The organism is Shewanella dokdonensis, from assembly GCF_018394335.1.
Classification (GTDB): Bacteria; Pseudomonadota; Gammaproteobacteria; order Enterobacterales; family Shewanellaceae; genus Shewanella; species Shewanella dokdonensis.
In genome coordinates this window covers 1,844,566-1,902,236 of the sequence record NZ_CP074572.1, presented here as the reverse complement: position 1 = coordinate 1,902,236, position 57,671 = coordinate 1,844,566, and the positions used below count along the sequence as shown (strand labels likewise).

Here is a 57,671-nt window from a genome sequence, read left to right as displayed (position 1 = left end):
TTATGGGTAAATTAGAGTAATTACTTTAATTTGTAGTTAATCTGCGCTATTCTGCTCAGTGTTACCGCCAGACCCCAAATTTGGTGGTACTTGAGTCTTGTTGAAAATTTAGCTTCTCCCCAAAAGAGCTAATGGTATTGAGCCGAAGATCCTAATGATCCTCGGCTTTTTTTATTTAATGGGAAAAAATAACAACAGATTATGCAGAAGGTGCAGCGGCATTAATGGCATCCAGCAACCACTGTGGATGACACCAGTTATCGAGAATAGACAACACTTTTTCTTTACCCGTCCCTTTCAGTGCCGAAAAGGGTTCCACCATCACTTCACCTTGCAGTTCTTTCAGTGCATTACGCACCTCGTTTACCGTTTTCATGCGGGCACTTTGCGTGAGCTTGTCGGCCTTGGTCAATAACACCAATACCGACAAACCACTAGCAACCGACCATTCCACCATCTGGCGATCCATATCTTTCAAGGGATGGCGAATATCCATCAGAACTACCACACCACCAAGACACTCCCGGTGCTGTAAGTATTCTGCCAACGCCTGCTGCCATTTCAGCTTCATCGCTTGTGGAACTTGAGCAAAACCGTAGCCAGGCAAATCCACTAATCGACGCCATTCGTCAACCGCAAATACGTTGATCAGTTGGGTACGTCCTGGCGTCTTACTGGTTCTCGCAAGACTTTTTGCTCGGTCAGCGCATTCAGGGCGCTAGATTTACCCGCATTAGAACGCCCAGCAAACGCAATCTCGATGACAGAGGTTTGTGGCAAATGCTGTTCCAGATGTGCAATATCTGGCGCACTGATCAAAAAACGGGTTTTATGAAAATTGATACGGGTCGTCAAAAGGGCAACTCCATCAGCAAACGATTATGGTTATCGCCAATCGCTGTGCGACAAACCAGATTTGATTAAAATAACGATTTAGTTGTGTCATATTACCACGTCAATGACTGACTGCAGTCAGTCACAGAAACTTAACTGTTGGTTGTTATGAAAATACTTCTGTTTTTGGGGGCAACATTACTGCTGGCTCCAAACTTATCACAAGCACAAGCGGCACCAGTTCCAGAAAAGGCCGCAATTTGCAGCAGCTGCCACGGCATCGATGGAAATAGCGTGGTGGCAGAATATCCATCCTTGGCAGGTCAACGCGCACTCTATTTGCAACGTCAACTGCAAGCATTTCGTGCCGCCGCTCGCAGCAATAATAAAGAAGGCCGCGCGGATCCCATCATGAGTAATATGGCCGCAATGCTATCGGATGCGGACATCACGGAGTTGGCACAATACTACGCCCTGCAACCGCGCCAACAGCAGCCAGGCGCTGCCGCCGACATGGCGCAGACGGGGCAACAATTATATCAAGGTGGTGATTTATCACGCGATATCGCCGCATGTGCCGCGTGTCACGGGTTGGATGGCAAGGGCATGGCCGCCGCAGGGTTCCCGGCATTATTAGCGCAACATCCGCACTATCTTGTTGAACAACTACAGAAATTTAAACATGGCGAACGCAAAGACGACTATCAAGGAATGATGCAAGATACCAGTGCCAAATTAACTGAACAGGATATGCAGGCGCTGGCAGCGTATATTTCCTGTTGCCGGTTGATTAATGAATTGCTGCAATGTTTACGTAAACGTAAACATTAATCCCTTGACACGGATCACGTTCTTGTTTTTAATGTGCAGCGAATACAGATGTCCCAGCGTTGGCAACCTCTAATAATAATCAATGTCGGTTGGCTCTGTATCAAAGACACGGATGGTCTGCTTGGCGTTATGGATTGACGATGTTGTTGATGTCCGCTAATTACGCATCAACGCTGATGAGTGCGGCGACCGCCTCACCCCCAGAAAGGTCTGTAGACCACCAACAATGACACGCAGGAAGCGGCACGAAAAACAGGGATTTTGACCGGGAGAGTCGTTTAATACAGCATGGATGGCAGGTCAAATGAATCAGGTGTTAGGCACCACGATTGAGCGGCAGGCATACTGCCGCTTTTTTATGGCATAATCTCAACACCTTTTTGCCACTCGCCTATTTGATGCAACACTGTCCGCTCTGCCATCATGATGCCATCCGTCCGGTCTTTGAAGATCGCCGTCGTCACTTTTTGGTTTGCCAGAGATGTGCATTGGTCTTTGCAACGCCTGGTAGTTACCTACTGCCTGCCGCAGAAAAACAGCGCTATGGCAGAGCCCGTCGCGATAATAAACAAAAACAGTTAGCACAGTTCATTGCGACCTTGTTGCAGCAACTGCAAACACTGCAACCCAATGTCTTGGAAGGTCTAAACTTTGGCCGAGTATTAACGCCCGCATTACTTCAACCATTGCAGCAGTCGGGGCTCCAGTTACACCAATACGATCCGTTTTTTGCACCAGAGCATCAGTTATTGCGCCAGCAATATGACTTTATCTGTTGCTATCGGGTCTTTGAACATTTCCATCTGCCCGCCAAAGAGTGGCAGATTATCGTCCACGCATTGAAACCCGGCGCTTGGTTAGCCATCTCGACACCGTTATTACAGTCGGTGGAGATGTTTGCTAAATGGCATTACAAAAACAACCCTACCCATGTGAGCTTTTATCAACCACAAACCTTTGCATATTTGGCTGAACACAGCAGCCTACAATTAATATTTGCACAGAAGGACTTTGTTCTGATGCAAAAAGCATCATAATTTGCTATAACACGCGCCCCGGCAACGCATGGTTAATAACCGTCAGCGTGCTACCCGGCTTAAAGCATTAAGTTTATCGTTGAGAACGTTATGACCCGAATCAAGAAAACGCGTAAGGCAGGTGATGCTGCCCCCAAACATGCGCCAAGAACCAAAAAATCAGAACGAGTACTGGCGCGTAAAAAACAGGATTCCGGCAACAAAGCTGGTAGCCGCCAAAATCCTGAGGGCAGTGCTGCAAAAGGTTCGCAGGCCGCCAAAGATCCCCGTATTGGCAGTAAAAAACCGGTGGCATTGGGCACAGAAGTGATGGCTAGCCAGGCCAAAGTGGCCAAAACCAAACTGACCGATGAGCAGCGATTACTGCAGTTGGAAGAAGATCCACGCTTGAATCAGCTACTGGATATGCTGGAAGAAGGCCGCGACTTGTCGGCAGCCGATCAACAGTGGCTGGAGCAACAATTAGCGAAGATTGAAACGCTGATGCAAAAACTGGGTATTGAAGATCTGGATGAGACTGATATTGTCAGCAATGACAGTGATGAAGCCTTATTGGATAAATTTGATACGGGTTTAGCACAACTGCAAAACTACCAGAAAGAGTAAACAGGAGCCGTTTTGGAGATAGTTCTGATTGTCATCGGCATGTTGATTGTGGCCGGTCTGAGTATGTATGCCACGATTTTATTGCTGCGGCTGAAAAAACAGACCGCAGCCAATAAAGCGGCATTACATGCACAGCAACAAGCCCTAGAGCAGAAACGGCAAGAACTGCTGGGCGATATTCGTTATATCGCCGCCGCGATGACAGAAGACCGCTGTGAAATCTCTGAAGGGGTGTATCGCATTGCCAAGTTGTTTGAACTGTTATCGCTGACGGAGCGCGTGTCCGGAGAATTTCCCGCTTTTTATCAACACTTTGATGTAATTAAAAGCCATCCGATCCGCGATGCCCGCGCCCAACTCCAGAAGCAGGAGCGCATGCGTCTGGACTTACAGCGCATGAAATCAGAGTCTGCATTACAAGAAAATATACTGCTGGAAGCCAAGCGTTTGATACAGTTTGAGCCGATAACCCATTAACAATGCTGATGGCGCGATAGGTTATGTAAGTTTCTCAAGCCGTAATAGCGCGGCGTGAGTCGGTGCACAAAACCCGGAAAAGGCGGCAGACATGGCCGTCTTTTTCATGGATATTCGCTACTTTCCAGTTGGCTGATTGTTTTTTTCAACCTTGATCAAGGTTATTAGACTAATAAAGCCGCATACTTCGCCCATTGCTAAATTACTGTCGGAGGACTCGCCTTGAAGCAGCCCACACATATCAGTTGGGATCAGTCGATGATCGAAAAGTACAACTACAGCGGCCCGCGTTATACTTCTTATCCCACCGCGCTGGAGTTTGATGAATCATTTACTGAAGGCGATTTACTGTCGGCGATTGCCAACAGTAAAGGCGAACATCTGTCGCTGTATGTCCATGTGCCCTTCTGCGCCAAGCTGTGTTACTACTGTGGTTGTAACAAGATAGTGACTCGTCACCAGCACAAGGCGGATCAGTATATTGAATACCTGGCAAAAGAGATTGTGACTCGTGCGCCACTGTTCAAGCACTACAAAGTCACCCAGATGCATTGGGGCGGCGGTACACCGACTTTCCTGTCACCAGAACAAATTCTACGACTGACTTCACTGCTCAAAGCGAACTTTGATTTTGCCGATGAAGGCGAGTTCTCTATTGAAGTGGATCCACGAGAAATCGAACTGTCCATGTTAGATACGTTGAAAGAAGCCGGATTTAACCGGATTTCTATCGGGGTACAGGACTTCAATAAAGAGGTACAGGTTGCGGTTAACCGTGAGCAGGACGAACAGTTTATCTTTGACCTGATCAACAAAGCCAAAGCCATGGGTTTTGTTTCTACTAACGTGGATCTGATCTACGGCTTGCCTTATCAGACCCCAGAAACATTTGCCCAAACCATCAGCAAAATTCTGGAACTGTCGCCAGATCGTTTATCTGTATTCAACTATGCCCACCTGCCGGCACGTTTTGCCGCACAGCGGAAAATCAAAGAAGAGAATCTGCCAACACCACAACAGAAGTTGGAAATTCTGCAGTACACCATCGAAACCTTGACTGGTGCAGGGTATCAGTACATCGGGATGGATCACTTTGCCAAACCTGACGATGAGTTAGCAAAATTGCAGCGTGAAGGTCGTCTACACCGTAACTTCCAGGGCTACACTACTCAGCCGGAATGTGACCTGTTAGGCCTTGGCGTATCGTCCATCAGCCAAATTGGTGATTGCTACGCGCAAAACCAGAAGGATATTCATCCTTACTATGAAGCGATTGAAGCTACCGGCCACGCGCTATGGAAAGGCTGCAAGCTGAACCGCGATGACGAAATCCGCCGCGCGGTGATCAAACAGCTTATCTGCCACTTCGAACTGGATATGGCGAAGATGGAACAGCAGTTAGGGATTCAGTTTGAACAATACTTCGCAGAAGATCTGAAGCTGTTACAGACCTTTATCGATGACAAGCTGGTGACTATCGAAGATCGTAAAATCGCCGTTAGTTCTACTGGCCGCCTGTTGATCCGCAATATCTGTATCTGCTTTGACGTGTACTTCCGTGAGAAAGCACGTCAGCAACAGTTCTCTCGGGTAATTTAACCCGCCGCCATTGCAACAAAGCCGACGTCAGTCGGCTTTATTTTTACAGCGTTCATATAAAGCCCGGCGCTCGCTATCAGACAAGAACGCCATCTCTACCCCATTTTGCTGGATCTGCCGTAGCTGCGCAGAACTCAATCCTATCTCGGTACTGGCAACTTGGTATTCATGCTGAATATCGATACCACTGACACCGGGATCATCGGTATTCAACCCCGCACAAATCCCCGATTCGAGGAATGTACGTAACGGATGCCCGGCGTAGGACGCCACAGTAGAGGTTTGTAGATTACTGGTGGGACACGACTCAATACCAATCCGCTTCTCCGCCAGATAAGCCATGAGTTGGGGATCTGACACTGCCTTAACGCCATGACCGATACGGCTAGCGCCAAGCGCTTTAATCGCCTGCCAGATGCTTTCTGGGCCAGCGGCTTCTCCGGCATGTACGGTGATCTGTAACCCGGCATCCCGCACGCGTTTGAAGTGCGGGCTAAACAGTTCACCGGGGAACCCCAACTCATCACCCGCTAAATCAATGGCCACTAAGCCATCAGCATAGGCGAGTAAAGCTTCTAGCTCCCGCAAACAGCAAGCTTCACCGTAAGAACGAGACATGATACCAATCAGCTTAATCGCCACCGGATATTGTTTCATTCCGTCACGAATACCCGCTAGCACCGCTTCCACTACCCCGGGCAGCGGTAAGCCATGGGATTGCGCCATGTAATAGGGGCTAAAACGCAGCTCAGCGTAATCCAGTCCAGAGGCGGCAGCATCGGCGACATTCTCAAAGGCTACGCGCTTGACCGCCTCTAAGTCGGCCAACACCGCCACCATCCAGTCCAACTTGCGGAGAAACGCCAGCAGATTTGCTTCCGTTCCTTGCACCTGCACCACGGCACGCAATTCCGCCAAGGAGGTTGCAGGTAAACTGATGCCATGCTGTTGTGCAAGTTGCCAGATAGTTTCAATACGGACATTGCCGTCAAGATGGCGGTGTAAATCCACCAAAGGAATGGAAGCATCAATCATCTGCACTACCTTTTTGTTATGAGTATTAGTAAAGTGCAAGCTATTCTAGCATGGCGTCACGCCTGTATGTAAAACCTATAGCATAGGCGTCGCAGCAATATTCTGGCGCTGATACATTGATGGCAGCAAACATGACCGAGACACAGGGACAGCGGTGACATGCAGCAACAGCAGTTAACAGATACCACCGCTTTGACACAATTCTGGCAACAGGTGACACAATCAAGGCTGGTCATTGATGAGCATTTATCACTCGCCTACTGTTTTATCCAACATCCCGAATCAGACAAGGCCATTGTGCTCAGTAATGGACGGGTGGAAAGTTATCTCAAATACCAAGAAACCCTGTATGACTTTTACCAACAGGGCTATAGCGTTTACGCCATAGATCATATTGGTCAAGGTTTATCTAGCAGACTGACCAGTAACCCTCATAAAGGCCATATTGATCGCTTCAGTCGTTATGTTGATCATCTGCAACTGTTTATCGATACGGTAGTAAAACCAGCAAAACACGCACAGTTATTTTTAGTCGGCCACTCTATGGGCAGCGCCATCGGCACACTGTATCTGCAACGCCACCCTGAGGTGTTTAGCGCTGCGGTATTCTGTGCGCCCATGTACGGGATAAAATTGCCGTTACCACGCCGTTTTATCTTGTGGTTAGCCAAACTTCTGCACCGTTATGATTCAGGCCAAGAACCTAATTACGTGCTTGGCGGTCACAACTACCGCGCCGTTGCCTTTAACAAAAACCAACTGACACATTGCCAAATCCGCTACAACCGCCTGTTGCAGTTGTATCAGCAATATCCGCAAATCCAGCTAGGCTCGCCCACCAATCAATGGTTGCTTGAAAGTCTAATGGCCAGTGAGCACGCCAGACAGATAGCCGCCGCCAACCACACCACACCGTTATTAATTCTACAGGCAGGTAATGACCAAATCGTCGACAATAACGCCCAACAGGGTGCACTCGGCGCGAAGACACAGTTGGTAGTTATCGCGAACGCATACCATGAACTGTTCATCGAAAAAGATGACTATCGCGATGCCGCGTTACAACAGCTGTTCCAGTTTATTGAACAACATACTCGCCACCAGGTATAGCCGTCGCGGTTCAGCACTCACCAAGTAACGCGATGTAGTGAAACATTCAGAGCTATCAATACTGATATTTCAGTGTTAATTCCAAAAGTCAGTGCCTTTGCTGGGCGCTGAATCCCGAATGACGGGGCCGGGAAATGAATGCCCATAAATGGCGGTGATCTCAATATTGCGGGTCAATGACCAGGTAGCGTTAACCGATGCTTCTGTCGCCACATAATGGCCATTGGTATTTTGCGCAGCGCGCAGCAGCTGACCAGCGGGGCCATATACGCCATCGTTTGACGACAGACGCCAGTAGAAATCGACTTCAAACGTCAGCGCTAACGCTGATGATGGCGAGAAACTAACATACGGGTGCAGGTTGAAAAAATTTCTGGGGCCCAACAGCGCTAACTCCGAGAAATAATTGCCCCTCGGGAATATTGCATTAAAAGCGCCGAGTTGCGCGGATGTGGGATCCTTGTCACCACTTGCGATATTGGTAGAAATCCCAATCGCCGGGCTGTTGCTATAAGGTAGGTCTCTACGAGTGTTACTGGCAATGCTCCATGCCCGGATGTCCCCGGCGCCAAAGTGGCCAAACTGGTAGATAAACTCCCAGTCCCAATGCCATGCCCCATCATTTCCCCAAAAACGAGCGCCCACACTATGCCGCAATTCATCATCTTTGCCTTGCATAAAAACCGCTTGTTCATTGCGATAGCCAAGGTAATACAGATCCAGGTTATTTTCGTCCAATCCGAATCCGAGATCTTTACCAACACTGTAGATCCCCCACAGCGCTTGTTGCTGATCCAGATGGTCATCGAAAGCCCCTGAATGCAAGACCCAAGGCCTAGCGGCCACCACATCGATGCGCCAGTGCGCAATGGCTAATTGCCATTGGATAGCATCAAAGCGCCGGCGAACATTGGGGCCTTCCCGCACATCCACCAACCTTCCTGACCCGAAATTCAGTTCTTGCCGACCAACCGTCAATCTTGACTTAGGACTGGTTTGCCATTGGAGGAACCCTTGCTGGACGCTCAGCTTATTCTCATCGACAGGAGATGGGCCATCGGCTCTGCCAGATTCTAACGCACTGTTGATTTGTCCAAACAAACGAAGATTGCGGACAGGTTTAAAATCGGCGAACAATACATAGCGCTGCATAACAACGCCATGTTTGTCCTGTGGATCATCACCCCAAGTCGGATCTGCGGTATTTTCGTATCTTGCGCGGATCTCCCCGCCCAAACTTAATAAACTATCCTGCCATGGTCGGAGACATTTATATTCAAATCCCGGATGACCTGCGTTACACCATGCAGACCAGTCTTCATCCTGCCGCAGCTTGGTGTAATTCGGAACATCACTGTTCGCGCGCACCGTAAACACTGCGACGAACAGTGACATGCCAATAAACCACTTCATGAGGGGCGTCCGAAAGCGATTTTGCCTGGGCCGATAACCAGCAAGAGCAAAAAGCCACCGATAATCGCCAAGTGTTCCAAGCTGATGGTTAATGCCATGCGCCATGCGTTTTCAGGCAGCCCAAGCGGCCAATGAGCAATCAGTGTTGCTATCAATGTAAATAGCAACAGCGCCAATATACCCCAGCGAAAAAAGATGCCAGATAACACGGCTATCGCCCCCACTAACTGCACGATAATAGTGAATATCACCGCAGAGGAAGGCAGCCCAAGACTTGTCGCTTCGGTCACGGCCGCTTGCCAATTGATAAGTTTGTCGAAGCCGCTGAATAGAAATACTGCGCTCATCGCTATCCGACTGACAAACAGCGTTAAATCACGATTCATAATATTTTCCAATCTCTTAGGCGATTAAATAATCCGTCATTAAAAAACCCAGCGTCATGGCAACGACCAAGAGCGCCCCGACGATTCTAGGCGGCGCAGGTGATGGAATATCAAACCACCGGCATCCCATGCCGATTAACAGCCCCAGCAAAAGACCTAACACTATCTGCAACATTTTGACCTCCTAAAGCCCGTTGGGACCGCCACAATTTTTCCGCTGTTCCGCTTCTCGATGAGGTGCTACTCGATCGACCAAGCTATAGCCTAATGTCATGGCGAGCACTAACAGCGCCCCCACCAACGCCGGCGGTGCCGGCAAGGGATCTCGGCCAAACGACAGCCAATGCCAATCACAAAACCTAACAATAATCCCAGCACTATCTTCATCTGATATCTCCTTCACCATGTGCTCTAATCGCAACAAAATGCTCTACTTTTGGGGGTTTCGGCCCTAGATGAAAGGCCAATACTTTGGCTTGTAACGCCTGATCTGAACGGGTGACACGATGATGCTGCCTTAAATGTTCATGCCAGGACTGCACGAGAAAATATTCGAGGTAACGCCCGGGTTGGCTGGTGTCTGCAAAGACTCCCCAGGCATAGGCACCGTCTCGATGCCGTTGGCGTTTTAACTCTTGCGTGATGCTATAGAATTCGTTGTTTTGTAATGGATCGATCAAATATTCAATCATGACCATTACCGGGCCATGCGAGCCGCTGATTCCCTGTTCGGCGGTGGGTTCTGGCCAGTGCAGTGACTGCGACAGATCCATATCCACGCCAAGCTGCAATTTAGCGCGCCAAGTCAAGGGAATGACCAACAGCGCACCCACCGCCGCAATACAAAGCACCGTGGGGATCCCTAAATGAGCAGACAGATTGCCCCAGAACAGACTTCCGGCACTCATCGCACCAAAAAAGACGGTGACGAAAATAGCCAAGCCGCGAGCTCTTACCCATTCAGGCAATGCCACTTGTGCCGAAACATTGAGGCTGGTCAACACGGCGATCCAAGACATTCCGGCTAACAGGCAGACGGCAATTGCCAATGTGTGGCTGCTGCTGGTCGCCAACACCAGCATACAAATCGCGGTGCCTATGGTGCCAGCGGCAACCAGCTTGTCAGCGCCGAGCAGTGATTTCATCTTGGGTAAGGTAAACGCACCCGCGACGGCCCCCAACCCAACAGCGCCCATCATCATTCCGTATAAATTGGCATCGCCAGCAAGCACTTGCCGGGCAATCAGCGGCAGCAATGCCCAATAGGCACTGGCAAAGAGAAAGAAGCCTAATGCCCTTATCAGCGTGGTTTTTAATGGCTGACTGTGTCTTGCATAGCGGACGCCAGCCCGGATAGCACTCCAGAAACTCTCTTTGGGAATGGTGTCAGCTGACACTTTAGGCGGCGACCACCAGAACACCGCCGCAATCACCAGTAAAAAACTCAAGCCATTGAATAAAAACGGCAAGGCAATGGATAAACTGATGATAGTGCCCCCACCGCCGGCCCTATCGCGCGGCTAATATTGATGCCTACGCTATTGGCAGCAACGGCCTGCTGTAACACTGGCTTTGGGACAAGGCTGGGAACAATGGCTTGCCATGCCGGTGCCGTTAATGCAGCGCCAATCCCCATCACGAAGGTAAATATCAGCAATAGCCACGGGGTAATTATGTTATTGGCGACTATGTAAGCCAGGGTTAATGCGGTAATGGCCAGCACCGATTGCACCAGTAACAACAGTTTGCGTTTATCTACAATATCGGCAATAGCACCGGCCGGCAGCGCAAACAGGAATAACGGGAGCGTGGTGGCAGTCTGCACCAGCGCAACCATCACCGGTGATGGGGCCATCGATGTCATTAACCAACCGGCACCAACATCGTGCATCCATGTCCCGACATTGGATAACACGGTCGCCACCCATAACACCGCAAAACTTTTGTGGTAAAAAGGGGCAAAGGCGCTGTTGGCTGCGGGGGTTGCAGCGGCGGGGCGCATGGATGTTTCAGGCATAATTTATCCTGATTGCCGGCCACTAGGGCCGGTTTCTTTAAAATGCAAAGCAATTACATCCCAGTGCACCCCAGAATGCGGTTTTATCCTTATCGCTAATCGGTAATCCCGCGAGCCAGGCCGACTGATGCTGATGGCCGTGCAGACCACAACTACACGAGCAGCCACAACTCACCTTGGCAGCAGAAGCATTCTTACCCTCGGATTTTCGCCAGTGCCCACCATATTTTCCGACCGGTGACCATTCAGGTGAAGGCGGCGGAGCGCCGGGATCCAGCTTGGCAAAATCCTTTGCGGCATAGACGACTTTGCCCCCATCACCGTAAGCACAGATTCGATATGCTGAATATCATCACCGGCAACAGCGAAATAATCGTCAGAAAGTACCGAAAGATCTGCGTACTGGCCTTGTGCTAAAGTCCCCTTGCGATCCGCTTCGCCAGAGAACCAGGCCGAACCCTGAGTCCAGAGCCTTAATGCGGTTTCTCGATCTAAACGGTTACGTTCCGGTGTTAATTCGAGTCCGCCCAGCGTCTTCCCTTCACTGAGCCAATACAGACACACCCACGGGTTATATGACGCGACTCGGGTTGCATCAGTACCGGCACCAACCGGGAGCCCCATTTCCAGCATTTTGGCTACCGGTGGCGTGGCTTGCGCGGCAGCTTTGCCAAAACGCTCGACAAAATACTCCCCTTGAAAGGCCATGCGGTGCTGAATAGCGAATCCGCCGCCTAACGCTTTGACTCTTTCAATATTGTGTTCATCTACCGTTTCCGCATGGTCGATAATAAAACGGGTCTTGAATGGCGATTTACCATTGACTCGTTCAAACACATCGAGAAAGCGCGAGATACTTTCGTTGTAGGTGGCGTGTATGCGAAATGGCCATTCCTTTTCCGCTAACAGTTCCACAATGGGCTCCAACTGCTGCTCCATTGAGGCGGCCAAATCAGGGCGTGGCTCCAGGAAATTCTCAAAATCGGCAGCTGACCAGGTGAGATTCTCACCGCCGCCATTGAAGCGAAGATTGGCGTCACCATCACCAGGCATCACCATCTCCGTCCAGCGTTGGTAATCCTCGAGTTCCTCACCGGCTTTTTGAGCAAACAGGTTATAGGCAACCCTGACCGTCATTTGATCCGCTTGATGAAGTGACTCAATGACTTGATAGTCATCCGGATAGTTTTGACCACCGCCACCAGCATCGATTACGGAGGTGATCCCCAATCGATTTAACTCTCTCATAAAGTGCCGGGTGGAGTTGATCTGGTCATCAATGGCTAATTTAGGCGCCTTCGCAAGCGTGGAATAAAGGATCAAAGCAGACGGTTTTGCCACCAGCAGACCAGTGGGATTCCCTTGCTTATCATGGACAATTTCACCCCTGGTGGATTAGGAGTGTTATGGTCAAAACCGAGGACTCTGAGCGCGGCCTTATTGAGCAGTGCGCGGCCATAAAGGTGCAGAATAAATACCGGCGTATCAGGAGCGGCCGCATTAATTTCTTCCAAGGTGGGCATGCGCCGCTCTGCAAACTGAAATTCAGACCAGCCACCGACAACGCGCACCCATTGTGGGGATGGTGTACGCTGCGCCTGCTCTTGCAGAAGACGCAGAGCATCGGCAACCGAAGGCACACCCTCCCAACGTAATTCCATGTTGTAGTACAGTCCACCACGGATCAGGTGGGTATGACTGTCATTCAAGCCAGGGATCACCCTTTTGCCTTTCAGGTCGATAATTTGTGTCTTGGGCCCCGCCAGAGACGTGATTTCGTGACTGCTGCCCATGTCGATAATTTTGCCATCTTTGATGGCGATAGCCGCAACCGTGGGTTGGGAACGCAGTAATGTGGTGATTTTGCCGTTGTCGAGGATCAAATCAGGTGTATTCATAGCACTATCCTTGATTGATATCGCAAGAAGTCATCGTTAAAACGGGGCCACAACAGGCCCCAACTACCGCTTATTTGGCCGGTACGGCAGGCAATATTTCATGCTGAGTTTGGGTGCGTTCTGGCGCGCCATGAACCATGGTGTAGGCATAATCGACCCCCATGCCATAAGCACCGGAATGTTCTTTCACCAAAGCCATCACTGCATCGTAGGTATCACGGTGGGCCCAGTCCCGTTGCCATTCGAGCAATACCTGCTGCCAGGTCACCGGGATCACCCCGGCCTGGATCATGCGCTGCATGGCATAATCATGCGCCGCAACTGAAGTACCACCAGAGGCATCGGCAACCATGTAAATTTCATAGCCGCCCTCAAGCATGGCGCATAACGCAAAGCTGTTATTGCAGACTTCCGTCCAAAGACCTGACACCACAACCTTTTTCTTGCCATTGGCAGCAAGAGCATCACGCACTTTCTGGTCATCCCATGAATTCATCGACGAGCGCTCTAACAACTTGGCATCGGGAAAAACATCCAGCAGTTCGGGGTAGGTATGTCCTGAAAACGAACTGGTCTCTACCGTGGTAATCGTGGTGGGAATTTGGAATATCTTCGCCGCCTTCGCCAAACCAACCGTGTTATTTTTAAGGACTTGACGGTCAATAGACTGCACGCCAAACGCCATTTGCGGTTGGTGATCAATAAAAATTACTTGGCAGTTTGCTGGGGTTAATAACTCGAGTTTTGAATTTTCCATTGCTGTGCTCCTAAACTAAGTAAGGGTTGATGTTGAGCTGCCGATATTTGGCAAAAAGCTTATGTTGTTGAGCTAGTTGGGATATCTAAAAAGCCGACAATCCTGGTGATAACCTCGCTTGGGCAAGACATACCGCTAATCACCCACACAGTTTCTGGGCGGTTTGCGCTATCAGTTCACCTTGAAAATGCGCCCCATCCAGATCCAGTGTGCTGGGGTAACGTTCTCCCTGTCCCCCGCTATCGTGGTGGCGCCGTAGGGGCTGCCACCAGCAATCTCATTGAGTGTCATCTGTCCCTGAAAACTGTAAGGAAGTCCGACGATAATCATGCCGAAATGCAGCAGATTGGTAATGATGGAAAACAACGTGACTTCCTGCCCGCCATGCTGTGTGGCCGTTGAGGTAAATGCGCCCCCACTTTGCCGTTGAGGGCGCCTTTTGCCCAAAGACCGCCCGCCTGATCGAGAAAACTGCTCATTTGCGACGGCATCCGCCCAAAGCGAGTCGGACAGCCAATAATGATGGCGTCGTAATTTGGCAACTCAGCAACGGTGGCAATGGGCGCGGATTGGTCGAGCTTAAAATGGGCAGACTTGGCAATCGCTTCAGGGGCGGTCTCAGGTACACGTTTGACGGTAACCTCTGCGCCAGCAGCCCGGGCACCTTCGGCAACGGAATAGGCCATAGTTTCGATATGACCATAGGTGGAATAGTAAAGGATGAGAACCTTGCTCATGATTAAGCTCCTAGCATATTGATTAATTTAATAATTAATTAGATCAGCTCATGCAGAATTCGAGCAGGTCAGGGTTAATCACGTCTGGGTGGGTGGTACACATCCCATGGCTGAAGCCGTTGTAGATTTTAAGGGTGCCGTGCGGCAACAACTTCACAGATAGCAATGCCGAATCTGTATAGGGAACCACCTGATCATCATCACCATGCATAACCAGAGTGGGCACAGTGATCGCTTTAAGATCTTCGGTAAAATCCGTTTCGCTAAACGCCTTGATGCAATCATAGTGAGCCTTTGTGCCCCCCATCATGCCCTGACGCCACCAGTTCCAGATCACACCTTGATCAACCTTGGCACCGGGGCGATTGAAGCCATAGAAAGGCCCACTTGGTATATCAAGGAAAAACTGTGCACGGTTAGCGGCCAGCGCAGTACGGAAGCCATCAAAGACGTCCATCGGTAAACCACCGGGGTTCTTTGCGGTTTTCAACATGATGGGCGGTACGGCACCAATCAGCACCGCTTTGGCAACTCGGCCTGCTTTGGCCCGGGCAACATAGCGTGCAACTTCGCCACCACCGGTCGAGTGACCGATGTGAATGGCATTTTTCAGATTAAGATGGTCGGTCAGTGCAGCCACATCTGCGGCATAGGTATCCATATCATTGCCAGTGGCGGTTTGTGTGGAACGGCCATGTCCGCGCCGATCATGGGCAATGACCCGATAACCTTTGTGCAAAAAATAAAGCATCTGGCTATCCCACTCATCAGCGGTGAGCGGCCAGCCATGATGGAACACGATAGGCTGGGCATCTTTTGCCCCCAATCCTTGTAAAATATTTCAACGCCATCTTCAGTGGTAATGGTTTGGTTATTTGCAGTCATGGTTACGGTTCCTTGTTTGCTAGTTCCAGCGAGCAGAGATGGGGCAAAGACAGCGGTTCCTGCCAACACAAATCCTATTTTTAAAAACTCTCGCCGATGTTGAGTGACAACTGCTCCCTGGCGTTGCTTGGACATGGTTCTATTCCTTGTTGAGAAAGAGAAATAGCGCTGGAAGTGGCGCCAACGCTTTACCAAACGCTGTGTAATAGCATCTAGTTCATGGCGCAGTAGTTCAATCACACATACGTTGAAATGAACTAAACCTTGGTATGGTTGACGCTATACAGAGGGCGAAAGAATAGAGGGGAAATGAAAGATTTTCTGACCAATGCCAGCAGCAAAAGGCTATTGGGCTATGGGTAAAGTGAAGTGAAACTGAGCCCCGGAAAGCGTGTTATTGGTGACCCACAAATGCCCGCCATGAGCACCAATACATGTGCGGCAAATCGCCAACCCCATGCCCATGCCATCATGTTTGGTGGAATAAAACGGCTCGAAAATCGCCAACAGCTTATCCTCATCGATACCTGATCCTGAATCACTGACAGTCACATGCATCATCGAACCTTCAACGGCGGCAGTAATGGTAATGTCTCTGGGGCCTGTCTTACCTTCCATTGCCTGCGCGGCGTTGAGTATCAGATTCACCAATACCTGTTGAATATTGACGGCGTCAGCCAACACCGAGGGCAAATCTCCAGGTAAATTCACCAGAACTGACGCCTTTAACGCTCGCAATTCCCGCTTAATCAACTGGATAGCATCGTAGACCAGCTTATCAACCGCATGTTCAGAAACAGTGGCTGGCGCGTTATTCAAGTAGGCGCGGGTTTTATCAATCACTTTTTGCGCCCGGCAAGCCTGCTGGTTGACGGTTTGCATGGCGGTGATAGCTTCTTCAATGAACGGGGGATCGCGTTGCAACCAGAGTAGTGCCGCTTCAGAACTGACCAGAATGGCCGCTAGCGGCGAGTTAACTTCGTGAGCGATCGAGGCAGACAAGGCGCCCATCATGGTCATTCTGGTCGCTCGTGCGATTTCAGCCTCAGCGTGCGCCGCCCGCGCCTGTGCCGCTTTGTAAGCGGTAATATCCAGATCCGTCACAAGAATATTAGCAAAATCTCTTTTATTCCGTGGTAAGGCAGCAGAGAACAAGGTATCGCGCGTTTTATCTCCCGCCAGCGTGATGTGTGTTTCCGAACGATAAATGGTGTCGCCAACGGCAAAAGCCACTAACCATTGTAGAAAGGTTTCGTCGGTGTCGGGCAGCAGCGCCTCCAAAGAACCGAGTAGCGCTTGCTTATTAGTGACCCCTGCACGGTTCATTGCTGCTTGGTTGACATCCTTGATGAGCACTTTACTGCGGAGTTGGCGTAACTCGGCGGGATGGGAAGAGAAATAGGCGTGGATATCGCGTTCCCCGGCATTTAAGAGCTGTAATACTGCGTCTCTTGCTGCCGACCAGTCCTCTCGCCACAGCGGAATATCATTGCGTTCAAACACGGTTTCATTCCACCGCTCAGAGCAGGCAAGTTTTTCTTGTAAGCGCCCCACATAGCGTAAATAAAACACCGCGATGGCCACGATATCAACCACGGCCAAAATGGCGAGCAACATATTCAGACGGGAAGAGGGGATTAGCGCCATGCCCGCTATCATTGGCAGCAACAGCGCTAACCCCAATAACAACCACCAAGGCGTGTAATTCACTGGGGCAGCTTTATCGTCAGTCACCGCCCACATGGGCAGTCCAGCATCATTGACCTTACGCTCGTTAAACTCGTTCTCGATTGGCCATAAAGTGTGTGGTTGGCGCATCGTTCTATGTCCCATGTGCATTACCAATATTCAGCATAAGAGTATGCCTTTAACTCCGGTCAGATAACTAAACCATTGTATAGTTGTGGGTTTGTCTCTGCTTAACCCATAATCACCATAGCATTGTTCTAGTACACGGACTGGCGCATCTAAAAAGTAGAATTAGCGACTGCGAATGCAAACAGAATAGACAACAATATTTATGTTGAACACGCTCAGGGGCCAAAGAGTCATGCAGTCAGACAAATATCAACAACGCGCGACATTTTGTTCCGAGTATTTCTGGGAGATTTGTACTGTCGCTCTCTTATTGCCGGCATTAGCCGCCGTCTCGGTGTGGTTGTTATTGAAAGATGGCTATCTCACCGCCCTGATCCTCTTCGTGCTGGGTCTAGGTGTATTACTCGCTTTTACTGCCCGGGTTATCCACATCGACCGGCAAATGCGCTGTGACCTCGCGGTGATGCAACGCCGTTATCAAGATATGTTTGGCAGAGCAGGCATTTCCATATGGCAAGAAGATTGGTCAGCCGTGGCCGATGCCATTGAATCGCTGCGTCAGCAAGGTGTAGAAGATATTGTCGGTTGGTATGCCGATCATCCTAAAGAGGCACACGAGCTGCACGCCAAAATACTCGTGACCGATGTCAACTCCCATGGCTGTTGCCTCATGCAAGCCCACACACCTGTCGCGTTAATGGGCAGTTTACCTGTCGTGCTCCCTGGAAGTTTTGCCTCATTTCATCGCTGGCTTAACGCCATCTGTGCGGGCAAGAGTGTCTATGTTGGTGAAAGCCGAATACAGAAACCGGATGGTGAATACATTGATTGCTTTGTCACCGCCGCCTTACCTAAAGATAAACAAGGTTTCAGTGAGATCATGCTGAGCGTACTTGAGATAACCGAGTATAAACGTGACTCACAGAAACTAGCAGAAGCCCGGGAAGAGCTGATAAAAGCGCAACGTTTGATAACCGCCGGAGCGTTGACCGCGAGCATTGCCCACGAAATCAACTCGCCACTGGCGGCCGTCAGTATCAACGCGGCCGCATGTTTACGCTGGCTCAAAAAGATCCACCCGATGTCGCGGAAGCCTGTACCGCGGCCGGAGCAGCGCTGGAAGCCATTGAGCGCACCCAAGCGGTGGTCAGTCATACAAAATCCTATTTCACCCGGGGTGCCGAAAAACGTGCAGAGATTGATCTTAAGCAACTGGTCAGAGACACCCTACAACTGATTGAAACAGAAGCCGCCCGCCATAAGGTTGAGATCTCGGTGGAGCTTGCGCCGAATTTAAAAATCCAATGTGATCCAGTCCAGATCCAGCAAGCGGTGGTGAACTTATGTATCAATGCCATCCAGGCCATGAGTGATTCTAGCCACAACCGCCACCTGCAAGTGAAGACGACACACAAGGACGGCGGGGTAACCATTACGGTCGAAGATTCTGGCCCCGGGATAGAAAGTGCCGCCATCCAGCAGATATTTGATCCCTTTTATTCCACTAAAAACGATGGCATGGGCATGGGGCTAGCGATCTCCCAAGCTTGCGCCGAAGCCCACGGGGGACGCATAAATGTCAGCAGTACGCTTGGCGCAGGCACAAGGTTCGAGCTGGTTTTTCCTTCTAGCCAAGTAATAAGTGACCACATATGAGTAAACTCATTGCGATTATCGATGACGATCTCGCAATCCGCGGGGAGTCTCCAGCCTGCTGCGCTCTGCTGGCTTTGAGGTACAACTGTATGCCAGTGCCGAGGCATTCTTGCAGGAAACTGTAGCGCCCAAGCCGGATGTTGTATTGACCGACATACAGATGCTGGGCATGAGTGGCTTGGATTTGCAATCGATACTGAAAACCCGCGCCCCGGCGCTGCCGTTAATGTTTATGACGGCGTTTCCTGAAGATGCGTTACGTAAGCGCGCACTTGATGCCGGTGCAATTTGCTTTTTATCAAAGCCATTCAAGGCAACAGAACTGCTCTATTGGATTGAGAAAGCGCTCAGCGCTTAATCGTCCTTAGCCGCGAGTTTTTCTGACATTTTTACTAACTCGGCCAGTGTCTTAGCATTCATCTTGCGCATCAGCGAAGCACGATGAAGTTTTATCGTTATTTCACTAATCCCGAGTTCTGACGCCGATTGTTTATTCAGATAACCGGACGTCACCAGCGCCATCACTTGGCGTTCGCGCTCGGTCAGGCTTTGGTAGCACTTAGTCAGCTCGGCATAACTCTCCGCGTCCTTTCGGCGTGCAATATCCTGCTCAATGGCGGTGTTCACCGCATCCAGCAAATCCTGATCGCGAAACGGTTTGGACAAAAAGTCGATGGCTCCGGCCTTCATGGCGCGTACCGTCATGGGAATATCGCCGTAGCCAGTGATCATGATAACCGGCATATAAACCCCCAACCGCGCTAGCTGCGATTGGAATTCAAGCCCGCTCATCCCTGGGAGTCTGACATCCAGGAGTAAACACCCGGGGAGATTCGGTTTAGGTGCGTCCAGAAAATCGGTGCAGAGAGCATAACTGACTGAATCTAGGCTGACAGAACGGAACAGGTTCTGCAGAGCATTGCGTACCGCCGGGTCGTCATCAATAATGTGGATCAATGATTGCGCCATGGGTTCACCTCAAGCATAACTTGCTGTCAGCGCCAATGGCCCATTGGCGTGAAGTTGCCTGCCGTTTTGCTGCTAAAATTTCTAGCATCTTGCGGTGTTCCTTGCGGTTATGTTTTGCTGTCAATAGTCGCTGACCACAAGTTTAGCACTTGTGTTGCTAACGCTGCTTCCAAACGGTTGCCATGCCTTAGTTGCGCTAACTCAGGTATCCCAAACGCAGATATCCAAGCTTATGTGGCATCACAGTTTTATTGGAAATCAGGTTACAAAACCATAACATTTTGAGCCGTGAGGCAGCAGTATGCCACTATATTAGCAACCCGCCAAGTACATAATCGGCTGGTAGAAGTCTGTGCTTATACTTAGCTGAGGTGGTGAATTGCCGCGGGTTTTCTAGCGGCGCGGTTGCGACAAACACGCATGGCATGAATGACCGAACACGGGGTTCACCGCACAAACGCTGACCCCATGCTTGTTCTACTCTGGATGTTTTTGATAGCGAATATTGTTGATAAACCAGACTCTGTCACCATCGGGGGTCTTCACCGACGCTTCGTCATCAACTTCTTTTTTGATTAGCGCTCGCGCCATGGGCGCATCAATTGAAATGTAGTCTTTACGCGCATAAATTTCATCGGGGCCCACAATGCGGAATGTCTTAATGTCACCCTGTTCATTTTCAACTTCGACCCAGGCACCAAAGAACACACGGCCTTCCTGAACCGGTGAATATTCAACAACCTTAAGCGCTTCTAATCTCTTGCGTAAAAAACGAATTCTAGAGTCGATACTGCGAAGTAACCGCTTGTTTTCTTTATAATCGGCATTTTCAGAACGGTCACCTAGGCTAGCCGCCCACGCCACTTTTTGGGTGATTTCTGGCCGATATTCTCGCCACAAATGGTCAAGCTCTTTGGTTAAGGCTGCAAAGCCTTCCGGTGTTATAAGATTTGTTCTCAACTCGAATCCTAGCGCAACGTTGTAACTGCAATATGTGTTTCAGTGCATCCGGTCTCGCCATCGCGCCCAACACTGCCCGATTATGCTGCCGTAATATACTGCCATTTTAGCCTTGTTCCAAAGCTTAGCAGCGTAAACATAAGCCTCAGCCACCACACATTCAAGAGCCGTCTGTTTACCGTTGATGATGAATTTTTAGTAGCATTTTACTTGTTGCACCCGCACGAGAAGCGAATAATGATCAGCGGCTGTATTTTCTGACTAAGCCTCCCGCTAAATAAAGACGCCGAGCATAAGCTTTTTAGTGGCTGAGTCGTACCGGAAAACGCTGATGGCGACACAGGTGGGCAACAAGATAAGCGAGCAGACACCGGCCACATTGACAGAGAAACACTAAAAATATATTTATTATCAAACAATTAGCTAACAGGAGTAATGCCGTAATTACAGTGCACCCCGCTGAGCGATAGCAACACGCCAAGGTTGCACCCCATGCCCAAACAAGCAAAATATCTGTTACCGTAAAATCAGTGCCCGCTGTTTACGGAGCTATAAATTTAAGGGAAATCAAAATATTAATTGGCTTTATCAGTTACTTGAAATCAGGATTTCACGAATGCCAAGCACTGAGTATCGTTTTAATCTGAGTGGCACAGTTAAAACAATATTAGGAATTACCCTGCTATTTGCTATCAGCTATAGCAGTCTGGCGGCCCCTGTCGATGATGGGACCTTTGTGGCCGACCGCTCCTGTCCGTTATACCAATCCAAAAATAAACACACCAACCCAGATAACCTGCATAGTACTCCTGGGCAGGCGTTTGTAATTAAAGAGGTTTTGGGCACACCCAACCCCCACTGGTTCAGGGTCACCACCACTGCGCCGCAAGCACCGCTACGCTGGATTGCGGCAGAGTGTGGTCATCTCACAGCCCCCGTACAGGCAACGGTTACTACCGCCAACAGCTGTAACCTGCAACAGAGTTTCGATAGTCAGGTGCTAGCACTCTCATGGCAAAGCGCCTTTTGTGAACTGCGTGGCAGTGCCAAACCCGAGTGCAAGGCGCTTAATCGTAAAAGTTATGCCGCAGGACATTTTACCCTGCACGGTCTATGGCCCAACAAAAGCAGCTGTGGTGGCAATTACGGCTATTGTGGCGATGTGAAACAGCAGCCGCGTAACTTCTGTGATTATCCGGCGTTACAGTTGACTGAACAAACCGCCTCAGCCCTGAAACAACTGATGCCAAGCTATGCCTTTGGCAGTTGCTTAGAGCGTCATGAATGGTGGAAACATGGCAGTTGTCGTGATGCCCAACCAGACAACTACTATCAATTAGCCACCCGTCTGGCCGGACAGGTTAACGAGGCATCGCCGCTATTGGGATTTATCAATGCCCATCTCGGCGGGACCGTGAAAAAGCAGGATTTTCTGCATGCCTGGAAACAGGCCTTTGGTGAAGGTAGCGAACATAAACTGACACTGAAATGCGATAAAGAGATGCTGACTGAAATCCGTATTTCACTGCCAGCCACCATTGCCGATGACGCAACGCTAACGCAGCTACTGCAACAAGCCGCGACCGTACGTCCAGGCAATTGTGGCCGTAAATTCCGGATTGACCGACCTTAGAGCACTGGTGACAAGCGGATAATTGAAAATACCGCACCAGTACAGTCTTTCAGGATGGCAAAGCGCCCGACATCCGGAATATCCGTGGGAGGCACACAAATGTCGCCTCCCAGCGCTACTGCCTGTGCTGCCGTCGCATCACAGTCCTCCACCGCAAAATACAGCATCCAGTGCGGCGGAGTATCGCCCCACTGTTCATCCATCTGCATCATGCCGCCAAGACTGACATCGGCCAACTGCCATTCGGTGTAATCAAAGTCAGGATTACTGCTGATCCGCACCTGCCAGCCAAAGATTTGTGGATAAAAGTCCCGAGCGGATTTAGCACTACGACATGCCAGCTCAACCCAACATAGACAGTTAACTTCATCAAACCGTTTGGCGCCTGGATGGGCTCCCGCCTGCCAGACCGCAAAGCTGGCGCCTTCTGGGTCGGCAAACAGCGCCATTCGCCCCGCATCAGCAACATCGTGCGGCCCCATCAGTAACTGTCCACCCGCCGCTTGCACCGCATCAACCGTGGCGTCCACATCGGCGACTGCAAAATAACAGGTCCAGTGACTGGGCAAATGCCGTTGCTGCGGTTGTAGTGGATAAATAGCGCCAATATCATCCCCCTGCAAGCGGCTCATGGAATAACATCCTTCCGGCAGTGGCATGTCCAGATAATCCCAACCAAATAAATGCTGGTAAAACTGCTTCGCCTGCTCGCTATCACTGCTGGCCAGTTCACTCCAGCAAGGTTGTCCGTGTTGATAATGTGTCATCTTCATTGCTGCCATCCTGGTTATCGCTGCCGAACTTTTATTAAAGCAGAAGATAGCAGCCGTGCAGTGACGGATTGATAAATTAGCACTCACAGAAACTTAAGGAGCTGGGGTCAACAGCGGCACCATAGTGCCGTAATACGTGTTGTACATAACGACATAGAATTGATAAAAATGGATTAAACACCTTAATTCTTAAGGTAAATTTTGTCATGCCGTGGCAGAAGAGTAACCTAGGACTGGCAGCGCTTTAGCTATTAGCTATCGCCACAACGGTAACCATTATTGACTACTGCTCAGTAATACCCTGCCGCCCACAACACAACCGATTATGGTGATGCCACTCCAGCCCAGTAAAAACAAGGCAGAACCTAATGCCATCGGTGGCCAATGCCAGCCATCAGGCCCTTTGCCAAGTGCCATAATGTGCATACCCGCTATCACTAGCGCCGCGGCGAGACATAACCAGCTCAAATAGACGGCGAATCGCAAGCTGATCACTCGGCTAGACGAAGCTTTGGCTGCTAGCCGTTTGACATACATCCAAGTGCCGCTAAACGCCATCACACTCAAGGCCAAACCAAACACAAACCAAATCAACTTGCTATAAAGCCCGCCGAAACTGCCAAAGTGCAGCGGGTCTGCCATGTTGGACCAACGCCAATATGGACTCAGCTCATCAGCCGTTTGGTGGTAGCTCAGTTGCATGGTTGTCGGGTCGATATACACCTTGTTGGCACGGTGACGCACAAGCAAGGCCGAGGTCTGCCCGGCAATAAACAGGTATCCGCCACGATTTAGACTGATTTGATGAATGGTTAATTCGGGGATAGCCTGCTCAGCCATGCTGATAGCGTCAGCCAACTGCGCTGGCGAAATGGACGTGTTGTTGGCAGTGAGTTGCGGCAATGGTCGCTCGGCGCCTTGGACGCTATCGGTATAGGAAAACAAACCATCAAAAAAATTGAACCGCGACTGTTCAAACAGATACCAACTACCGGTCACGCCGATCAGCAAGCTAAACCATAGCGACCACACACCTAGCCAACGGTGCCAACTACTCCACTTAGCGCGCGCGCTATTACCGGTTGGTAGCGCCCAGAACTTTTGCCACCAGCGTTTATAAAACAGCAAACCTGTGACAATCGAAGTCAACAGCAGCAAGGCAAATACACACACAAGATATTTGCCGATGCCGAGCGGATTAAACAACACCATGTGAAAGTCACGAAAAAATCGCGCAATGGTCAGTGCCGAATAACTACCATTGATGCTCATCGTTTGCGGATCGACCAACACATACTCGGGCGCTTTATGTGGCGGTTTGATCATCACACTGATGGCGTAACCTGCCGAGTTTGCAGTTTCAATTTGCCGGATCTCTACCTCAGGCATAACGTTTTGCACCTGCCGATAAGCATCGACTAACTGCTGATGGCTAATACTGCTGGCATCACTACGCCATGCTGGATTGGTTAACCAATCCAGTTCATGGGACACAGTGGCAAAGGTGCCACTCCAGCAGATGATAAATAGCATCATGCCGGAGAGCACCCCAATAAAGGTGTGCCATGCCAGCCATTGTTTTTTCGATGGCCACTGCATAACAGCTCCTTAGAAGGTGGCCGAAACCGAAGCAAACAGGCTACGTGGCGAACCGACACTGACGCGTAAGTCACCACCGCTGGCGCTGTAGTACTCTTCATCAAACAGATTCTTCGCCGAAAGCTGCAGACGAATATTGCCGTCATAAGCCGTTGGCAGGGTGTACCATAGCGATAGATCCACTGTGGTGTAGCTCCCTAAACGCCAACTATTGCGGTCATCACCGAAGCGGTCGCCCATATAAAAGGCACCGACTCCGGCACCAACACCTTGCCATGTTCCGTCATGAAACTCATAACTCGTCCACAAGCTCGCCGTGTGTTTGGCGACATTACGCGGGCGATTACCGGCGTTATTGTCGGTGCTGATCTCCGCATCTGTGTAGGCGTAACCCGCCATTACTGTCCACCCAGGTAACGGTTGGCCGTTGATGTTGAGCTCCACCCCTTGTGACTGTTGGCCTTTAACCAGCTGATATTCATTATCCACTTGTGTAAGTACGTTGTTTTTCTCAATCTTGTACAACGCCAAACTGCTGTTGAGTTTGCCTTCAAAGAATTGGCCTTTGGCACCCACTTCATACTGCTTGGAGTTTTCTGGCGGAAATAGCTCAGTGTCAGAGCTTTGGCCATTAGCCTCCAACTTAAACGTAGTATTGGGTGAGAAAGCTTCGGAGTAGCTGATAAAAGTCGACAGGTTGTCCAGCATCCGATAATTCAATGCCACCTGCGGCGAAAACTCGTTAACTGTGTCTGCTGGGCCATTACCGTCTACATCAGAAAAGTCCCAGCGGCCACCAACCAGCACGCTCAGTTGCTCAGTCAGTTCAAGATAATCATTAGCAAAAAAGCCGTAATCTTCCGTGGCATCATGCAGGCGTTCAGCCCCTTCCGTTGATAACGCGGTCGGTAACATGCCATACACCGGATTAGCGATATCAAACAGCGCACCTGTCGCTGGCGTGCCCATGGTAATAGGGGTAGCGATAAAGTAGCGGGCGCTATGGTAATTACGACGATCAGCACCAAAGGCCAAGCGGTGAACCATGCCGGCTAACTGCCAGTCCCCTGTAACTCGCAGTTGCTGGTAATCCACTCGCTCTTTTTGCTCACGGTTACCATCCGTCCGACGAGCTAAAAAGATGCGGTCACCCGCTGCGTAAACAGCTTTAACATGGTCGTTAAAGTCAGGGGCTGTAATGTAACCGTTGACGATTGGTGCGGATGCATCGGTGATCACTTCCGCCACAGGGCGTGATTGCAGATCGTTGGAATAAGAGTTTTCCCACGCGGCACGCATATCCAGTTGCCAACCGTTGGCAAACAGGTGGTTAACGCCCACAGTGCTAAATTCAAAACGCGTGTCTATCTCTTCCGCTTCATCACCAAAGCGGCGTGAACGGGGAATATCCAGCAAACGGTTGACAATTTCGCGCCCATTAGCCGTCGGCACTGTCATGGTGCCACGGTCAAAGGAACGGAACTCGTCGCGATATTCATACGATGCACTCAAACGGGTGCTATTGGAAAGATCATAACGGCCAGTTAAAGCAATCACATTGCGTTTGATATCAAAGTCATTGCGAAAATACCCTGAGTCTTGCAACGACACATTAGCGCGCACAGCGGCGCTATCACCAAGCGGAGTAGAGAAGTCACCTTGGAACATATAGTTATCCCAAGAACCTGCGCGCGCTTCAGTATAGAGTCGTCGTTCATTAAGCGGTTTTTTGGTAATGACATCAACTAAGCCACCGGGTTCGACTTGACCATAAGTAATGGAAGCCGGGCCTTTGATCACGCGAATACTTTCTAGGTTGCTGGTATTAACTCGAAAATTTGAAGCGATGCGTAGGCCATCACGGTAGATGGTGTTACGGCGAAAACCGCGAATAAGATAGTCATTATTACTGCCGCCAAAGCCATCTGACAGACTGACGCCCGGTACGTTGCGTAGTGCATCTTCAAGTTCTGTGACCTTTTGGTCGAGTAGCAGTTGTTCTGGTAAGACATCGATGACCCGAGGCATCTCTAAATAATCCAGCTCTTGACCAAATAAACTATCACCGCTGGAGGTCTGATAACGATGGGGGTTAGTTCCTATCACCTTTAGACGTTCAATCGATTTAGCTGCAACCGTTGGCGTGGCTTCAGCGGCATAACCTAAACCGGTGAACATACAAGCAAACACTAACACTTTTGCTGCAAAAGCATATTTACACATTGACAACATGTTCCTTTTGAATGATGAGAGCTAAATGATTAAGCATATAATTATATAGCTAATAGTAATTATTCTCATTCAAATAGTAAACTAACGTAAACTGCGCTTGTAAAAGGGCTATGTTGCATAAGTGCAGCAACACTATGGAGCATGTGCAACCGACAAAAAATGGATAGGGGCAAGTTTCGTGCAGTGCGTGACTTCACGAGTAAAAGCCTTACCCGTGTTACGTTACGGAATGCGCTGGGTACACAGTTTGAATCCACCATTCACATGAATTCTGCGGAACACTCAGTTATATAAGGGAATTTTCTCTGTCGTAACGTTTGACTAACACTTGGCTTTTATCACGAACAATATATGAATTAAAGGAACGATTGGAGCGGGTGAAGGGAATCGAACCCTCGTATGCAGCTTGGGAAGCTGCCGTTCTACCATTGAACTACACCCGCATGAGACGTGACTGCCGCAGCAGTGGCACCATAAATTACTGACTTTATAAGTAAAGTCAAGCGACTTGCAGTGGCTCTGGCAGCCACTGCAAACAACCGCTCAAATTATCCCCGGAATTGCGGCAAAATATCAGCCAGCACCAGCAGATGGCACACGGCGGTGAGTACACCGAACGCGATTACCAGCACAATTAATGGGGTGCCGCCAGGCACTTGGAAACGCTTAGCTTCTGCAAACATCTGCCGAGAACGATAAGCCATCAAGGCTGGGACAATCACCGCCCAAATAGTTGCCGCGAGAGCCGCAAAACCAATAGCCACCAAGAAACCATTGGGAAACAACACTCCCATCACGGTAGGCGGTAAAAAGGTGACTAAGGCGGTTTTGATACGGCCACTATGGCTATCATCAAAACCGAACAGATCGGCGACATAGTCGAACAATCCCAGCGTTACCCCAAGGAAAGAGGACGCCACCGCCAGATTGGCAAAGAGAGTCAACATGGAGTCTAGCAAACCCGATGACGCAGTTTTTCCTAATGCTCCCACCAGCACGCCCATATTGCCGCCTTGGGCAATGATGTCGCTAAAGCTGCTGCGTGATAAGTTGCCCATTGTTGCCACCAGCCACCCTAGATAGATGATTAGCGCAACAAAAGTACCTAAAAACAGCGCCTTGGTAATTAAGGCAGGGCGGTGCCCATAGTATTTTACCAACGAAGGAACATTGCCATGATAACCAAAACTGGCAAGACCAAAGGGAATGGCGGCCCACAGGTAAGGCACAAACTGTTGTGGCCCATCGGGCTGCCACAATTTTACACTGTCGACGCCAGTGAATAGATGACCGACAGCCAAGACAAAGGTAATGATCATGCCACCAATCATGATCGAGGTAACCCGATCAACGGCCTTGGTGCTGATAAAGACAATGGCGGCCAGCACCAGCGCAAACAGCAAGGCGGCAACACTCTGTGGCAAGCCCACACCGGCAAAGTAGTGATTAACAATCGAGCCACCACCACTGATGTAAGCATAGGTGAGGATGTAGAGCACAAAGGCAATTGAGGCGCCGTTTACTACCCGCCAGAACTGCCCTAGCGTTTTGCGTGTCAGCGTGTCGAAGCTGGCACCCGGTTCAAAATGCAGATTGGTTTCCAGCAGTAGTAATCCTGACATTAACATGCAGAACCACACCACCAATAACATCACCACCGCATAACCAAACCACATGCCGGCACTGACGACCGGCAGGGAAAACATGCCAGCACCGACTGTGGTACCGGCAATTATCATGGCGCCGCCAAGCAGTGATGGGGCTTTGGCGCTGACATCCTGTGTATTCATCAAGACTCCTGTCTGCTCTGGATACTATCTTCGATGGTTTGACGGATCTCTGGCCGCAACAGCAGATTAATGTAATCCCGCATCTGATGGATTGCCTGCTGATTGTCAGAGCCGCACAGATATCCCAGTTCCTTCAGACGGATACTGAGAATGGCATATAATTTTTTATCATAGAATTCCGGCGCAGTAATGCCGTGCAAAGCCCCCAAACGACTGGCCAGTAAATGACTCTCACTTTCCAGATCGCCTCGCTCAATCTCTGGCCGCGCCGATAACAGGTTAAAAATAATGGCATAACGCTGCAAGGTTTCACTCATGGTTTCCGCCAGCAGCCCTAGAGCATTAATACCGCTCTGGCTCACTTCCAATTCGGCAGACACATAACCGGCCTGCTGAAAACGTTGCAGCACTTGTTCAACATAGGCTGGCAACGCTCTTTGCCCCATAAACAGTTCGGCTTGCAGCAGTGCATAAAACTTCTCAACCACCGCCGATAACTGCTCACGCTGACACTGCTCCAAATTGAGCAAACAGCTAGCCAGCAACGCGGGGACGGCAAACAAGTGCAATACGTTATTGCGGTAATAGGTCATAGTGATGGCGACTTTTTCATCGATAGAGACGATATCACCCAAGCCATCGTTATCCAGACAAAACTTGTTGAGCTCAATCCCCTGTCGTAGCAGTTCTCGGCCATCCCCTTCCGCCACAGACGAAAAATCGGTGTACGGCACTTGATGTAACAGTTCCAGGTAAAAATCTAACTGTTTTTCCAGTTGTTGCCGTTCCAGCGCGTGCTGTTTGGTCGATAGCAAGACTAAACTTATCAATGAGACTGCCGTTGCCGCCGCCGCATCATTAATGTGGGTCATTACGCTGGTTGCCAGGTTATTGACCACAGGCGTCAGCCACACGGGCTTCTGTTCAGGATCGTGCGCCACGGTTTCTCGCCAGCTTGGCGCCGCAGCAGAAAGAAAATTCTGTAGATTGATCGGCTCACCAAAGTTCACGTAAACCCGGCCAAAATTTCCCAGCTTGCGCACCGCGCCCAGCACTTGCCACACCGATTCTTTCTGCTTTTTGCGGCCACTGAGTTCTTTGAGATAGGTGGCAACTTCCATAACGTGGTCATAGCCCAGATACACCGGCACTAGGGTGACGGGGCGATCAATGCCACGCAGTACCGAATTTACCGTCATCGCCAACATACCGGTCTTAGGCGACAGCAAACGCCCGGTGCGCGAGCGGCCGCCTTCGGTGAAATACTCCACCGAATAGCCTTTGGCAAACAACTGATCCAGGTATTCCTTGAACACCGCTGTATACAGCTTGTTGCCGTTAAAACTACGGCGAATAAAAAACGCTCCGCCACGGCGGAACAATGGCCCAGCTGGCCAGAAATTCAGATTGATACCCGCAGCGATGTGCGGAGGAACCATGCCTTCAAAATATAACAGGTAAGACAGCAGCAAGTAGTCCATATGGCTACGATGACACGGCACATAGACGATTTCGTGACCATCATGATGCAACTGCCGCACATGCTCGGCACCACGAATGGAGATACCGCGATACAACTTGTGCCATAACAGTGTCAGTAATCGTTTGGAAATGCGGATCAGACCATCCGAGTAATCAGCGGCAATCTCTTCCAGATACGCTTCGGCCTGTGTTCTGGCTTCCGCTTGCGAGATTTTTTTACTGCTGGCTTCTTCCTGAATCGCTTCAGTCAGATTGGCAGACTGTAACAAGTCAGCGAAGAGTGCTTGCCGATTAGGTAACACCGGCCCGGTCATCACCTTGCGCTGGCGGCTGAAATGCACTCTGGCCACCCGCGACAGCTTATGGGCTATGGCTTTATCAGTTCCGTGCTGGTCGGCCATCCAACGCAATGACACGGCATTGGAAAACTGCACAAAGTTGTCGCGCCCCAAAAACAGAATCATCAGAAACTTGCGCAACCAGGTGGGGCTCTCACGCTCAAACACGGCCGCGCGCATCGAGTCGTCTTCTTTGCCAGGCGTTCGGCCCCAATACAAACTCACCGGCACCAACTGAATATCCAGTGATGTATCGGCTTGGTGCAAATTCAACAGTAACGTAAAACTGTTGAGGAAAGGCATATCGCCTTTGCGGGCACCAAACAGAGGCTTGGCACCTTCCAAACACACAACTCGCGGAATTTGTACATCGGCCAGTTGCATCGGCTCATAAGGGCTGGGTAGCCCCAGCTTGTCGGCAACATCAGCCAATGCGGCAATATCGCTTTGCGATTCTGTCTTCATCACATAAGCCATAGGCTTGGATGGATCCAGATTCAGATCTGTGAATGGATCCTGCGGTACAACCACTGAATGCACCAGTTGCCGCTGCAACCAACGCAGTGATGTACGCCAGAAAGAGTCTTGTTTGGACATCGTTTTTATAGCATCTAAACCTCAGTCAATAACGCTGTAGAATACCAGAAGAAACTAAGCCTTAGCCAACAGTCTGATAACTGGTTAATACTTGCGCTGTTAAAAATACTGTATATACTAACAGTTACTGTATGAAAAAACAGGAATCGACATGAGACCGCTGACACCACGACAGGCGCAAATCCTAGAGCTGATTAAGAACAATATTGCCGAAACTGGCATGCCACCAACCCGTGCTGAAATTGCCAGCCGCTTGGGCTTCAAAAGCGCGAATGCTGCCGAAGAACATCTGAAAGCGCTAGCAAAAAAAGGCTGCATTGAAATTATGCCGGGCACATCACGCGGTATCCGTTTATCCATTGATGAAGATAGCGCAGAAGACTTGGGCCTGCCGTTAATCGGCCAAGTTGCAGCAGGAGAACCCATTCTCGCGCAGGAACATGTTGAGCAGTACTACCAGGTAGATCCAGCCATGTTTCATCCAAGTGCAGATTTTCTGCTACGGGTGCGGGGCGACAGTATGAAGAACATTGGTATTCTTGAAGGCGATCTGCTGGCGGTACATAAGGTGCAAGATGCTCGGAATGGTCAGGTAGTGGTGGCCCGTGTCGAAGATGATGTAACAGTAAAACGCTTTGAAAAAAAGGGAATATTGTTCTTTTACACCCCGAAAATGACGACTACCAGCCGATTCGAGTCGACCTCACGCTACAACCGCTAACCATTGAAGGCCTCGCTGTAGGCGTTATCCGTAATGGAGACTGGCTATGAGTATAGTGATGGGTAATGCCCCCAGCCATCCTGGGCTGTGGCAGGAAACCGTATATCAGACTGACACCCCGTGGCAACATACTGGCATCTCCAGCTTACCAACACGGACGCATGGACGGCAGGAACTACAGCAGTTGAGTGCACAGTTAGCGCAACTGAGTCAGCAAGGCCGCTGGATTGTGCTAATTAATCCAGAAAACCACATCGGCTACAAAGAGTTGTTAGCTCGCGCTGGAGTACGGATGGACAGAGTATTACAGGTACGTGCCCGCGATGAAGTTGAAGCCTTATGGGCAATGGAGAAAGCCCTGATCAGCGGCACCTCTAGTGCGGTGATCAGTTGGGTGGAACAGTTAGATCATAAAGATAAACGCCGCTTGCAGCTGGTGGCGAAAAGCGCACGCGCCATGGGCTTTGTGCTAGAAACGAACACAGTTGCTGAGAACGCTGATCAGCTTCCCAGATTGCAGGCGATTCACTAACGCCAGACAGTAACTGAACCCGCTATTTTTCATACAGCCAGTAAAAACCGCAGCACAAACTGCGGTTTTTGTTTTATACACATTACCTATTCAGTCATCCAACGCCCAGGATGTTCGGTATGATAGATCTCGACCCGCTCAGGCTCAGCGCAACTGGCTTTCATGGCGTCAGGCCCTAACAGATACCAATCTTCCCGGTGAGCAGTACCCATATTGCGCCCTTTGCGCATATCAAAGCATTGCAACGTGTCACCACCAGGCACCAGCAAATAGTGTTGCGCCCCCTGTTGCATCCATCGCCAAGCATTACGCTCCTGCTCCGCAACTGGCGCCAGATAACTGAAATGGGTGATATCCAGCGGTGAAAATAGAATGAACTGTTCCTTGAAGTGGATAAGTCCAAGCTGAGCATCTGCCCCAATCACCTCGGCAGTATGCTGCAATACGGCTTTTGGGGTTCTCACTGAATCCAGCAACAGATAGCCCCAACTGGCATACAGCAGCCACCCGATAAAGGTCATAACGCCTGCTCGCAACAGTGAAAATGAGCGACGCGTTGCCAGTAATGCCAAAGCAAACAACAACGCCATACTCAGCAGGAAATATCCGAAACTCAGCAGGTTGTCAGTGTAGTCAGCAAGCTTGTCCAGTAACCATGGTGATTCTGCTACCGCTAAGCCACCAAGCACTAATGTCACTACGGTAACCAGCCACATCAGGCCAGTCACTAACCATTCAAACCAACGCCGCTGACCAACACCCTGTAACGCAGCCGCTATCGCCAATGACGCCATAGGTAAGGCTGGCAGAATGTAAAGGTTACGCTTACCTGGACTGATACTGAAAAATACGATCACTAACGCGACCCACAGCAGCAGAATAGCGATTTGCGGATCTGACTTTAGCCGTGAGACAAATGTTTTCCAGTGTGCAATTGCCAAAAATGGCAATGGAAACCACAACCAAGGGATAACACTGACAATAAAGAAGTACCAAGGTTTGATGTGGTGCCAAGCATTGGCATAACGATGACCGGTTTGCTTGAACAGAATATTGTTCATGTAAGCGGTGTACTCTGGTGAGCCATTGTGTAACACCGTCAAAACCATAGGCACCAGCCAAGCCGCGATGACCGCCAACATCACCAATGGCCCAAGTGCGGCCTTCCATTTCCAGCTTGGCAAATACAGTTTCTGGCGCCAAGCGTAAACTGCAAGCGGGAGCAACATCAACAGCGGTAGAAAACCTACGCCCTTGGTAATGACGCCAAGTCCCATAAAGGCCCAAGAGATAAAATACCAGCGCCAGTTAGGCCCCAGCATAAAATGACGAACTAACCCATAACACCCAACAGTGATCCAGCACATCACCATTGCATCTATTTGCGCATTTTTGGTTTGCACTAGAAATTGCGGCACCAACAGCAGCAACAAAGCGGCATTACGCCCAGTACGCACATTCCACAGTCTGGCCCCGAGATCAAACACCAGCATCACAGTGAGTAAGCCACACAGCGCATTGGGTAGCAGAAAAGCCAGTTTTAGATTGCCCAGCAGCAGATAACACAGCGCTATCGCCCACATGAATACCGGCGGCTTATCGGGATAGAATTCCCCACCGCGGCTGGGGAACAGCCACTGTCCATTGGTGACCATCTCTCTAGCGGCTTCAACAAACCGTGGTTCATCTGCAGGCCAGGGAGAACGGAAACCTACGCCTAACAACATCACCACCAGCGTCAGCCAGAATAACGCCCAGAACACACGGCGATAGTCATCCGAATCGAACGGTTTTAGCAGGAAATTCATTGAGCGGTCTCTTCATCTTCGGAAATCAGCTCGCCCACCTGCCGCTGCAAACGGCTGCGGTACAGATAGGCACCGATAATACTGGAAATCAGGAATAGTGCGATACTGATGATCAATTGCACATGATCAGACAGGCCCAGCCCAGCTCCGGCATAGGCAAATATCAACATTTGTGGCAGATAACCTATAGTACTGCCCAACAAAAAACCGCGCGCAGGCACATGAGTAGCACCAGCAAACAGATTGGTTAGCAGGTTACTGCCCACAGGTAGCAACCTGATCATCAGCACTTTTAGCCAGGTATTGCGAATAACCAAGGCTTCAAACTTCTGCAACTTGCGGCCAAAACGTTTTTGCAAACTGCTACGGAAAGTCAGCCGCGCCACATAAAAGCTGACAACACAGCCCAGCAAAGCCGCCAATGTCGAATACAACGCACCTTGCCAGCCACCAATAGCAAAGCCGAACACAAAGGCAATCACCTGTCTTGGCCCACCCACCGCAGTAAATAAGCCGCCGGCGACCAACAATAACCCCCAGCCATAAAGGCCATGAGATTTTACAAAGTGAGCAACCCAATTACTGTCAGTAAGGTGCTCAAACCAGCCTTCTTTTACGGCCCAAGTCAGCAACAACAAAATGAGTACAACGACGCAGGCCTTCGCCAAGCGTTTGAAAGCATTATGGCTGGTTGCTGTCAACGCGTTTAATCTCCGCAATTTTGGCACGGCGAATGAGCCACATGACGCCGAGGATATCGACAATGCCGACCCACATCCGGTTCCATGCCGTGTATTTGGATACGCCGACACCACGATCGCGATGGTTCACCACAGAAATAAACACTTCGCCGCCCAAACGCCGCACCAGCGCTGGGATGTAACGGTGCATATGGTTGAAATATGGCAGACGCAAAAAGGTTTCACGGGGAACAGCTTCAATCCGCAACCGGTATCCGGTACGCCATCATGTAACATGGCATCGCGAACTTTATTGGCGAAGCGCGACTGAAAACGCTTCCAGGCGGTATCTTTACGATTCTTGCGATAGCCAGCAATACAGAAATGCTCGGCTGTGATACTTTCCGTCAGTTTCAACATGGCGGGAATATCAGCCGGATCATTCTGGCCATCCGCATCCAACGTGACAATGTACTGGCCTGATGCATGGCGCACGCCGGTACACACGGCAGTACTCTGACCAGTGCTGTGACAATGAACAATTGCCTTAGCAAGGCAACCATTTTTGTTGGCGGTGTCAATCACTTCCTGTGCAGTGCCATCGCTGCTGCCATCGTCCACCACCAAGATCTCAAATTCTGTCAGGCCCTGCAAAGACTGACAAATTTCATCCATCAGTGGTCCAATATTGCCAGCCTCATCTTTGGCCGGTATTACTACTGAAATCAAAAAGTTACTCCTGACCCTTCTCGCGGGTTTCTAGTCATCCGCCAATAAGCTTAAGCATCATTTATTAGGGAATATTATGATCCGCATATGATGCCTAAATTTTATGGCTCGGAGCAAGCATTAAGCCATGATACGCCCATGGTTTTATAAGATTTTTCCGATAATTGTTAGCAAGCTCAGCATTGTTACCCTTATCCCAGCCCGACAATACAATCACTCATGCAACCACTGTCCCTGATCATCAGGACGCACCCAAGCCTGCGAAAACCAGTAATAACCACTGCCATGTTTGCTTGGAACCGTACAATTATAGCGTGAACGCCCCACTGGTAGCGGTTTAGTCGCCTGAATCTGGAAACTGTTCTTGCTCGTCCATGCTGGTTTTACCGCATCTTGTCCCGGCAAGTAACACAGTAACTGCTCTGGATTGATATCCTGCATCTCCAAGGTCAGCTGCAATGTTGGTCGCCAATTGCCATCACTAAGTTCTGGGTTAGTCGGTGTACTACTCAGCACCGGCATATTGCGCGCCTGCAATTTTACCTGCAATGACGCCATGTTGGCGTAAGCCCCTGCTACCGGGAACCGCGGTAACGCTGTCAATGATGAATAGGTACCGGCGGCACCGGATTGCTGACCCAAGCCCACATATCCCAACGCTGACAATAATTGCTGCAACGCAGTGTTATATTCGCCATAAGGATAAGCGAGCATCTTTACATCTTGGCCAGTTTTAGCCATTAACTCAGCTTCGGTGTCCTGCAAATTCTGTTTTATCCGCGCCAACCATTGTGCTTCTGTTTCGCCAGGAAGTTTGCGGATCAGGTGTTCATGCCCATAACTGTGATTGGCAATGGTTACCCCTTCATCCGCCAGTTGCCGTAACTGTTGCCAGCTCATCATTTCACGGTAACCTTTTGCGGTTGGCGTTACCGATACAAACAGCGTATAGGGGAACCCCAACGACTTAAGGATTGGCCGGGCAGTTTCAAAAATGCTGCGATAACCATCGTCGAAGGTAATGACCACAGTTTTTGCAGGTAGTTCCTGGCCACGTTTTATGGCCTGCACTACCTCAGCTAACGGCACTACATGGAAGTTGTTATCCGCCAGATATTGCATCTGTTGCTTGAATTGCGCTGGCGTTACGCTGGTAACTTTAGGTGTAGTTTCAGAAACATGATGGTACTGTAAAATAACTGCAGCCCAACTGCCCTGGGTTGTAAACAGTAACGCCAGAGTGAATAACACACGTAAACCGCACAACATTACCAACCTCCGGAGAGTTATGGCCTTCAGCCTGTTTGATCGACAAAAAAACCAACGCCTGTGGGCGCTGGCACTACCAATGATCCTGTCCAATATCACCGTCCCCTTATTAGGTTTGGCGGACACCGCGGTAATTGGTCATCTGAGCGATGCCTGGTTTCTCGGCGGTGTAGCACTCGGCTCAACAATTATAACATTGCTGTTCTGGTTACTGGGATTTCTCCGCATGGCCACTACCGGACTGACCGCACAGGCATTCGGTGCCGCTGACAGCAACCAACAACAACTGCTGCTGGTGCAGTCGGCATTACTGGCGCTTACCTTGGGAATTTTGCTGTTGATATTGCAAAACCCCATCTGGGCACTGGCAGATTATCTTAATAATGCCAGCACTGCTGTCGTTGCCAATGCGAAAAGTTATTTTCTGATCCGTATCTGGTCAGCGCCATTTGCCCTGCTCAACTTAGTGTTATTGGGTTGGTTACTGGGGCGACAGCGCCCCAAAGCCGCCATGTGGCAGTTGATCATTGCCAATGTGGCTAATATTTTCTTGGATTTATGGCTGGTGCTGGGATTGGATCTGGGCGTTGCGGGTGCCGCGCTGGCTTCGGTGGCGGCAGATATTCTGGCTTGCGCCATCGCGCTCTATGTGGTGCTAAAAGAGCTGCGGCAAATGCCGACCATGGCACTTAACACTCTGCTGGAGCAGTTGCATCTGCAAGGCTTTATGCGTCTGTTAACACTAAACCGCGACATTTTCATCCGCAGTTTGTGTTTACAAGGCACCTTTGCTTTCATGACGTTCAAAGGCGCCGGCATTAGCGACGATACAGTGGCGGCCAATGCCGTACTGCTGAATCTATTGCTGCTGATTGCTTACGCTTTAGATGGCATTGCCTATTATGCTGAAGCAGAAGTCGGGCAAGCTTGCGGCAAAGGACACGACAGCGAAGTGCAAGCGGCAGTCACGCTCGCATTTGGCTGGTCGCTATTAGTGGCTGGCGGTTTCTGCATACTGTTTTTCGTTATCGGGCCACAGCTGATAGGGTTACTGACCGATATTCGCAGTGTCCGCGATACCGCAGACCACTATTTGCCCTGGTTAACAATACTGCCCTTGTTGGCTTTTGCTTGTTACCTGTTTGATGGCGTATACATAGGTGCCGCCAAAGGCGCGGTGATGCGTAACAGCATGCTGGTTGCCACATTGGGGTGCTTTCTGCCGATATGGTGGTTGTTACAGCAGTTCGGCAATCATGGTTTATGGGCAGCGCTCAGTTGTTTTATGCTGGCACGCAGCCTGACGCTGGGTGGCCATTACTGGCTTAACCGCCATCACTTTATCCATAGTTCAACCACAACGACAGCGTATTAACTTATCATCACCCCATAAAAAATGGTGCCCAATGGCACCATTTCTCAGCGCAACGCAACCATGTCACTTATTGGTAAGAGTGTGAACCGTGTTGATGTTCAGTGACATCCTGTACCCCGGTCAGCTCGCCTGGGAAACGTTCCAGCATCTGGGTTTCGATACCATCTTTCAGGGTAACGTCCACCATAGAACACCCATTACAGCCACCGCCAAATTGCAGCACCGCAATGCCTTCATCAGTCAGCTCTACCAACATGATATGACCACCGTGACTGGCTAGCTGTGGATTGATTTCTGATTGGATCAGATATTCCACCCGATCACGCAATGGTGCATCATCTGCCACTTTGCGCATCTTGGCATTAGGAGCCTTCAGAGTCAGTTGTGAACCCAGTTGATCAGTCACCAGATCGATACTGGCATCTTCCAAAAATGGTGCACTTTTTTCGTCTACCATCGCTTTAAAGCCATTGAATTCCAGTTCAATATCATCGCTTTCAATGGCGTCTGGCGGGCAGTAAGACACACCGCATTCAGCTTGAGGAGTGCCTGGACTGATAACAAATACACGGATGTTAGTGCCTTGCGGCTGGTCAGCCAACAGCTTGACAAAGTGGGCCTGTGCTGATTCAGAAATACTAATCATGAAAAACCTGCTCCGTCAGGATAAACCTGAGTGAATTGGTAAGAATTAAACCCATAATACTCCTGATAACGCTGGCTTTGTAGTCCCTTTAATCTCAGGTTTAATTTTTCGTGCTGAGCGATAGATAATCCTGACACTTGGATCACATTCCCGGCGCCTCGGCACGGGCCAAACACCACACTTGTAAATCTGGTGTCCAAGGTGCCAGCGTCCTAGCAATTTCATCTACCGTTGTACCTGTGGTGACGACATCATCGACCAAGGCAATCCGCTGGTAAGGCAAATCAGCAGTCAACATGAAAGCATCACGTAAGTTGCGCCGACGCGCCCGGCCATCCAGTCCGGTCTGCGGCACAGTCGCTACCACTCGCCGCAACAAATTATCCACCACAGGCAACTGCAGTTTTTGTCCCAACATGCTGGCAATCATCCATGCCTGATTGAAACCTCGCTCCCGCAGCCGGTGCGGATGCAAGGGTACCGGCAGCAAGGCCTGTGGCAACACCGTCAGGTTATGAGCAACCAACATTGCCAGCCTACGCTCCAGCGCCAGCACTAAAGGTGGCAGCGCGGTAAACTGCGCCTGATATTTTATCTTGGGAATTAACGGCCCGAGCAATGAGTGATAACTTGCTGGCGCAATCACGGGTATCGGCTGCAATGCCAGACAAGCACCGCAATAACGTTGCAATGTTTGCAGTTCTCGACCACAGCCAAGACAAACGGGGGATGTGTATAAACAGCTTTGCAGGCAGGTATGACAAATGCCCGTTGCAGCAGAACACAGCTGTTGGTGACACAGCAAACAGCGATTGGGTAAACTGGTGATAAATTTCTGGCATCCTGCCATTAACGCATCAAAGATATTCACTGTGCCGTATTCAGGTTATAAATCATGACATCTTCCTTGTTCTATCACGTTTCCGGAGACGGCCAGCCGCTGGTATGGCTACATGGCTGGGGTGTCAATGGCAGCATTTTTCTGCCCACCGTAACGCAACTTTCCCAGTATAGAAGCTACTGTGTTGATCTGCCGGGTTTTGGTGACAGCCAGCCACAGCCAGGCACCATAGACGACTGGGCAGAGCTGCTGATTGCACAATTGCCAGCTAACGCCATCTGGCTCGGGTGGTCACTTGGAGGATTAGTCGCCACGCGCATTGCACAACGCTGGCCACAAAAATACGTGGATTGATCACCATTGCTTCATCGCCCTGCTTTATGGCACAGACAACGCCCCCTGGCCGGGCATTGCCGCAACGGTATTGCAGCAATTTACCCAGCAATTAGAGCAAGACTTACAACGTACAGTGGAACGGTTTATGGCACTGCAGGCCATGGGCAGCAACAGTGCCCGAGATGATATTCGCCATATCAAAGAGTTGGTTTTATCGAAGCCGCTCCCCAATGCTACGGCCTTAGCGCAAGGATTAGAGATGTTGCAACAAACCGACTTGCGCCAGGAGCTGCCACACATCGCCTTGCCGTGGCTAAGATTCTGGGGAAAACTTGATGGCTTAGTGCCAAGACGCGTGTCAACGCTCTTACCTCAAACCCCACAATCGCAGGATATTATTTTGCCCGGGGCTTCCCACGCCCCTTTTATCTCGCATCCTGAAGATTTTTTGCATCATTTGCGTGATTGGCTACAAACTACAAATAAAGGGGTTTAATTCTGAACAATAGTTGCCTACAATTTGTGCAATGACTGGAAGGAGTTGTTATGCAACTTGTATCTAACTATCCACAGGTTCCGCTTGCCACCAGCAACCCAGCGACAGATGCCGCCCGGGTTGAAGGGCAGCAACGGCCGCCGGTCATTCCGCCACAACAACCCGCTAAAGGCCATGAAGAACGCGCCTTTAATCCGCAAAACGAACGTACCGCCGATACCGCGCAGCAAAATGCTCGCCTAGCCACGCAAGTGCACGAGCGGCAGCAACAATCCAACCAACAACAGCAACAGGGTTCGCAGGAACAGAAACAGCAAGGTAAAGCCCTGTTTGCCACCATGCTGGTCAAACCCGCCTTGGATCGCAAAGACATTCGTAACCAAGTGCATAAGCCAGTTGGACATGCCTCACCACAAGCCAGTGAGCAGCGACATCCGTTACCGGGACAATCCGCTGATTTTTACCGCGATTTTGGCAGCCGTATTGGCGATTATTACCGCCAGCAAACATCACCGGCGGCCGCGTCCAGCCTTGAAGCGCTCGCTTAATTAGTAGATATAATAAACCGGAGCATGCTCCGGTTTATTTTGTCTGCGACTATTTCTTCAGCTTGGCAAAAGCTTCAGCAAATGCATTTCCCATAGCCGCATTCATAGGTTTTGCTGTTTCCTGCTTCTTATGTGGTTGCGGCTTACTGTGCTTAGTGTCTTTCTTTGCCGCTGGCTTAGCCGTTGGTTTCGATACGGCAGATTTAGCTTCCGGCTTCTCATCAAGCCGCATGGTAAGACTGATGCGCTTGCGCGGGACATCCACTTCCAGCACTTTGACTTTGACCACATCGCCAGCTTTCACCACGGTATGGGGATCGCTGACAAACTTGTCGGTGAGCGATGAGATATGTACCAAGCCGTCCTGATGCACCCCAATATCGATAAAAGCACCAAAATTAGTCACATTGGTAACCACACCTTCGAGCAGCATTTCTGGCCGTAGGTCGGTTATCGCTTCCACCCCATCTTTAAAATGCGCCGTCTTGAACTCACCGCGTGGATCACGCCCCGGTTTATCCAGCTCTTTCAGAATATCGGTCACCGTGGGCAAACCAAACTCAGCGGTAGTGAAATCCACAGGATTCAAGCTTGCCAATAACGCAGAGTTACCTATCATCTGCGCCAGTGGTGTACTTTTAGCGCGAGAGATATTCTCCACCAGCATATAGGCTTCTGGATGCACCGCGGATTCATCCAATGGGTTATCACCGCCATGAATGCGCAGGAACCCCGCCGCCTGTTCAAAGGCTTTTGGCCCAAGGCGCGGTACCTTCAATAAAGTTTTACGATCCGTAAAACGGCCATTTTCATCACGGTAATCGACAATATTTTTCGCCAGTGTGCGGTTGAGTCCTGCCACCTGACTTAACAGTGGTACCGATGCCATGTTGACATCTACGCCCACGCTGTTAACACAGTCTTCCACCACGGCATCCAGGGAGGTAGACAACTGGCTTTGACTGACATCATGCTGATACTGGCCCACGCCAATCGACTTGGGTTCTATCTTCACCAGCTCGGCCAAAGGATCCTGCAAGCGGCGGGCAATAGAGACGGCGCCACGCAACGACACATCCAGATCGGGAAATTCGTTGGCAGCCAGTTCAGAAGCTGAATAGACCGAGGCCCCAGCTTCGCTCACCACCACTTTGGTAAGTCTTGGTTGCTGTTCTTTAACTGCGTTAATGACCTCGGCCGCTAGTTTGTCGGTTTCTCTGGAGGCTGTTCCGTTACCGATGGCGATCAGTTCAACCTGATGCATATTAACCAGAGTCGCGAGCGTCCTGACCGATTTGTCCCATTGATTTTGTGGTGCATGAGGGAAAATAGTAGTGTGCGCCACCAGCTTACCGGTATCGTTTACCACCGCCACTTTCACGCCAGTACGTAATCCTGGATCAAGCCCCATGGTGGCTTTAGCACCGGCAGGAGCGGCCATCAACAGATCGCCAAGATTGCGTGCAAAGACTTTGATCGCTTCCGACTCAGCAGCTTCACGCATCTGCGCGATGAACTCGGTTTCCATCTGCAATGCGATTTTAATGCGCCAAGTTGCGGTCACAACGGTTCTTAACCAGCGGTCAATCGCTATGTCAGACAAGCGCCAGCCCAGATGCTCAGTGATGATCTGTTCACAATAGCTGCCATCTTTGGCTTCGCTCCCAGGATCGGCATTCAACGCAAGTGCCAGCATGCCTTCATTGCGGCCACGCAGCATGGCTAACGCCCGGTGCGATGGCACCTGACTGATGGGTTCTGAGTGCTCAAAGTAGTCGCGGAATTTGGCACCTTCCTGCTCCTTACCGCTCACAACTTTGCTTTCAAGTAGTGCATGTTCCGCTAAATGACGACGCACTTTGGCTAACAAATCTGCATCTTCAGCAAAACGTTCCATCAGGATATAACGGGCACCATCCAACACCGCTTTTTCATCGGCAAAGCCAGCTTCCGAGTTAAGAAAACGGGTTGCTTCACGCTCAGGCTCGACACTGGCATCGCCAACAGCGGCCAGCAACTGCTCAGCCAATGGTGCAATTCCTGCTTCGATGGCAATCTGGCCCTTAGTACGACGTTTGGGTTTGAATGGCAGATACAGATCTTCTAGGCGGGTTTTGGTGTCAGCATCATTGAGCGCTTTGGCTAATTCAGGGGTCAGCTTGCCTTGCTCGTCAATCGACTTGAGGATTACCTCGCGGCGCTCATTCAGTTCCCGTAGATAACCCAAGCGGCTATACAGTGTACGCAACTGGGTATCATCCAAACCACCAGTCACTTCTTTACGATAACGGGCAATAAATGGAACTGTGGCACCTTCATCTAGCAACGTAATAGTCGCCGCTACCTGCTGCTCGCGAACATCCAGTTCCTGAGCTATGAGTTGAGCAATATTGTGCATAAATCCAACAATCGGTTTATCGATTAGAGTTAAATGCGCCAACAATACCACAGAGTTCCATAAAATTTTATGGCTTGTTTAGCATCTGCAACTGAGTCGCTACGGATTTAGCATAAAAAAAGCCGATGCACTGCACCGGCTTTCAAGGAAGAGCAATTACCGCTTAGCCCTTAGGATAGACGTGAGCTACGCCCTTGTGACAATCCACACAGGTCTTACGCTTATCAGGCTCTTTCTGGAAATTCATGGTATGCATTCTTACAGCAATCTTCTTCATGGATTCCGGCTGATCCTGATAAATACGTGTATGACAATGCTGACAGTTAGCTGAATCATTCCCACGGAAGTATTCCAGCGCTTTATCGGCCTGTTCTTTACGATTTTCATCCAACCACGCCTGAGTGTTGAAACCATCGATCGTCAGGAAACCATAAAGATCCTTGGATACCACGATTTTCTTCATCAAATACTTGATTGGGCTGTGTGGCAGATGACAATCCTGACACTGTACAGTAAAACCATGTTCATTGTTGCCGTGGGCTGAAGCGAGCACTTCATCTTTCAATGAATGGTGACTGTGACAACTCATACAGAAAGCATCAGAGCTTGTTGCATGTAAAGTTTGCTGTGTTGCAAAGTAGCCTATCACGCCGACGACGATACCGACGACCAACAGTGACAGGATCGAATACTTTGCGCTGGGTTTGAATAGTGCACGCCAATTCATCACTCTTCTCCAATAAATGCTTTATTTTAGTAATTGGGCTGACTCTTTATCCGGTTCGGATTATAAACCAACATTACTTAATTAATCCGACCTAAATAAGCTAAAATGCGACAGACGTCTAACTCTGCACGGCCAACTTAACTAATTTAGTAACTTACTGCTACCACTTGTTTTTGCTTACGCTAATTACCAATTTGCCTATCTTATGTACAAAAATATTCAGTGATCCATCTCAAACAATTATCTTTTAAAATTTGAATTTTTACAAAACCCTTTTCTATTTTTTGTAATTCACATCTAAAAACTTACGCAATTAGGAGAAGAATTGGCCAAAAAATCTACCACTGATATTGATGGTACGAGCGCTGCCATTCAGTTAAGCCACTACTCAAAATGGACGGTAGCAATAACTTTGTTTCTACCCAATTCTAACTATCGATAGCCAGTAGCCATACTTAACCGCAACGAAAATCACGCTGCATCAACCACTCACCACAACGGTCAGATGCCTGCCTGCGCTCAGAGCGACGATATTGACTATATTAAGGATTGGATTAACGGCTCGACATTACCCACTGAGTTACCTGATGTAATTCAAATAACTGTGAATTTCCTCAAGGTAGCTATATGCTGGCATGATATGATTTAGACGATCATTATTTTGGGGAGTCTTATGCATTGGGTTCGTCGTCACATGGGGTTGATACTAACCTTGCTCGCGTTTGTCGGGCAGGGATTGCTATCTAATGACCATTGGATGATCCCTTCTGCTAAAGCAAATTCCGCAATGATGATGTCAGCAACCGGTCATCACAATATGACCGCATCTATGGATTGCCACCCACAAGAGACCGCTGCTCCCCAATGTTGTGATGGGTATAATGTTGCAAAAGAGCTTCCCAACGCTGCAACCCATCATTGCTGTGACGGCAAGGGATTCTGCAAAGGGGGCCACTGTCTGGTGATATCTGTAGCAGGCACAATATTGGCAGCCGTTTCCTGGCCGACCGCCAAACAGCCTGAAGTTGCCGTTGCAACGCCTATGCCTCATTTCCACTCTGTTGATGTTAATCCCAGCTTTAAGCCACCCATCGCATAACTGCTACGGCACACGTGTGCCTAAAATTTACTGAAACACTAACTGAATTAATTTCTTAGGTTTGCCACTGCCCTCTTAATGATCGCAGTACTACCTGCTATGGAGTGACATATGAAATCTGTAATTACCCTATTTTTTGCTGTTTTACTGAGCCTCGGTCTAACTAGTTACAGCTACGCTGCTGATACTGAACACCAACATTCAACGGCTGATGCGGCGGAAGTTTATCACTGCCCAATGCACCCAGAAGTCACCGGCCACAAAGGGGATTCTTGCCCTAAATGTGGCATGAAACTGGTTAAAGCTGAGGCGGTGGTCTACCACTGTCCAATGCATCCAGAGGTCACTGGTCACAAGGGTGATTCCTGCCCTAAATGCGGCATGAAGCTGGTACCTGCCGAATCCAAAGGCGAAGGTGCTATGCACATGCACCAGCACTAATCGGCCAGCGGGTGGAGATGAGGCATATGAGCAATAACCACAAACGTCGTCAGTTGGCCTGTGTCCTGAGTCTGGTATTGGCAACCGGCTCGCAATGGAGCTTACAGGCGCAGGCGCTGACCAATGAACATCCACAATCGGCGCAGCAAACCAGTGCTGCCGCTCAGGGCGCATATTATTGCCCGATGCATCCGCAAGAGCGCAGCGACAAACCGGGTCGCTGCCCTATCTGCGGCATGTTTCTGGTCAAGGATGACGCCACTGAGCCTAAGCAGTCACCCGCTGAGCCTAAGATAACCGCGCCTACGGGCGCGGCCTCTCAACCTGCCATGGTCATGCCTGGGGATAAGCCGATGACGGCTCAGCAGGCAAGTAATACCCAAAAAGTCTTCAGTCAGGTCGACACGGCCCAAGGCTCACATGGCGGCACTATCAAATATGTTTGCCCGATGCACCCACAGATTGTGATGGATGCGCCCGGCACTTGCCCTATCTGTGGTATGACCCTGCAAAAGGTGGAGATGGGCGGTCAGCAAGATACCGTCAAGGTCGAGGTCTCAGGGCAGATACAGCAAGCGTTGGCGCTCAAGGTCGCCAAGGCGTCACGGCAAACCATGTGGCGCTCGGTCAATACCGTGGGTGAAGTCGGCTATGACGAGAGTCAAATCACCCATATTCACTCGCGGGTGAGCGGCTGGATAGAGAAGCTCACGGTGCAGTCGTCTGGGGATGAAATCAAGAAAGGGCAGCTGTTATATGAAATCTATTCGCCTGAGTTGGTGAATGCCCAGGATGACTATCTGCTGGCCCAAGACACCCTCAAACGCTCGGGCAACAGTGAACGTTATCAGGAGTTGCTGCGCAAAGCGGGCTTACGTCTGGAACTGCTGGGGTTAACCCAAGGGCAAATCCAACAGTTGGCGAAATCCGGCAAGACCCAGTATCGGGTGCCTTTTTATGCTGAAAGCAGCGGCTTTGTGAAAAACCTGGATATCCGGGATGGTATGTACCTGCAACCCGCTACCGAAATCTTGTCCATGGTCGATTTGGATAAGGTATGGGTCATCGCCGATGTCTTTGAAAATGAACAAAGCTGGCTGGCGGTAGGACAACCGGCGGATGTCAGTATTCCTGCTATGGGCATCAAGGCCTTGCAGGGCAAAATCGATTATATCTATCCGGAACTAGACCCGGTCACTCGCAGCTTGCGCGTGCGGGTGGTGTTACCCAATAACGGGGAACATCTGCGGCCTAACACGCTCGCCAAAGTCTCCTTGTTTGGCGGTGCCAATGAAAATGCCTTGGTTATCCCACAAGAAGCGTTGATCCAAACCGGCAAAGAAAACCGGGTCATCGTGCAAGCCCCCGACCACAGCTTTACCGCTCGGCGGGTGGATGTGGGCATGATGAGCCGCGGCATGGTGCAAATCTTAAGTGGCCTCAATGACGGCGAGAGCGTGGTGCTTTCCGGCCAATTCCTGCTGGATTCCGAAGCCAGTCTCAAGGGCAGCTTAATGCGTCTTAGCAATCAGCATCAGGAGGCACACAATGCTGAAGACCATCATTGATGCCTCCATTCGCCAACGCGTGATGGTGCTGGTGCTGGCCGTGATAGTGATGGCGGTGGGCATTCATGCCATGAAACAAACCCCGCTGGATGCCCTGCCAGATCTGTCCGATGTGCAGGTGATTATTAAAACCGCATATCCCGGCCAAGCCCCTAAATTGGTGGAAGATCAAATCACCTATCCGCTCTCCACCGCCATGCTCGCCGTACCGGGAGCCAAAACCGTCCGCGGTTTCTCGATGTTCGGTGACTCTTACGTGTATGTGATTTTCGAAGATGGCACCGATATCTACTGGGCCCGGTCTCGGGTACTGGAATACCTGAGCCAGCTTGGCAGCCGCTGCCAGAGGGCGTACAGCCATCATTAGGGCCTGACGCGTCCGGTGTGGGTTGGGTATTTGAATACGCCTTGGTGGACAAAAGCGGCAACCTCGATTTGTCACAATTGAAGAGTCTGCAAGACTGGTACTTAAAACTGGAATTGCAGAGTGTGCCGGGGGTGTCTGAAGTCGCCACCGTGGGCGGCATGGAGCAAACTTACCAAATCGTGCTCGACCCGGATAAACTGGCCATCTACAAACTGGACATTGCCAGCGTGAAAGCCGCGATTACCAAGGCCAACAGCGAAGTGGGCGGCTCGGTTGTGGAAATGGCCGAAGCCGAATACATGGTGCGCGCCAAAGGCTATCGGCAAACCCTGAAAGACTTTGGTGAAATTCCATTAGGCATCGCCAGCCCCTCCGGCACCCCGCTGCTGTTGCGCGATGTGGCCACCATCCGCAAAGGCCCGGCGGCCCGGCGCGGCATTGTGGAGCTTAATGGCGAAGGCGAAACCGTGGGCGGCATTATCGTCATGCGTTATGGCGAAAACGCCCTCTCCACCATCAAAGCCGTGAAAGCCAAACTAGAGCAGTTAAAAGCCGGTCTGCCAAAGGGCGTAGAAATCGTCCCCACCTATGACCGTTCGACCCTGATTGAGAACTCTGTCGAAAACCTGGTGCATAAGGTGCTTGAAGAGATGGTGGTAGTCAGCATTGTCTGCCTCCTGTTTTTGATGCACGCCCGCTCCACCTTGGTGGCGGTGATCACCTTGCCGATGTCAATTCTGATGGCGTTTATCGTCATGAATCACATGGGTGTCAATGCCAACATCATGAGTCTGGGGGCATTGCCATCGCCATCGGTGCGGTGGTGGACGGCGCGATTGTGATGATTGAAAACATGCACAAGCATCTGGAGCATTTTCAACATGAGCATGACCGACGCCCCAATATCACCGAGCACTGGCACATTGTGGCCGAATCCTCCAAAGAGGTGGGCCCGGCGCTGTTCTTCTCGCTGCTGATCATCACCCTCAGCTTTGTACCGGTGTTTGCGTTGGAAGACCAAGAAGGCCGCTTGTTTACCCCGTTGGCCTACACCAAAACCTTTGCCATGGGCGCGGCGGCGATTTTGTCAGTCACTTTAGTGCCTATTCTGATGGGGCTGTTTATTCGGGGCAAAATCCCCTCTGAGACCAGTAACCCCATCAGTCGCGTGCTGATCGCCGGCTACAAACCGCTCCTGTCGTTAGTGCTGCGGTTTCCCAAACTGACCTTAGTGTTAGCCATTGTGACCCTCATCAGCGCTTGGTATCCGGCGACCCGCATGGGGAGCGAGTTTATGCCCGATCTGGAAGAAGGCGATCTGCTGTACATGCCCACCACCTTACCGGGGATCAGTGCCGGCAAGGCCTCAGAGCTGTTGCAGCAAACCGACCGGTTGATCAAAACCGTTCCCGAAGTCAAACGGGTCTTTGGTAAAGTCGGCCGCGCCGAAACCGCCACCGACCCGGCACCGCTGACCATGTTGGAAACCACCATCATGCTCAAACCGAAGGACGAATGGCGGCCGGGGATAAAACTGGAAGATGTGATTGACCAGCTGCAAAAGACAGTGAAAATCCCGGGGCTCACCAACGCTTGGGTGCAACCGATCAAGACCCGTATCGACATGCTGTCAACCGGGATCAAGACCCCAGTGGGGATTAAGATCACCGGTTCAGACATTAACGAGCTGCAAAGTATTGGGGCGCAGATTGAAGCGATTTTGATGCAACAACCCCATACCCGCTCCGCCTATGCCGAACGTGTGGGGGCGGCCGTTACATCGATATCACGCCGAACCTGGAAGTGGCTTCCCGCTACGGCATGACCCTCAGCGACATCCAGGATGTGGTGCGTTACGCCATTGGTGGGGCCGATGTGGGTGAATCCGTGCAAGGGGCAGAGCGTTACCCCATCAACCTGCGTTATCCCCGCGATATCCGTGACAACATTGAAAAGCTACGGAATTTACCGGTCGTCACCAAATCGGGTCACTATCTGCCGCTGCGCAATCTGGCGGATATTGAGATCACCGATGGTGCGCCCTCACTGAAAAGCGAGAATGGCCGCTTGATCTCGTGGGTGTTTGTCGATATCAAAGGCACCTCCATTGGTGAGTATATTGATACCGTCAAACCCATCCTCGCCGCCAATGTCAAACTGCCACCGCGCTATAGCTATAGCTTTGCGGGCCAATATGAATATATGCAGCGCGTCACCGCCAAACTGGAACAAGTGGTGCCCATGGCGTTAGCCGTGATCTTCATTCTGTTGATGATGACCTTTGGGTCGGCGCAACAGGCGGCCATTATCATGTTGTCACTGCCCTTTGCGCTGGTGGGCAGTACCTGGGTGCTGTATGGCTTGGGATACAACTTCTCCGCCGCGGTCGCGGTGGGGATGATTGCACTAGCAGGGGTGGCCGCAGAGTTTGGGGTGGTGATGTTGGTCTATCTCAACAACGCCATTAAACATCGGCAAGAGCACAATATGTACCACAGCGTTAGCGACCTGAAAGCCGCCCTGATGGAAGGGGCAGTCATGCGTATTCGTCCCAAAGCGATGACAGTTGCCACTATCTTCTTTGGGTTACTGCCCATCATGTGGGGCGCTGGCTCAGGTAACGAAGTGATGCAAAAGATTGCTGCGCCTATGGTGGGCGGCATGATCACCGCCCCCGTCCTGTCACTGTTTGTGCTGCCCGCGATTTACTTGCTGCTGTATCGCAGTAAATTGCAACAGACTGATGAATAAGTCTTTCTTTCTAAGGTCACAAAAAAGGATGCTCTCAGGCATCCTTTTTTACATTGTTTTATCTCGTCCAGGAATCGGTAATAGTGCTATTCGCCGGGAGTCTCTGACTTTTTCTCACGGGCGAGTAATTCTTTAGCAGCGGCCAAAGGTGATTTACCCTGATACAACACTTGGTAGATCTGTTCGGTAATTGGCATCTCAACCCTCAACCGTTGCGCCAAGGTGTAGACTTCCTTGGTATTGCGATAACCTTCAACGACCTGACCAATCTGTTGCTGAGCGCTGTCAACATCGCAACCTTGCCCAAGTGCCAAACCAAAACGTCGATTACGGGATTGGTTGTCAGTACAGGTCAACACCAAGTCGCCTAATCCAGCCATGCCCATAAAGGTATCGCTCTTGGCTCCGAGCGCACAACCGAGACGCGTCAACTCGACTAACCCACGGGTGATCAGCGCAGTACGCGCGTTTGCACCAAAACCTATGCCATCAGACATGCCGGCACCAATAGCGATCACGTTCTTTACTGCGCCGCCCAGCTGCAAGCCGATAAAATCATCATTGGCATAAACCCGTAAACTTTTAGGGCTGTGCAACAATTCCACTAAATCAGCCGTAAAATCAGCATCGGTACCCGCCACCGAGATTGCGGTTGGCAATCCCGCCGCCAACTCTTTAGCAAAGGTTGGACCGGAAAGCACCGCTAGCGGATATTGATCACCGAGCACATCACGCGCAACGTCTTTTAATAATCGGCCGGTGTGCGGTTCTAAGCCTTTGGTAGCCCAGACGACACGGGCGTCTTGCCGTAATAACGGCTTAGCTGTCTGTAACACATCAGCAAACACGTGACTGGGAACCACTAGCAATACGTTTCGAGAAGCCGCCAGTGCCTTGGCAAGATCGGCTTCCATTATCAATTCGTCTGGGAAGTGGATCCCCGGCAGAAACTCTTCGTTACTGCGAGCAGCGGCCAGTCTTGCAACATGCTCGGCCTCGTGGCCCCAAAGCACGGTTTTATGGCCATTACTAGCCAGCGAGATTGCTAGCGCGGTTCCATAGGAACCCGCGCCAAGCACAGTGATATCTGCAGTATCAGCCATCAGGATCAAGCGTCAGCAGCTTCAGTCTGTGATGCGTCTGCCTGACGTGATTGTACATACTGGGCAAACAGTGCATCAAAGTTAACCGGTGCCAGATTCAGTTGTGGGAATGTGCCACGGGAAACCAGACTAGCGACCGCTTCACGCGCATAAGGAAACAGGACATTCGGGCAGAAAGCGCCTAAAGAATGGGCCATTTGTGGCTCGGTCAAGCCAGAAATAGTAAAAATACCAGCCTGCTGAACTTCACACAGAAACGCTGTTTCTTCGCCGTTTTGTGCGGTTACTGTCAATGACAGGATCACTTCATATACATCATCCGCCAGCTTAGCGCTGCGAGTATCCAGATCCAGTTTTACTTCAGGGGTCCACTCTTTCTGGAATACGGCGGGGCTATTGGGCGTTTCAAAAGAAACATCCTTGATATATACACGTTGAATATTGAACTGTGGGGCTTGTTGTTCGTTATTTGCTACTTCAGCCATAATGCTACCTATCCAATTGGTCCCGGCTTTCTTGAGCCGTTGTTATTACGGGAGACGGTGTTAAAGATACCGGGAACGGCCACCATCTTTTGAACGCCAGCAGCCAGACACGGCTACCAACCAAAATTAACGTTTGCTTTTCGACACCGGCAGGTTAGCAGATTGCCACTCGCCCATTCCACCTTTGAGGCTGAACACCTGTTCGAAACCTTGCTTCACCAACAACTCACCAGCTTGCGCTGAAGTCATCCCAGCGTTGCATACCAGTATAATGGGTTTGTCTTTAAGCTTTTCAAGGTTTGTGTTGGTATTATTTTTAATTTCTGCCATCGGAATGTTAATAGAATTAACAATATGTCCACGGCGAAAATCCTCTTTGGCACGTACATCCACCACCTGCGCATCCTGTTTGTTGATCAGTATGGTTGCTTCTTGAGGATTCACATTCTTCACTTTGGATACGGCGCCTTTAAACCAAGTAACCAACAGCGCGATAAATAATCCCACCCAAGCGATGCTCATAACCGGATGAGCTTTAAAAAATTCGATATATTCCTGCATGTTTATGACAGCCTGTTTTGTTATTGGGCAGTTAAGACCAGCGCAGAGTATACCCATAGCGATAGCAGATTGCAGCTGTTTCGGCCGCAGAATAGCGCGCGGGTTTACCGCGTTATGCGACTAAAGCTATCAGCACAATCGCTTGCACATGGCTTTTTTATGGCGTCAGGTCTGTAGTACCATGCAAACAACTAATATTCAGTTCTTGATTTCAACGGATATCCACATGAAGACGATTAAAGGACCACTGGCATTGTTAATCCTTGATGGTTGGGGTTATTCAGAACACTCCAGCAGCAATGCTATCTATCATGCGCGTACCCCAGTGCTAGACAAGCTGAATGCTGAGTACGCACATAGTCTGATTTCTGGGTCAGGTACCGATGTGGGGTTACCTGAAGGCCAGATGGGCAATTCCGAGGTAGGACATGTCAACATCGGCTCTGGCCGCATTGTTTATCAGGAACTGACGCGCATCAGCAAAGCCATCGAGGACGGAGAATTCTTTCACAATCCGGTACTGACACAAGCGCTTGATAGCGCCATTCAAGCTAATGGCGCAGTTCACATCATGGGGTTGCTGTCACCGGGCGGAGTACACAGTCACGAAGATCATATTGCCGCAATGTGTCGAATGGCCGTGCAGCGCGGTGCCAAACAGGTATATCTGCACGCTTTTCTTGATGGCCGCGATACCCCGCCACGTAGTGCCCGCGCCAGCTTAGAACATTTCGAGCAATTGTTTACCGAATTGGGCTGTGGCCGCATCGCTTCTGTTGTTGGCCGTTATTACGCAATGGACAGAGATAACCGCTGGGATCGTGTCTCAAAGGTCTACCAGTTAATCACCGATGGCGCAGCCCAATACACCGCGACCTCTGGCGTTGCGGCGCTAGACGCAGCCTATGATCGTGACGAAAACGATGAATTTGTCGCGGCCACTGCGATTACTGCCGGGGGCAAACCAGCAACATTACATGATGGTGATGCACTGATTTTTATGAATTTCCGAGCCGACCGTGCACGGCAGTTAACCCGGGCCTTTATCAATCCTGATTTTGATGGTTTTCCACGTCAACGCCTGTGCCAGCTGCATTTTGTTACCTTAACTGAATACGCTGCTGATATTAAAGCGCCTATCGCCTTCCCTAAGGAAGAGTTGGTTAACACTCTTGGTGAAACCCTGCAGCAACTGGGAATGCGCCAATTACGCATCTCAGAAACAGAAAAATACGCCCACGTGACCTTTTTCTTCAACGGTGGCTTAGAACGTCCCTTTGACGGAGAAGATCGCATTTTGATCAACTCTCCCAAAGTGGCAACCTATGATCTGCAACCAGAGATGAGCTCCACAGAATTAACCGACAAGTTGGTTGAAGCCATTGAATCAACTCAATATGATGTCATCATCTGTAATTATCCCAACGGTGACATGGTGGGTCATACAGGTAATTTCGCTGCCGCAGTCAAAGCTTGTGAAGCAGTAGATGCCTGTCTGGGGCGTGTAGTAGACGCATTGCAAAAGGTTGGTGGAGAATGCATTATCACCGCTGACCACGGCAATGCCGAAAAGATGGTGGATGAAAGCACAGGTCAACCCCATACCGCACATACCAGTGATTTAGTGCCTTTTATCTATGTTGGGCGCCAAGCCTCTATCGATGAAGGTGGCCGCTTAAGTGATATCGCACCGACCATGCTGACATTATTAGGGCAGAATATTCCGGCCGAGATGACCGGTCATCCATTGATCCACACACAAGAGTAAATACCGACTGGTGCATAAGCATGTCATAGCCAGCATAATTGCTGGCTTTCTTATATTCAGCCACTCGCTGCTAGCATCAGATCTAGAGCGCAGGCAATCAGAACTGAAGCAAATTCAGCAGCAGATTGCTGCCCAACAAAACGAGTTAAAAGACAGTAGTAAGCAACGTGAACAGTTGCTGACATTACTGAAACGCGACGAACAAGCTATTGGCGCTGCGGCGCGCCAAGTCAGCGAAACAGAATCACTTTTAGCCAATAGCCAGAAAAAGCTGATGGCATTAGATCAGCGAGCCACTCAGCTGGATAAATTGCAAAAAAGTCAGCAACAGACCCTTGCCAAACAGCTGAAAAGTGCTTTTCTTGCTGGCAATCATGACTACAGCAAAATGCTGTTACATCAGGAAGATCCCACCACTGTTGAACGTATGCTGGCCTATTATGAATTTCTCAATAAAGCGCGAATAGACGCCATAAACCAGCTCAAAAAGACCCGTGAAGAGTTGGTTAACGTGCAGCAGCAACAACAGCAGGAAAATGAGCGACTCAATCAACTCGCAATGGCACAACGAGCGCAATCTGCCCAACTAAAGCAGGAACAGCAGCAACGGCAGAATACCCTGAACGAACTGCAACGGGTAATTAACAGTAAGGCTTCTGGATTGGAGCAATTGCAAATAGAAGAAGCCTCATTGAAACGGGTAGTTGACGCGGCAATGAAAGCGATGCGTGATACCCCATCAATGAACGGGCTAACCCAGCTCAGCGGCAAATTGTCGTGGCCAACCAAAGGCAGCATGAAGAGTAGTTTCGGTAGCCGCCGTTCAGGAAACGTCAACTGGAAAGGGGTGATGATTGGTGCCGCCGAAGGGCAATCCATCAAGGCCATTGCTCCAGGCAAAGTCATTTATGCCGACTGGCTCCGCGGTTTTGGTTTGCTGCTGGTGATTGATCATGGCAAAGGCTTTATGAGCCTGTACGGCCACGCGCAAGCACTGTTGAAAGATGTGGGTGACGTGATCCACGAAGGCGACACCATCGCACTGGTCGGACGCTCAGGAGGACAAGCAGAACCTGGCCTATACTTTGAAATACGTCATAAAGGGAAGCCGTTGATCCGGCGCAATACTGCCGCCGTTGACCCGTATACTATTCACTCAAACTATCAGGAGCTGCATATGACCAAACTGATGCGCTATGTGCTCATCCTGACGACCGGCATAGTAATAGGGATATCGCTGAGTGTTGCCAGTTATAGCCCGCAAAATCCACGCCGAACAGCGGCAGCAGGCGATCTGATACTGCTGCATGAAGTCATTGAAACTATCGAAACCTACTATGTTGATCAGTTAAGCCATGAGCAGCTGGTTAATGCTGCAATTGATGGCATTTTCAAATCGCTCGACAGCCACTCCACATTTCTGAATGTTGAGCAAGCCAATGATATGAAAGACAGTAATCGTGGCGAATATTATGGTTTCGGATTTGAGGTGACACCCGACAAGCAACAACTCACGATCCAAACGGCATTTCCAGACTCTCCAGCCGCCACGGCGGGCATCCAAAAAGGGGACAGAGTCCTCACCTGTAACAATCAAATGATTAACGAACATAATCAGCAACAGGTTCTGGAGCAAATAAAGCAAGCCTCACAACAAAAACAAGCTATTGCTCTGCAACTTGAACGCGGCCATACCAAATTTAACGTGGTCATCAAGCCGGCCAGCATCCGCTTGCATTCCGTTCAGGCAAAACGACTGGCAGATAATATTGGTTATTTACGTATTTCTCATTTTCAGCAAGATACCGCGCAGGATGTTCAACACTGGCTGAATCTTTGGCAAAACCAAATAGGTGGTCTAGTGGTTGATCTACGAGATAATCCTGGCGGCTTGCTCGAACAAGCCGTAGCCATTGCGGATATGTTTCTCGATCAAGGCGTGATAGTTGCCACCAAAGGGCGTTACATCAATGCGAATGAAGTCTTCTACGCCTCCACGGGAACACTGATATCCAACGTGCCGATAGTCATTATCATCAATAAAGGCTCAGCATCTGCGGCAGAGATCCTGACAGCGGCATTACGTGATCACCAACGGGCGACCATTATTGGCGAGACCAGCTTTGGCAAAGGGACGGTACAGAGCTTAATTCCAAATCTTTATGATCGTGGTTCCATGATTAAACTGACCACCGCCAGATATACCACTCCTTTGGGTAAAATGCTTGACACTCAGGGGATAGAACCTGATATAAAAGTCACACAAGAAAACGGTGATGGTTCACTGACAATGGCTGCCGATATCGCCAAGACGGGTTATCAGATTACTCAAGATTACCAGTTTAACGCTGCCATCAGCTGGATTGAAACCCACAACCAATAACTCAAATATCCGTGCGCTTATTGTTTTTTTGTTTGTTACTCAGTTGCAGCTCACCACTAATGGCCGCCAAGCTGGCAATTATTATGGATGATATAGGTTACCGCCACACCGATGTGGAAGCCTTATCCTTACCTGCGGGCGTCACATTTTCCGTACTTCCCCATACACCGCTTGGTGCTCGCCTGGCTACGGCAGCCCACGCCAAAGGCCATGAAATAATGGTGCATTTACCCATGCAAGCACTGAACGGTAAAACCATGGGGCCAGGCGGACTGAATAATCAGTTGAACGAAAGTGAATTCAAACAACGGGTAGAGGATGCCATCAGCAGTGTGCCATTTGCCAAAGGCAGCAATAATCACATGGGAAGTTTACTGACACAATTAGATCGCCCCATGAGTTGGTTAATGACCGTCCTTAAACAACAAGATCTCTATTTTGTTGACAGTATTACAACCCGCTACACCAAAGCTGGAGAAGAGGCTGACGCATACAGCGTCCCATTACTGCGGCGTCAGGTATTTTTAGATAATCAAACATCAAAGTCGGCGCTAACCCGCCAACTGCAAC

At 50.1% G+C, this 57,671-nt stretch carries 45 protein-coding genes, 1 tRNA gene and 9 pseudogenes (1 of these 55 running past the window's edge); 23 read left to right on the top strand and 32 right to left on the bottom strand.

Annotation, left to right across the window (positions count from 1 at the left end; all coding sequences use genetic code 11):
• Nucleotides 1-199: 199 nt before the first annotated feature.
• Nucleotides 200-855: pseudogene (yihA, locus tag KHX94_RS09165) on the bottom strand (ribosome biogenesis GTP-binding protein YihA/YsxC).
• Between the two features lie 147 nt (nucleotides 856-1,002).
• Here yihA and KHX94_RS09160 point away from each other — a divergent pair.
• The 5 genes from KHX94_RS09160 (at nucleotide 1,003) to hemN (ending at nucleotide 5,384) form a co-directional block, all read left to right on the top strand.
• Nucleotides 1,003-1,665: a c-type cytochrome gene (locus KHX94_RS09160; protein ID WP_213683161.1), complete on the top strand. Its 663-nt coding sequence runs from the start codon at nucleotides 1,003-1,005 to the stop codon at nucleotides 1,663-1,665.
• A 398-nt stretch (nucleotides 1,666-2,063) separates the two neighbouring features.
• Nucleotides 2,064-2,702, top strand: a complete 639-nt coding sequence (locus KHX94_RS09155) for a methyltransferase domain-containing protein (protein WP_213683385.1) — start codon at nucleotides 2,064-2,066, stop codon at nucleotides 2,700-2,702.
• Nucleotides 2,703-2,792: 90 nt separating this feature from the next.
• A complete protein-coding gene (yihI, locus tag KHX94_RS09150) occupies nucleotides 2,793-3,308 on the top strand; it encodes a Der GTPase-activating protein YihI (RefSeq protein WP_213683160.1) in 516 nt (171 codons plus the stop codon).
• 12 nt (nucleotides 3,309-3,320) lie between these two features.
• On the top strand, nucleotides 3,321-3,785 hold the full coding sequence (locus KHX94_RS09145; RefSeq protein WP_213683159.1) for a DUF2489 domain-containing protein: 465 nt from the start codon (nucleotides 3,321-3,323) through the stop codon (nucleotides 3,783-3,785).
• A 222-nt stretch (nucleotides 3,786-4,007) separates the two neighbouring features.
• Nucleotides 4,008-5,384 carry an oxygen-independent coproporphyrinogen III oxidase gene (gene hemN, locus KHX94_RS09140; protein WP_213683158.1) on the top strand — a complete coding sequence of 459 codons (1,377 nt, stop codon included), beginning with the start codon at nucleotides 4,008-4,010 and terminating at the stop codon, nucleotides 5,382-5,384.
• A 27-nt stretch (nucleotides 5,385-5,411) separates the two neighbouring features.
• Here the strand turns inward: hemN and add are convergent, their stop codons facing one another.
• Nucleotides 5,412-6,419 carry an adenosine deaminase gene (gene add / locus KHX94_RS09135; protein WP_213683157.1) on the bottom strand — a complete coding sequence of 336 codons (1,008 nt, stop codon included), beginning with the start codon at nucleotides 6,417-6,419 and terminating at the stop codon, nucleotides 5,412-5,414.
• 159 nt (nucleotides 6,420-6,578) lie between these two features.
• Here add and KHX94_RS09130 point away from each other — a divergent pair, with 159 nt between their 5' ends.
• A complete protein-coding gene (locus KHX94_RS09130; RefSeq protein WP_213683156.1) occupies nucleotides 6,579-7,529 on the top strand; it encodes an alpha/beta fold hydrolase in 951 nt (316 codons plus the stop codon).
• 75 nt (nucleotides 7,530-7,604) lie between these two features.
• Here KHX94_RS09130 and KHX94_RS09125 read toward each other — a convergent pair whose 3' ends face one another.
• From KHX94_RS09125 to KHX94_RS09070, 11 genes and pseudogenes are all read right to left on the bottom strand, one after another.
• The gene (locus KHX94_RS09125; RefSeq protein ID WP_213683155.1) at nucleotides 7,605-8,942 is read right to left on the bottom strand and encodes an alginate export family protein; all 1,338 of its coding nucleotides are present in this window, start codon (nucleotides 8,940-8,942) and stop codon (nucleotides 7,605-7,607) included.
• The gene (locus KHX94_RS09120; RefSeq protein WP_213683154.1) at nucleotides 8,939-9,328 is read right to left on the bottom strand and encodes a DoxX family protein; all 390 of its coding nucleotides are present in this window, start codon (nucleotides 9,326-9,328) and stop codon (nucleotides 8,939-8,941) included. The genes KHX94_RS09125 and KHX94_RS09120 overlap by 4 nt, the downstream gene beginning before the upstream one ends.
• A 16-nt stretch (nucleotides 9,329-9,344) precedes the next feature.
• Nucleotides 9,345-9,503: a DUF1427 family protein gene (locus tag KHX94_RS09115; protein WP_213683153.1), complete on the bottom strand. Its 159-nt coding sequence runs from the start codon at nucleotides 9,501-9,503 to the stop codon at nucleotides 9,345-9,347.
• A gap of 9 nt (nucleotides 9,504-9,512) precedes the next feature.
• Nucleotides 9,513-9,734: a DUF1427 family protein gene (locus KHX94_RS09110; protein ID WP_244859387.1), complete on the bottom strand. Its 222-nt coding sequence runs from the start codon at nucleotides 9,732-9,734 to the stop codon at nucleotides 9,513-9,515.
• Nucleotides 9,712-11,330, bottom strand: a pseudogene (locus tag KHX94_RS09105) (MFS transporter). Before KHX94_RS09105 ends, KHX94_RS09110 begins: the two are co-directional and overlap by 23 nt.
• 186 nt (nucleotides 11,331-11,516) lie before the next feature.
• A pseudogene (locus tag KHX94_RS09095) lies at nucleotides 11,517-13,138 on the bottom strand (amidohydrolase).
• Nucleotides 13,139-13,313: 175 nt separating this feature from the next.
• Nucleotides 13,314-14,000, bottom strand: a complete 687-nt coding sequence (locus KHX94_RS09085; protein WP_213683149.1) for a hydrolase — start codon at nucleotides 13,998-14,000, stop codon at nucleotides 13,314-13,316.
• A gap of 171 nt (nucleotides 14,001-14,171) precedes the next feature.
• On the bottom strand, nucleotides 14,172-14,366 hold the full coding sequence (locus KHX94_RS21475) for an NADPH-dependent FMN reductase family protein (protein ID WP_342345827.1): 195 nt from the start codon (nucleotides 14,364-14,366) through the stop codon (nucleotides 14,172-14,174).
• Nucleotides 14,327-14,737, bottom strand: coding sequence for an NAD(P)H:quinone oxidoreductase (gene wrbA / locus KHX94_RS09080; protein ID WP_342345826.1), 411 nt, complete (start codon nucleotides 14,735-14,737; stop codon nucleotides 14,327-14,329). The genes KHX94_RS21475 and wrbA overlap by 40 nt, the downstream gene beginning before the upstream one ends.
• A gap of 43 nt (nucleotides 14,738-14,780) precedes the next feature.
• On the bottom strand, nucleotides 14,781-15,536 hold the full coding sequence (locus KHX94_RS09075) for an alpha/beta fold hydrolase (protein ID WP_425314067.1): 756 nt from the start codon (nucleotides 15,534-15,536) through the stop codon (nucleotides 14,781-14,783).
• Nucleotides 15,537-15,967: 431 nt separating this feature from the next.
• Nucleotides 15,968-17,455 carry a sensor histidine kinase gene (locus KHX94_RS09070; protein WP_213683148.1) on the bottom strand — a complete coding sequence of 496 codons (1,488 nt, stop codon included), beginning with the start codon at nucleotides 17,453-17,455 and terminating at the stop codon, nucleotides 15,968-15,970.
• Between the two features lie 217 nt (nucleotides 17,456-17,672).
• On the opposite strand from KHX94_RS09070, the gene KHX94_RS20380 reads away from it, so the two are divergent.
• The 3 genes and pseudogenes from KHX94_RS20380 to KHX94_RS09060 all read left to right on the top strand — a co-directional run.
• Nucleotides 17,673-18,677, top strand: coding sequence for a nitrogen regulation protein NR(II) (locus KHX94_RS20380; RefSeq protein WP_244859385.1), 1,005 nt, complete (start codon nucleotides 17,673-17,675; stop codon nucleotides 18,675-18,677).
• Entirely contained in the window at nucleotides 18,584-19,096 is a 513-nt protein-coding gene (locus KHX94_RS09065; protein WP_244859384.1) for a sensor histidine kinase, read from the top strand. The genes KHX94_RS20380 and KHX94_RS09065 overlap by 94 nt, the downstream gene beginning before the upstream one ends.
• A 52-nt stretch (nucleotides 19,097-19,148) precedes the next feature.
• Nucleotides 19,149-19,454: pseudogene (locus tag KHX94_RS09060) on the top strand (response regulator transcription factor); the annotation flags it as partial.
• On the opposite strand, the gene KHX94_RS09055 reads toward KHX94_RS09060, so the two are convergent.
• Together KHX94_RS09055 and greB are read right to left on the bottom strand one after the other, a co-directional pair.
• On the bottom strand, nucleotides 19,451-20,065 hold the full coding sequence (locus KHX94_RS09055) for a response regulator transcription factor (RefSeq protein ID WP_213683146.1): 615 nt from the start codon (nucleotides 20,063-20,065) through the stop codon (nucleotides 19,451-19,453). The pseudogene KHX94_RS09060 and the gene KHX94_RS09055 sit on opposite strands and share 4 nt — an antisense overlap.
• Nucleotides 20,066-20,542: 477 nt before the next feature.
• Nucleotides 20,543-21,025 carry a transcription elongation factor GreB gene (gene greB / locus KHX94_RS09050; protein WP_213683145.1) on the bottom strand — a complete coding sequence of 161 codons (483 nt, stop codon included), beginning with the start codon at nucleotides 21,023-21,025 and terminating at the stop codon, nucleotides 20,543-20,545.
• A 616-nt stretch (nucleotides 21,026-21,641) separates the two neighbouring features.
• On the opposite strand from greB, the gene KHX94_RS09045 reads away from it, so the two are divergent.
• Entirely contained in the window at nucleotides 21,642-22,658 is a 1,017-nt protein-coding gene (locus tag KHX94_RS09045) for a ribonuclease T2 family protein (RefSeq protein ID WP_213683144.1), read from the top strand.
• On the opposite strand, the gene KHX94_RS09040 is transcribed toward KHX94_RS09045, so the two are convergent.
• From KHX94_RS09040 to plsB, 6 genes are all read right to left on the bottom strand, one after another.
• Nucleotides 22,655-23,431: a VOC family protein gene (locus KHX94_RS09040; protein WP_213683143.1), complete on the bottom strand. Its 777-nt coding sequence runs from the start codon at nucleotides 23,429-23,431 to the stop codon at nucleotides 22,655-22,657. The genes KHX94_RS09045 and KHX94_RS09040 overlap by 4 nt on opposite strands.
• Nucleotides 23,432-23,707: 276 nt before the next feature.
• Entirely contained in the window at nucleotides 23,708-25,030 is a 1,323-nt protein-coding gene (locus KHX94_RS09035) for a PepSY-associated TM helix domain-containing protein (protein WP_213683142.1), read from the bottom strand.
• A gap of 9 nt (nucleotides 25,031-25,039) precedes the next feature.
• A complete protein-coding gene (locus KHX94_RS09030; RefSeq protein ID WP_213683141.1) occupies nucleotides 25,040-27,253 on the bottom strand; it encodes a TonB-dependent siderophore receptor in 2,214 nt (737 codons plus the stop codon).
• Between the two features lie 378 nt (nucleotides 27,254-27,631).
• Nucleotides 27,632-27,705 (bottom strand) — tRNA-Gly (locus tag KHX94_RS09025).
• A gap of 105 nt (nucleotides 27,706-27,810) precedes the next feature.
• Nucleotides 27,811-29,052, bottom strand: coding sequence for a tryptophan permease (gene mtr, locus KHX94_RS09020; RefSeq protein WP_213683140.1), 1,242 nt, complete (start codon nucleotides 29,050-29,052; stop codon nucleotides 27,811-27,813).
• Nucleotides 29,052-31,469: a glycerol-3-phosphate 1-O-acyltransferase PlsB gene (gene plsB / locus KHX94_RS09015; RefSeq protein WP_213683139.1), complete on the bottom strand. Its 2,418-nt coding sequence runs from the start codon at nucleotides 31,467-31,469 to the stop codon at nucleotides 29,052-29,054. The genes mtr and plsB overlap by 1 nt, the downstream gene beginning before the upstream one ends.
• Before the next feature lie 151 nt (nucleotides 31,470-31,620).
• Here plsB and lexA point away from each other — a divergent pair.
• Both lexA and KHX94_RS09005 read left to right on the top strand, forming a co-directional pair.
• Nucleotides 31,621-32,240 (top strand): annotated as a pseudogene (gene lexA, locus KHX94_RS09010) (transcriptional repressor LexA).
• A complete protein-coding gene (locus tag KHX94_RS09005) occupies nucleotides 32,237-32,722 on the top strand; it encodes a cell division inhibitor SulA (protein ID WP_213683138.1) in 486 nt (161 codons plus the stop codon). The pseudogene lexA and the gene KHX94_RS09005 overlap by 4 nt, the downstream one beginning before the upstream one ends.
• Nucleotides 32,723-32,808: 86 nt before the next feature.
• Here the strand turns inward: KHX94_RS09005 and KHX94_RS09000 are convergent, their stop codons facing one another.
• From KHX94_RS09000 to KHX94_RS08985, 4 genes and pseudogenes are all read right to left on the bottom strand, one after another.
• Nucleotides 32,809-34,530, bottom strand: coding sequence for an ArnT family glycosyltransferase (locus tag KHX94_RS09000; RefSeq protein ID WP_213683137.1), 1,722 nt, complete (start codon nucleotides 34,528-34,530; stop codon nucleotides 32,809-32,811).
• A complete protein-coding gene (locus KHX94_RS08995; RefSeq protein WP_213683136.1) occupies nucleotides 34,527-35,231 on the bottom strand; it encodes a TVP38/TMEM64 family protein in 705 nt (234 codons plus the stop codon). Before KHX94_RS08995 ends, KHX94_RS09000 begins: the two co-directional genes overlap by 4 nt.
• A pseudogene (locus KHX94_RS08990) lies at nucleotides 35,212-35,939 on the bottom strand (glycosyltransferase family 2 protein). The gene KHX94_RS08995 and the pseudogene KHX94_RS08990 overlap by 20 nt, the downstream one beginning before the upstream one ends.
• A gap of 213 nt (nucleotides 35,940-36,152) precedes the next feature.
• Entirely contained in the window at nucleotides 36,153-37,208 is a 1,056-nt protein-coding gene (locus KHX94_RS08985) for a polysaccharide deacetylase family protein (RefSeq protein WP_213683135.1), read from the bottom strand.
• Between the two features lie 19 nt (nucleotides 37,209-37,227).
• Here KHX94_RS08985 and KHX94_RS08980 point away from each other — a divergent pair, with 19 nt between their 5' ends.
• A complete protein-coding gene (locus KHX94_RS08980; RefSeq protein WP_213683134.1) occupies nucleotides 37,228-38,583 on the top strand; it encodes an MATE family efflux transporter in 1,356 nt (451 codons plus the stop codon).
• A 67-nt stretch (nucleotides 38,584-38,650) separates the two neighbouring features.
• On the opposite strand, the gene nfuA is transcribed toward KHX94_RS08980, so the two are convergent.
• Nucleotides 38,651-39,229 (bottom strand): Fe-S biogenesis protein NfuA, encoded by a 579-nt coding sequence (nfuA, locus tag KHX94_RS08975; protein ID WP_213683133.1) that lies wholly within the window; start codon nucleotides 39,227-39,229, stop codon nucleotides 38,651-38,653.
• Between the two features lie 142 nt (nucleotides 39,230-39,371).
• Nucleotides 39,372-40,100 carry a ComFC family protein gene (locus KHX94_RS08970; RefSeq protein WP_342345825.1) on the bottom strand — a complete coding sequence of 243 codons (729 nt, stop codon included), beginning with the start codon at nucleotides 40,098-40,100 and terminating at the stop codon, nucleotides 39,372-39,374.
• Nucleotides 40,101-40,124: 24 nt separating this feature from the next.
• Between KHX94_RS08970 and bioH the strand changes: the two are divergent.
• Nucleotides 40,125-40,902, top strand: a pseudogene (bioH, locus tag KHX94_RS08965) (pimeloyl-ACP methyl ester esterase BioH).
• Nucleotides 40,903-40,952: 50 nt separating this feature from the next.
• Nucleotides 40,953-41,450, top strand: coding sequence for a hypothetical protein (locus tag KHX94_RS08960; protein ID WP_213683132.1), 498 nt, complete (start codon nucleotides 40,953-40,955; stop codon nucleotides 41,448-41,450).
• Nucleotides 41,451-41,499: 49 nt separating this feature from the next.
• On the opposite strand, the gene KHX94_RS08955 is transcribed toward KHX94_RS08960, so the two are convergent.
• Nucleotides 41,500-43,848, bottom strand: coding sequence for a Tex family protein (locus tag KHX94_RS08955; protein ID WP_213683131.1), 2,349 nt, complete (start codon nucleotides 43,846-43,848; stop codon nucleotides 41,500-41,502).
• A 163-nt stretch (nucleotides 43,849-44,011) separates the two neighbouring features.
• On the bottom strand, nucleotides 44,012-44,575 hold the full coding sequence (locus tag KHX94_RS08950; protein ID WP_213683130.1) for a NapC/NirT family cytochrome c: 564 nt from the start codon (nucleotides 44,573-44,575) through the stop codon (nucleotides 44,012-44,014).
• A 673-nt stretch (nucleotides 44,576-45,248) separates the two neighbouring features.
• Here KHX94_RS08950 and KHX94_RS08945 point away from each other — a divergent pair.
• From KHX94_RS08945 to KHX94_RS08930, 4 genes and pseudogenes are all read left to right on the top strand, one after another.
• Nucleotides 45,249-45,674, top strand: a complete 426-nt coding sequence (locus KHX94_RS08945) for a hypothetical protein (protein WP_213683129.1) — start codon at nucleotides 45,249-45,251, stop codon at nucleotides 45,672-45,674.
• 111 nt (nucleotides 45,675-45,785) lie between these two features.
• Nucleotides 45,786-46,115 (top strand): heavy metal-binding domain-containing protein, encoded by a 330-nt coding sequence (locus KHX94_RS08940; RefSeq protein WP_244859383.1) that lies wholly within the window; start codon nucleotides 45,786-45,788, stop codon nucleotides 46,113-46,115.
• Nucleotides 46,116-46,132: 17 nt separating this feature from the next.
• Entirely contained in the window at nucleotides 46,133-47,683 is a 1,551-nt protein-coding gene (locus tag KHX94_RS08935; protein ID WP_425314043.1) for an efflux RND transporter periplasmic adaptor subunit, read from the top strand.
• Nucleotides 47,664-50,801, top strand: a pseudogene (locus KHX94_RS08930) (efflux RND transporter permease subunit). The gene KHX94_RS08935 and the pseudogene KHX94_RS08930 overlap by 20 nt, the downstream one beginning before the upstream one ends.
• 86 nt (nucleotides 50,802-50,887) lie before the next feature.
• On the opposite strand, the gene gpsA reads toward KHX94_RS08930, so the two are convergent.
• The 3 genes from gpsA to KHX94_RS08915 all read right to left on the bottom strand — a co-directional run bounded on the left by gpsA (nucleotide 50,888) and on the right by KHX94_RS08915 (nucleotide 52,950).
• A complete protein-coding gene (gene gpsA / locus KHX94_RS08925; protein ID WP_213683128.1) occupies nucleotides 50,888-51,904 on the bottom strand; it encodes an NAD(P)H-dependent glycerol-3-phosphate dehydrogenase in 1,017 nt (338 codons plus the stop codon).
• 5 nt (nucleotides 51,905-51,909) lie between these two features.
• Nucleotides 51,910-52,389: a protein-export chaperone SecB gene (gene secB, locus KHX94_RS08920; RefSeq protein WP_213683127.1), complete on the bottom strand. Its 480-nt coding sequence runs from the start codon at nucleotides 52,387-52,389 to the stop codon at nucleotides 51,910-51,912.
• 126 nt (nucleotides 52,390-52,515) lie between these two features.
• Nucleotides 52,516-52,950: a rhodanese-like domain-containing protein gene (locus KHX94_RS08915; RefSeq protein WP_213683126.1), complete on the bottom strand. Its 435-nt coding sequence runs from the start codon at nucleotides 52,948-52,950 to the stop codon at nucleotides 52,516-52,518.
• 226 nt (nucleotides 52,951-53,176) lie between these two features.
• On the opposite strand from KHX94_RS08915, the gene gpmM reads away from it, so the two are divergent.
• From gpmM to KHX94_RS08895, 4 genes and pseudogenes are all read left to right on the top strand, one after another.
• The gene (gene gpmM / locus KHX94_RS08910) at nucleotides 53,177-54,718 is read left to right on the top strand and encodes a 2,3-bisphosphoglycerate-independent phosphoglycerate mutase (RefSeq protein ID WP_213683125.1); all 1,542 of its coding nucleotides are present in this window, start codon (nucleotides 53,177-53,179) and stop codon (nucleotides 54,716-54,718) included.
• Between the two features lie 10 nt (nucleotides 54,719-54,728).
• Nucleotides 54,729-55,858, top strand: a pseudogene (locus KHX94_RS08905) (murein hydrolase activator EnvC family protein).
• A 37-nt stretch (nucleotides 55,859-55,895) separates the two neighbouring features.
• Nucleotides 55,896-57,101, top strand: coding sequence for a S41 family peptidase (locus tag KHX94_RS08900; protein ID WP_213683124.1), 1,206 nt, complete (start codon nucleotides 55,896-55,898; stop codon nucleotides 57,099-57,101).
• A gap of 11 nt (nucleotides 57,102-57,112) precedes the next feature.
• A protein-coding gene (locus KHX94_RS08895) for a divergent polysaccharide deacetylase family protein (RefSeq protein ID WP_213683123.1) crosses the window boundary here: on the top strand, nucleotides 57,113-57,671 show its 5' portion. The gene runs 242 nt beyond the window's last position; the window shows 559 of its 801 coding nt (coding positions 1-559); its start codon is at nucleotides 57,113-57,115; its stop codon lies beyond the right edge, outside the window.

Bases quoted from the DNA above. Each gene is read 5' to 3' on its own strand.
- KHX94_RS09160 (WP_213683161.1), top strand. From the start codon at position 1,003: ATGAAAATACTTCTGTTTTTGGGGGCAACATTACTGCTGGCTCCAAAC.
- KHX94_RS09155 (WP_213683385.1), top strand. From the start codon at position 2,064: ATGCAACACTGTCCGCTCTGCCATCATGATGCCATCCGTCCGGTCTTT.
- yihI (WP_213683160.1), top strand. From the start codon at position 2,793: ATGACCCGAATCAAGAAAACGCGTAAGGCAGGTGATGCTGCCCCCAAA.
- add (WP_213683157.1), bottom strand. From the start codon at position 6,419: ATGATTGATGCTTCCATTCCTTTGGTGGATTTACACCGCCATCTTGAC.
- KHX94_RS09130 (WP_213683156.1), top strand. From the start codon at position 6,579: ATGCAGCAACAGCAGTTAACAGATACCACCGCTTTGACACAATTCTGG.
- KHX94_RS09125 (WP_213683155.1), bottom strand. From the start codon at position 8,942: ATGAAGTGGTTTATTGGCATGTCACTGTTCGTCGCAGTGTTTACGGTG.
- KHX94_RS09120 (WP_213683154.1), bottom strand. From the start codon at position 9,328: ATGAATCGTGATTTAACGCTGTTTGTCAGTCGGATAGCGATGAGCGCA.
- KHX94_RS09115 (WP_213683153.1), bottom strand. From the start codon at position 9,503: ATGTTGCAGATAGTGTTAGGTCTTTTGCTGGGGCTGTTAATCGGCATG.
- KHX94_RS09110 (WP_244859387.1), bottom strand. From the start codon at position 9,734: ATGGTGAAGGAGATATCAGATGAAGATAGTGCTGGGATTATTGTTAGG.
- KHX94_RS09085 (WP_213683149.1), bottom strand. From the start codon at position 14,000: ATGGAAAATTCAAAACTCGAGTTATTAACCCCAGCAAACTGCCAAGTA.
- wrbA (WP_342345826.1), bottom strand. From the start codon at position 14,737: ATGAGCAAGGTTCTCATCCTTTACTATTCCACCTATGGTCATATCGAA.
- KHX94_RS09070 (WP_213683148.1), bottom strand. From the start codon at position 17,455: ATGGGACATAGAACGATGCGCCAACCACACACTTTATGGCCAATCGAG.
- KHX94_RS20380 (WP_244859385.1), top strand. From the start codon at position 17,673: ATGCAGTCAGACAAATATCAACAACGCGCGACATTTTGTTCCGAGTAT.
- KHX94_RS09055 (WP_213683146.1), bottom strand. From the start codon at position 20,065: ATGGCGCAATCATTGATCCACATTATTGATGACGACCCGGCGGTACGC.
- KHX94_RS09045 (WP_213683144.1), top strand. From the start codon at position 21,642: ATGCCAAGCACTGAGTATCGTTTTAATCTGAGTGGCACAGTTAAAACA.
- KHX94_RS09040 (WP_213683143.1), bottom strand. From the start codon at position 23,431: ATGAAGATGACACATTATCAACACGGACAACCTTGCTGGAGTGAACTG.
- KHX94_RS09035 (WP_213683142.1), bottom strand. From the start codon at position 25,030: ATGCAGTGGCCATCGAAAAAACAATGGCTGGCATGGCACACCTTTATT.
- KHX94_RS09030 (WP_213683141.1), bottom strand. From the start codon at position 27,253: ATGTGTAAATATGCTTTTGCAGCAAAAGTGTTAGTGTTTGCTTGTATG.
- mtr (WP_213683140.1), bottom strand. From the start codon at position 29,052: ATGAATACACAGGATGTCAGCGCCAAAGCCCCATCACTGCTTGGCGGC.
- plsB (WP_213683139.1), bottom strand. From the start codon at position 31,469: ATGTCCAAACAAGACTCTTTCTGGCGTACATCACTGCGTTGGTTGCAG.
- KHX94_RS09005 (WP_213683138.1), top strand. From the start codon at position 32,237: ATGAGTATAGTGATGGGTAATGCCCCCAGCCATCCTGGGCTGTGGCAG.
- KHX94_RS09000 (WP_213683137.1), bottom strand. From the start codon at position 34,530: ATGAATTTCCTGCTAAAACCGTTCGATTCGGATGACTATCGCCGTGTG.
- KHX94_RS08985 (WP_213683135.1), bottom strand. From the start codon at position 37,208: ATGTTGTGCGGTTTACGTGTGTTATTCACTCTGGCGTTACTGTTTACA.
- KHX94_RS08980 (WP_213683134.1), top strand. From the start codon at position 37,228: ATGGCCTTCAGCCTGTTTGATCGACAAAAAAACCAACGCCTGTGGGCG.
- nfuA (WP_213683133.1), bottom strand. From the start codon at position 39,229: ATGATTAGTATTTCTGAATCAGCACAGGCCCACTTTGTCAAGCTGTTG.
- KHX94_RS08960 (WP_213683132.1), top strand. From the start codon at position 40,953: ATGCAACTTGTATCTAACTATCCACAGGTTCCGCTTGCCACCAGCAAC.
- KHX94_RS08955 (WP_213683131.1), bottom strand. From the start codon at position 43,848: ATGCACAATATTGCTCAACTCATAGCTCAGGAACTGGATGTTCGCGAG.
- KHX94_RS08950 (WP_213683130.1), bottom strand. From the start codon at position 44,575: ATGAATTGGCGTGCACTATTCAAACCCAGCGCAAAGTATTCGATCCTG.
- KHX94_RS08945 (WP_213683129.1), top strand. From the start codon at position 45,249: ATGCATTGGGTTCGTCGTCACATGGGGTTGATACTAACCTTGCTCGCG.
- KHX94_RS08940 (WP_244859383.1), top strand. From the start codon at position 45,786: ATGAAATCTGTAATTACCCTATTTTTTGCTGTTTTACTGAGCCTCGGT.
- KHX94_RS08935 (WP_425314043.1), top strand. From the start codon at position 46,133: ATGAGGCATATGAGCAATAACCACAAACGTCGTCAGTTGGCCTGTGTC.
- gpsA (WP_213683128.1), bottom strand. From the start codon at position 51,904: ATGGCTGATACTGCAGATATCACTGTGCTTGGCGCGGGTTCCTATGGA.
- secB (WP_213683127.1), bottom strand. From the start codon at position 52,389: ATGGCTGAAGTAGCAAATAACGAACAACAAGCCCCACAGTTCAATATT.
- KHX94_RS08915 (WP_213683126.1), bottom strand. From the start codon at position 52,950: ATGCAGGAATATATCGAATTTTTTAAAGCTCATCCGGTTATGAGCATC.
- gpmM (WP_213683125.1), top strand. From the start codon at position 53,177: ATGAAGACGATTAAAGGACCACTGGCATTGTTAATCCTTGATGGTTGG.
- KHX94_RS08900 (WP_213683124.1), top strand. From the start codon at position 55,896: ATGACCAAACTGATGCGCTATGTGCTCATCCTGACGACCGGCATAGTA.